The organism is Methylobacterium planeticum (assembly GCF_008806345.1).
GTDB classification, from domain to species: Bacteria; Pseudomonadota; Alphaproteobacteria; order Rhizobiales; family Beijerinckiaceae; genus Methylobacterium; species Methylobacterium planeticum.
The window spans coordinates 166173-223080 of the sequence record NZ_VZZJ01000007.1; the positions used below are offsets into that span (position 1 = coordinate 166173).

Here is a 56908-nt window from a genome sequence, read left to right on the forward strand (position 1 = left end):
TCGTGGAGATCGAAGTAGTAGCGCGGCATGCACATTCCTCCACCCGGGAAGGCAGGTCGCCGTTCGTCGGTCCTGCCGCTGCGCCCGAACCGGCCGGCCTGCCCCGTTCTCACCGCTGCGGCACCGCGTGAGCGGTGCCGCCCGGCCCCTGGGGCTGCCGCCTAGGACAGGATCGCGTTGGGGTTCGATCGCCTGATGTCCTCGGCCAGGCGGCTGCCGAGTTCGAGCAACAGCATGTCGATCAGCGTTTGAAGGAACGGATCGGCGATCTGACCCAGCGCCTCCCGCGCTTCGAGGCAGCAGGCGATGGTTCGCTCGATGGGGCTCATTGGCTCCCGACCCGGCACGACGAAGGGGTCCGACATGGTGATGACCTTGAGATGACAGCGAAGAGATCGGCGCTAGGCCGAGCGTCGGTGGGGAAGGTCGATCGGCGTGCGGCTCGGAATCCGGACCCGATCCACCTCGAGCACCGATCCGGACAGCCGGAAGATCTGCCGATGGGTCTCGATCGTGTCCGGGGTGAGCCGCGCGTAGATCGGCAGGATGCTGGAGCCGTCGTAGGAGCAGGGCAGCGCCAGGGGGTCGACCTCCCAGCCGAAGCTCATCAGGCGACTGACCAGGATCGGGTGGGTTTGCACCAGGAGGCCTTCGAGGCCGAGGAGAGCCGCGGCTTCGGCCACCGCCGTGAAGGACGGCCCCGAGACCGCATCCACGCCCCGGCTGCTCTCCCGCTTGGCGGGGGCGACGGCGCAGCGTGTCCACTCGTAGATGTGCGGGCCGGACGGGGAGGGGGCGCCCTGAAGGATCTCGGGGTAGAGGTGCGTCTGCAGGTGGGGCCGCGTGGTCGGTAGCAGGCGCGAGTACGAGACGACCGTGCCACCATCCAAGCCGACGACGTGATAGCAATGCGGCGTGTCGAATTCGTCGATCTCACGCCCGTCCGGCTTTCGGCAAGCTTCCCACTTCAGATGATCGACGAAGAAGTCGTGGCGAAACCGGTAGACCTTGTCCATCAGGCCGGCGTCGTCTTTTCCACATTGTCCGCTCAACAACTTGAACATGCCCGAACCTCGCTGTTTCCAGGAGGATCGGGCATGCCGGGCAAGCCCGACATTCGTAGATTTACGAGGTAGTGCCGGCCTGTGCGGTCAGGTTATGATGCCGCGCCGCATGGCTTCCGCGATCGACTGAACGCGGTTCACCGCATTGAGCTTGCGGCTGGCGCTCGCGAGATGCGCCTCGACGGTCCGGGCCGAGATCGCCAGGATCTGCGAGGTGTCCCAGGCGCTCTTGCCCGCCGCGCTCCACTTCAGGCACTCGACCTCGCGGTCGGTCAGGTGCCCCCGCGTGCGCTCGACACCGCGCGAGCGCGCCTGCGAGACGGCCCGCGCCTTCGACATCGCGTAGATCGCGACGAGGTGGAGGCCGGCCTTCTCGTCCTCGGACAGGCTGAGGCGCTGCCCGCCGAAGCTCACCCCGGCCTCCGTGCCGTCGAGATCGTGGAAGGGCACGCAGAACCCGTCGTTCAGCGCGAAGTCCCGGGCCTCGTTCATGACCCTGGCGGCACGCTCATCCCCGGTTTCGAAGGGGGCATCCTTCCACAGGAAAGGGTCGGTCGTGCCGCGGATGCGCCGGATGACCGGGTCGTGGTGCAGGTAGCCGCGGGTGTGGTAGCGCTGCGACCACTCCGGTGGCCAACCCGAGATCATCGCGCAATCGAGCAAGCCCTCGGTTTCCGTTTGCGGCAGACCGCCGATCAGGAAGGCGTCGTACCCGAAGCGGTGACCGGCCGCGCGCAACTCGCCGTAGACCTCGGTGCGCGTGCGCGCATCCCGAAGCCGGTGGATGATGTCAAAGGAGACCTGACGGATATCGGACACAACCAGCAGTTTCAGATCGGCGATGATCGGTAGTATCAAATGCCTGTGACCCGGGATAGGCTCATTTGTTGACAGGCCGGCCTAACCAGTGCCGACGTGCTGGATTGAAGATCGGGACGATGTTTTTCTGTGATCCGGCCGCGATGACGCCGCTCTCGATGCGGCAGTCCCGTCGTCGCAGAGCTTTCAGAGGGAAGGCATTTGAGGACGCAGCATGAAACAGCCGGGATCGTCCTCAGCCGCTTGGCCGATGCTCTCGGGATCGATGAATCATCAGTGATTTCGGCCGGGGACGGACCCGCGACGTCAAGTGATCCCGCATTGGCCTCTCCGTCGCCCGACCAGAGGGCGGCGAAGGACAAGCAGCTTCTCGACAGTCTGCGATTGCTCAAGGCCTTCTTGGCGATCGATGACGAGAGCGCACGTCTGAAGGTGCTGGAATTCGCCGAGAGCGTCTCACGCCGGGATGCGGATACGCACACCCGATCGTGACGGCGCCGGGCCGCGTTGAGCCGCCGCGTCCTCGGTTCCGCCGAGGCGCGGGCGCTCCGCACTCGTGTCTTCCCCGAGCCGGCTCGTTCGGTTCGCGCGCGCTCCACGGCGCCGGTCGCCGCCGCCGCGGGCCCCCGATCGGACCGCTCGACCGTGCCTCGCATGCAAGTGCCTTCCCGAATCCGCTCGTCCGGCTATCTGATCGGGCTCGCCGGCGCCGCGGCGCTGAAGGCCGGGCCCGCGCCGGGCCCCCTGACTCACCATGCCGAGGGTCACCATGAAGGTCGTCGCTGATCTCTGCATCGTCCCGATGGGCGTCGGGCCGTCCGTCTCGCCCTACGTCAGGGAAATCAAGGCCATCATCGATGCGAGTGACCTCGAGGCGGAGATGCACCCGAACGGGACGAATATCGAGGGGGAATTGAGCGACATCTGTCGCTTGGCGGAGCAGTGCGAGGCACGGCTTGCCGAACTCGGCGTGCAGCGGGTGTTCTTCACCCTGATCTTCTCGTCGCGGCGGGACAAGGCGCAGTCGATGGCCGACAAGCTCAAGGCCGTCTCCTGAGGATGCTCGGGAGCGCCGGTGCCGCCCGGACGCCCTGCCGGGACCTCCCCTCGCGGGCGGCGCCCGGCCGCCCTATAACCCCGGGTGGCAGCATCGCGCGCGAGCGAGGTCCTCATGGCCGGGGAAGAGGCGGATTGGCGCTCGGTCGGGACGCGTCCGCCGAACGAGAGCGGCATCGAGGCCGCCCTCGAGCGAGGCCGTGAGCCGGGCCGCGGCCGCTCCGCGACGCGACCGGCGGAGATCCCCGCCCGCGGCTGGTGGGACATCCTCTGGCGCGTGGTCCAATCGGTCCCGCGGGACCGCGTGCTCGCCACGGCCGGCGGCGTCGCCTTCTTCGCGCTCCTGGCGATCTTTCCGGGCCTCGCCACGCTGGTGTCGCTCTACGGCATGTTCCTCGATCCGAACGCGATCAGCCAGCACCTCAACCTGCTGGCGGGCGTGCTGCCGAACGGCGTCCTCGACCTCATCGCCGACCAGTTCATGCGGGTCGCCCGGCAAAGCACCGGGACGCTCAGCGCGGCCTCGGCCGTCAGCCTCGGCATCGCGTTCTGGAGCGCCAATTCCGGCGTGAGCGCGCTCTTCGACGCCCTCAACGTGATCTACAAGGAGAACGAGAAGCGGACGCTGGTCCGGTTCTACGCGACGACTCTCCTGTTCACGCTCAGCGGCATGGTGTTCGCCCTGATCATCACCGCCATGCTGGTGGTCCTGCCCGTGGTCCTCAGCCTCATCGGGCTCGGTGCGGTCACGGATGCCGCGCTGCGCATCGGGCGCTGGCCCGCGATGCTCCTGCTCGTGAGCTTCGGCCTGTCCCTGATCTATCGCTATGGTCCGAGCCGCCGCGATGCCAAGTGGCGCTGGGTCACCTGGGGAAGCGTCGCCGCCGCTCTGTGCTGGGCATGCGGCTCGGTGCTGTTCTCCTGGTACGTCGCGAGCTTCGACAGCTACAACCGGATCTACGGCTCCCTCGGGGCCGGCATCGGCTTCATGACCTGGATCTGGCTCTCCACCGTCATCGTGCTGCTCGGCGCCGAGCTGAATGCCGAGATGGAACGGCAGACGGTGCGCGACAGCACGGCAGGCAAACCCAAGCCGCTCGGCGCGCGCGACGCCTTCGCGGCCGACACGGTCGGACCTTCTCAGACCTAACGGACGACGCCGTTCGGTGGGCGAACGCGGGCCGATTTCCCGCCCTTTGCGCAAAAAGGCGTCAGCCAAGCATTAAGACAATGATCGTAATCTGCTCAAATCAAGAAGGGGGAGCGAAATGTTTCGGTCTGCGCTGCGTGGTCAACGGCATCCATCGGTTCCGGCCATCGATGCGCCCGAAGTCGCGCAGCGTCGACAGGAGGAAGAGCGGCTGGTTGCGGCGCTGGCAAAGCTTGCGGCCAATCAGACGCTCGCGCTGAACGACCTCGGGACGGGCGCCCTCTTCGATGCCGTGCGCCGGGTCGAGGGGGCGAGGACGCAGAATCGCTTCCACGATCTCGCCGATACCGCGCGCCTCGCCCGAGAGGCCTCGGAAGCGGCCATCAATGTCGGCTGGACCACCTACGACGTGGGCCAGATCGCCAGTTCGTCTCAGACCATCGCCAGCGCCACCGAGGAGATGGTCGCCTCGATCGCGCAGGTCGCGGAGACCTCGGAGAGCGCCGGGCACCGGTCGCAGGAGGCGCAGGCCTCGATGACGGCCTGTCTGCGGGACGTTCAGCAGGCCCGCGGATCCATGCAGGCCATCGACGAGCGCACCACGCAGATCGACCAGCGCCTGAAGGTGCTTCAGGGCGCGATCGCGCAGATCGGCACGATGGCGAGCACGATCGCGGGCATCTCGGCGCAGACCAACCTCCTGGCTTTGAACGCCACCATCGAGGCGGCCCGCGCCGGCGAGGCGGGGCGCGGCTTCGCGGTCGTCGCCGCCGAGGTGAAGGCGCTCTCCGGGCAGACTGCGAAGTCGACGGAGGAGATCCGGACCTGGCTCGGCACGCTTCAGAGCGAGATGGGGCTGATCGCGGACGCCGTGAACGAGAGCCGGGATGCGGTCGCGGGTGGCAACGCGATCGTGGAGCAGCTCGGGTCGCGCATCGCGGACGCGGAAGCCGGCATCACCCAGACGACCGACCTCACCCGGGCGCTCGCCGAGATGTTGATGCAGCAGCGGTCGGCGACGGAGGAGATCGCCAGGAACGTTCAGGGCATTGCCGAGAAATCCGCCAAAACCCGGACCGAGATTGAGAGCATCACGGATCGTCTGGTGAAGGCCGAAGGGTCGGCGCAGATGACGCTCGATGCCGTCGAGCCGGGCTCCCCGACCTACGATCTCGTGCGCCTCCCGGCCGATATCGGGGCCTGGAAGCGTCGCCTCGCGCGCATCCTCTCGGGGCTCGCGCCGCCGCAGGCGGATGCCGCGGCGATGCGGGCGGGCGCGACGCAACGCATCGGTCAACGCTTGCACGATGGTGCGTTCGGCAACCGCCAGGCCGTCGCGGCCTTCGTTCAAGCCGAGGACGCCGCGCTGCGGGAGGCCGAGCGCATGATTTCCAGCATCACGCGAAGCGATTGGGATCAAGGGACGCCCGCCTATCGGGCGGCCTCGAAGGCGATGAAGGACATGCTCGACGCGGCGCAGGATCTGATCGCGGACAGCACCGGGTGCGCCTAGCGCCGCGGATGTGGCACCTCCTCTCCGCGGGGCGATGAGAGGACGGGCGTGGCCGCCTGAGGGTGTCGATCGAGCCGCCCTTCGCGGAGGGCGGGACCGCCGAGCCTGCCTGCTTCCGCAGCGGGGAGCGTCCGAGGCGGGGTTCTCCGCCGCATCGGCTCGGTGGTTTCTACCGGACGGAATCGAACCGCTTCGGCCGTTCAGACATTGATCCCCGCTTGCCAGGCGGATTCCGGCCTTCCAACGGGTCCGTTCATGGAGCCGGAGGAGATTGCCATGAGCCTCGTGTTCGCCCTGTTCCTGATCGGAGTTCCGCTGGCGCTAGCCGTGATGGAGCTTCGCCGCATGAGAGGGGGCCATTCGCTCCCCATCCACCCGGTGGAGCGACCGGCGACGGCGCAGCCCTCGAGCCCGTCGGGTGGGTCGCCCTCGATCTGACGATTGGAGAACGCGCAGAGGCCAGTGGCGACACACCACTGGCCTCTGCCGTCAGTCCTGAGGCGATGTGTTTCGGGCACGCCGGGTCACGTGCTGCGCGCTGTCGCCCTGCGGGCACACCGGCTCGGAAACGCGCGTTGCGCTGTTGACGGCACGCGGTGACACCGGGTTAGGGTGTGGCCGACGGTTCCTCATCGAGGATCAAAAGGGAACGCGGTGAGGAGCTTGCTCCGAGGCCGCGGCTGCCCCCGCAACTGTAAGCGGCGAGCCTCCATCAACACGTCACTGGGTGCCTCACCTGGGAAGACGATGAGGGGCAGCGACCCGCGAGCCAGGAGACCTGCCGTCAGTCGTGGTCACACGCGAAACGCATTGGGCGGGGTGTCCTGGTGGGTGTCGAGGCGAGCGCGTGCCTTGATGGCAAGCGCTCGGTGAGGCCTCCGTTCGCGGTGACGTGCCACTGCCGTCGCCCGAGGCCCGTCCGTGTTCCCTCCTGCCGCACCCACGCTCTGGCGCGCGCTGATTTTGCCCTGCGCCGTGCTTGCCATCCCGTCCTCCGGCGCGCTGGCCCAGCAAGTCGCCGCCCCCCTCGTCGAGACCCGGGGCAGCGCAGAGGCCACAGCCATCCTCTCGGAGATCTCCGTCTCCGCGACCGGCGTGCCGACCCCGATCGCCGCCACCGGATCGAGCGTCACGGTGCTCACCGACACGCAGCTGCAGGCGCAGCAGCGCCGCACCGTCCCGGACGCCCTGCAGCAGGTGCCCGGGCTCAACGTGGTCCAGAGCGGGGGGCCGGGCAGCCAGACCTCGGTGTTCATCCGCGGCTCGAATTCGAACCACGTGAAGGTCCTGATCGACGGCATCGATGCCAGCGATCCGTCGAACCCGAACGGAAGCTTCGACTTCGGGCAACTGCTCACCGGCGACCTCTCCCGGATCGAGGTGCTGCGCGGTCCCCAGAGCGGCCTCTACGGCAGCGACGCGATCGGCGGCGTGATCTCGTTCGCGACCCCGCGGGGGGAGGGACCGGCGCGGGCGACCGCGCGCGTGGAGGGCGGCTCCTTCGGCACCTTCAACCAGAGCGGCCGGATCAGCGGCTCGACCGACGGATTCGACTATTCCGTCTCGATCCTGCACGTCCGCGCCGCCGCCACACCCGTGACGCCGCCGCAGCTCGTGCCCCCCGGACGCCCGATCCATCCGAACTTCTACGACAATGAGACGGTCTCGGCGAAGTTCGGCTACCAGTTCACCGATACGTTCCGCATCAACTCGGTGACGCGCTTCATCAATTCGCGGCTTCTGTTCACCGGCACCGACTTCAGCACGTTCCCGGCGCCGCCGGCCGCGTTCCGGAGTGCGGCCGACGTGCAGCAGATCTTCACCCGCAACGAGGCGGAGTGGACGCCGCTGCCCGGCTTCCACAACGTCTTCGCGATCAACCACTCGAACCTGTTCAACCACCAGCAGGGGCCCCTCGACCCGCTCGTCCTGCCTGCGCCGACCACGGGCCTCGGCGAGCGCACCCGCTACGAGTATCGTGGCGACTACCTCCTCTCCCCCGGCAACCTGATCCTGTTCGGCGCGCAGCGCGACGAGGAGCGGCTGTCGACGACCGACCCGAGCCCGTTCGGGAGCGGCGACCTGCGGGCGAGGAACGGCAACACTGCGGGGTACGGCGAGGCGCAGCTGAGCCCCTTCGATCGCGCCGTCCTGGTCGCCAACCTGCGCCACGACGAGAATGACCGCTTCGGCCCGGCGACCACCTTCCGCATCGCGCCGAGCTACGTTCTGCCCTTCAGCGACACCCGCCTGAAGGGCAGTGTCGGCACGGGTTTCAAGGCGCCGACCCTGAGCCAGCTCTTCCAGAGCTTCCCGGCGTCGAACTTCTTCGCCAACCCCAACCTCAAGCCTGAGGAAAGCCTCGGCTACGATGCGGGGCTCGAGCAGCCGCTCGGGGATCGGGTCCTGGTCGGCGCGACCTACTACCGGAACGACTTCACGAACCTGATCACCAGCAACGCGACCTTCACGTCCAATGAGAATGTCGGCCGGGCGGTCTCCTACGGCGCCGAAGCCTTCGTGTCCGTGCAGTTCAGCGAGACGCTGTCCGGCCGCGTCGACTACACCAATACGGTGACGAAGAACGAGATCACGCACCAGGAGTTGCTGCGCCGGCCTCGCCACAAGGGCAGCGCCACGGCCTTCTGGACCCCGCTGCCCGGCCTGACCTTCACCGGGACCCTGATCGTGCTCGGCCCCTTCGTCGACGGCAACCGCGACTTCTCGGTGCCGCGGCTGAAGAACCCCGGCTTCACGCTCGTCAACCTCTCGGCGAACTACGAAATGAGCGAGACGCTGAGCCTGTTCGGCCGGATCGATAACCTGTTCGACCGCCGCTACGAGAACCCGACCGGCTTCCTCGGACCGGGCCTCGCCGTCTACGGCGGCGTGCGCGTGACCGCCTTCTGAGGACTTCCCGATGTCGAATCGCGCCAGGATCAGGGTCGGTGCCGTCTCGCTGATGGTCTTGCTCCTCGGAGCGGGCCTCGCCGGCGCCGGCGCCGGCGACGCCGAGGGCCGGCCCGCGCGCGTCGTTTCGATGAACCTGTGCGCGGACGAACTCCTGCTCCGCCTCGCCGACCGCGAGCAGATCGCGGCCGTGTCCTATCTCGCCCGCGATCCGCGCGGCTCGAACGTGGCCGAGCAGGCCGAGGGCCTCCCGCGGACCCGCGGGCTCTCGGAGGAGGTCATCGCGCTGAAGCCCGACCTGATCATCGCGGGAGCATTCACCACGCGCGCGACGGTGGCCCTGCTGAAGCGGATCGGATTCCCGCCCCTCGAGATCGGCGTGCCGGCCGATTTCGACGGCATGCGCGGGCAGATCCGCATGGTCGCGGCCGCGCTCGGCCATCCTGAGCGGGGCGAGGCCATGATCGCCGAACTCGACGCCCGGCTCGCTGAGGCCATGCAATGGGCGGGGACGCCGCGCCTGCGCGCCCTGGTGATGCGGCCGAACGCCTTCACGGTGGCGCCGGGCAGCCTGGGCGATGCCGTCCTCACGGCGGCCGGCCTGATCAACGTGGCGGCCGAGATCGGTCAGGACAGGACGGGGCAGGTGTCGCTCGAGGCCGCCGCCCTCGCGGATGTCGACCTCGTCATCCTGGACGAGGGCGCGCGCGGAGCCCCCTCGCTGGCCGACGCCCTGCTGCGCCACCCGGTGCTCGCCGAGTTGCGCCGCCAGGGACGGACGGTGTCGGTCCCGAACCGCCTCTGGACCTGTCCCGGACCCCAGGTGGCCGAGGTCGTCACGCGGCTCGTCGCGGCCGCCCGTGCGCGGACTTCCCTCCGATGAAGGCGTTGCTGCCACGCGCGAGCGCCTCCGCCCGGTCGAGGCTCGCGGGCGCGGGTCTGATCGTCATCGCCGCGGCCCTCGTCGCGGCGTTGGTCCTCGCATCCGTGGCGATCGGCTACGCGGCCTTCGATGTTCCGTCCGCGATGGCCGACCTGCTGGCCGGCCGCACAACGCTGCCGGCCCTCGTCCTGTGGGAGCTGCGGATCCCGCGCGCCCTGCTCGGGGCCCTCGTCGGCTTCAGCCTTGGCCTCACCGGGGCGGTGCTGCAGGGTTATCTCCGCAATCCCCTGGCGGATCCGGGCATCCTCGGCATCTCCTCGGCTGCGGCGCTCGGAGCCGTGATGGTGTTCTACGGCGGCCTCGCCGGCAGCCTCAGCCTCGCGCTGCCCCTCGGCGGGATCGCGGGCGCGGCCCTGGCCGCCCTCGGCATCAACCTCCTGGCCGCGCGCGGCACCGGGACGCTCGGGCTGATCCTGGCCGGTGTCGGGTTGTCGAGCCTTGCGGGTGCGCTCACGGCCCTGGCGCTGAACCTCGCGCCGAACTCCTACGCGGCGCTCGAAATCGTGTTCTGGCTCATGGGGTCGCTGGCCGACCGCAGCATGGACCATGTCTGGCTCTGCCTGCCGCTGATGGGGCTGGGCTGGATCCTCATGCTCTCGACGGCGCGCGCCCTCGACGCGCTCGCCCTCGGCGAGGACACGGCCGCGAGCCTCGGCTTCGATCTGGTCTCGGTCCGGCTCCGGATCGTCACCGGGGCGGCCCTCGCGGTCGGCAGCGGCGTCGCCGTCAGCGGCGCGGTCGGGTTCGTCGGCCTCGTCGTGCCCCATCTGGTGCGGCCCCTCGTCGGATCGCGCCCGGGCGCGAGCCTGTGGCCGAGCGGGCTGCTCGGGGCTGCCCTGGTGCTGGGCGCCGACATCGCGATCCGGCTTCTGCCCTCGCGGCCCGAACTGAAGCTCGGTGTCATCACGGCGCTGGTGGGTGCGCCCTTCCTGATCGGGCTGCTGTTCCGCCGCCAGGGGCGAACCTGATGCGCCTCGTCGCGGAAGCCGTCGGCGTTCGGATCGGCCGGACCGTCATCCTGGGGAACGTCTCGCTCGATCTCGGCCCGGGTGCCTTCGTCGGCCTCGTCGGTCCGAACGGGGCGGGGAAGACGACGCTGCTCCGCATCCTCGCCGGGCTGCTCCCGGCCACAACGGGGCGGCTCACCGTCGACGGGCGCGCCATGGCGAGCGTCCGCCGCGACGAGCGGGCCCGGCGGCTGGCGGCCTTGTTCCAGGGCGCGGGCGTCGGCTGGCCGATGCGGGTGTCGGAGATCGTCGCGCTCGGCCGGCTGCCGCACCGGCGCGCCTTCGCGGCCCTCGGCGATGCGGATCGGGCAGCGATTGCCCGGGCGATGCGGCTTGCCGACGTGGCGCACCTCGCCGACCGCGCCGAGCCGACGCTCTCGTCGGGCGAGCGCATGCGCGTTCTCCTGGCGCGGGCGCTCGCCGTCGAGGCGGAGATCCTCCTGGCCGACGAGCCGATCACGGCCCTCGACCCGGCCCATCAGCTCGACGCGATGACCCTGCTCCGCGCGATCAGCCGGCGAGGCATCGGCGTTGTCGCCGTGCTGCACGACCTCACCCTGGCGGCGCGCTTCTGCGACCGGATCATCGTGATGGAGGATGGGCGCCTCGTGGCGGATGACCGGCCGGACGCGGCGCTGACGGACGGCCTCCTCGCCTCGGCCTTCGGCGTCGCCGCGCACCGTGGCACCGCGTTCGATGGAACCCGATACATTCTGCCCTGGGAGCGCTCCGGCCCCGGCACGAAGGAGATGGGATGATGCCACCGCTCGACGAACCCGATGCCGATGTCGTGGCGCTCCTGCGCGATGCCCTGGCCGATCCGAGCACGGCCTGGAGCCTCGGCAGCTTCGGGGTCATCGCGGAGTTCATGCGCGATCCGGACGAGGCTGTGTCGGAGCTTCCGGATGGTCGCCTCGGCATGGCGACGGCCCGCGGAGCCATCGCGCTGACCCCGACCCGCGACCTTCTCCCGACCGCCTACGAGACACCGGTCACCTCGGGCTGGAACCATGCGCTCGCCCTCTGCCTGCCGGAACACGCCTGCGCGATGAGCCGTCGCAACGTCGTCACGGAACTCGGACCCGACGATGCCGCGGCGCGCCCCCAAGACCGGGAGGGCATTCTCTTCGATCTCGGCCTCGACCTTCTGGCGATCGATGCCTGCGTGCGCGTGCGCGATCCGGAGGCGATCGCCCGCCTGCGGTCCGGGGTCGGCCTGCCGCTGTTCGATCACGCCAACCCGATCGGTCCTCAGATGGTGGCGATGAGCCCCCATCGGGTGTTCCTGGCGCGGATCGGCCGCGTCGAGGTCTACGCGCCGATCCCGCCCGACGGCGGCACCAGCCCGGAGGGACCGCACACCCACCTGCTGCCGAAACTCCTGAAGGCCAGGCGCACGCATGCGGCGACGACCCCGATCCCGTTCGGCTACGTGCCGTGCGCCGGCCTGCACCCGGCGCACCCGTACAAGGACATGATGGGCCGGCGCATTCCCTTCGAGCGCGCCCGCCACGACGCCTTCCAGGCGCTGCTGGACCGCTGGGGCGACCCGGAACTCCTCGCCATCAAGCGCGGCCTGCCGACAGACGCTTCGGCCACCGTGGCATCGAGCCGCCATGCCCAAGCCGCGCGGCGCGTGGCAGAGGCCCAGGCGCGCTACCTTCGGGGCGAGGTCTCGGATCTGGCCGAGATCGACCCCGAGGAGAACGAGGCGGAGACGCCATGATGCCGGACAGGGCCGCCGCGTCTTCCGCCACCCGCCACGATCGAGATCATCCCGTGCGTCCGAGCCCCCTCATGCCCTCACGCATCGATCGATCCCCGCTCCGTCGCGCGCTCGTCGGGGTGTCGAGCCTCGCCGTCGCGGCGTGGTGCACACCCCACGCCCGGGCGGCCGGCGGCGAGGCGGCGGGGGCCGCGACGCTCGATGAGATCGCGGTGACGGCCGAGGCAGCGCGACCCATGCCGGGCGTCGTATCCGCGAGCGCGGGCTATGTCGGCGGCGTCTCCGGCATCGGCGGCGGCCTCCGGACGGTCGATGCGGCGAGCGCCGGCGTGATCTCGGGCGCGCAGATCAACAGCCGGCCCATCACACGCCCCGGCGAGGTGCTGGAGGAGGTCCCGGGCCTCATCGTCACCCAGCATTCGGGGGAGGGCAAGGCCAACCAGTTCTTCCTGCGCGGGTTCAACCTCGACCACGGCAGCGACATCGCGATCACGGTCGATGGCATGCCCGTCAACATGCGCACGAACGCCCATGCACAGGGCTACGCCGACATCAACTTCCTGATCCCCGAACTCGTCGGCGCGGTCGAGTTCCACAAGGGACCCTACTTCGTGCGCGACGGCGACTTCGCCTCCGCCGGCTCCGTGCGCATCGACTACCTCGACACGGTCGAGCGGAACGTCGCGCTGACCTCGATCGGCTCCTTCGGCTACAAGCGGGCGCTGACGATCGCCTCGGCGCCGCTCGGCCAGGGCCACCTGCTCGTGGCCGGCGAGGCGCAGACCTACGACGGTCCCTGGGCCGTGCCCGACCGGCTGGGCAAGCTCAACGGCGTGGTGCGCTACAGCCAGGGCACCGTCACGGACGGCTTCGCGCTCACCGGCATGGCCTACTGGGCCAAGTGGAACGCCACCAACCAGATCCCCGAGCGCGCGGTCGCGGAGGGGCTGATCGGCCGCTTCGGCACCCTCGATCCGTCGGACGGCGGCAATACCGGCCGCTTCTCGCTCTCGGGGCGCTGGAGCCGCACGGACGAGACCGGGATCACACGGGCGAGCGCCTACCTGATCCGCTACCAGATGAACCTCTGGAACAACTTCACCTACTTCCTCAACGATCCGGTCAACGGCGACCAGTTCCGCCAGCGCGACAGCCGCGTCCTCGGCGGCGGCGAGGTCAGCCACGTCTTCCAGGGCGCCCTGTTCGGGCTGCCGATGGAGAACGAGATCGGCGTCCAGACCCGGACCGACGACATCCGGGTCGGGCTCTCCAACACGCAGAACCGGCTCTACCGCGCGACCGTCCTCGACGACCGGGTGCTCGAGGCGAGCGCGGCCTTCTACTACGAGAACCGGCTGCGCTGGACCGATTGGCTGCGCACCAGCGTGGGCTTCCGGGCGGACGGCTACTACGCCGATGTCCGCTCGGACACGCCGGCGAACTCGGGCAAGGCGCGCGACGGCATCGTCAACCCGAAGCTCGGCCTCGTGCTCGGCCCCTGGTTCGACACCGAGCTCTACGTGAACTACGGCGGCGGCTTTCACTCGAACGACGCGCGGGGCGTCACCGCCACGGTCGATCCGGCGAGCCCCCTGTTCACTATCGCCCGCTCGCCCTTCCTGGTGCCCTCGACCGGCTCCGAGATCGGCATCCGCAACCGCTCGATCGCGGGGCTGGAGACCGCGCTCGCCCTGTTCCAGCTCGACTTCGCCTCCGAGAACCTGTTCCAGGGCGATACCGGCACCACCGAACCGAGCCGGCCGACCCGCCGCTTCGGCCTCGAATGGACGAACCGCTACGCGGTGACCCCGTGGCTCAGGCTCGAGGGCGACCTCACGATCACCAACGCGCGCTTCTCGGACTACGACCCTGTCGGCAATCGCGTCCCCGAAGCGCCCACCACCATCGCCTCGGCGGGCATCACCTTCGGGGAGGGCCTCGGCTGGTTCGGCTCGATGCGCCTGCGCTATTTCGGGCCGCGCCCCCTGATCGAGGACAACTCGGTGCGCTCGAAGCCGACCGCGCTGGTGAATGGCCGGATCGGCTACAATTTCGAGAACGGGCTGAGCCTGTCCCTCGACGTCCTGAACCTGACGAACGCCAAGGCCGACCAGATCACCTACTTCTACACCTCGCGCCTGCCGGGCGAGGCGGCCGAGGGCGTCGCCGACCGGCACTTCCACCCCGTCGAACCGACCGCCGTGCGGCTGACCCTGGCAGGCCGCTTCTGACGGCGGCTCGGGCGCAGCCGTCGCCGTCAGGATGGGCAGCCGACTGCGCCGGGCTTGCGCCGACCACCATCGGCCGACGCGTCCGCAGTTGCGCCCGACCGTGGAGCAACCGGTTCGCCGGGGGGCGCCCAGCGTTGTCCGGAGTCGCCAGCACCTGCCGGAGCCAGCATCAAATTCCGTGATCATGACGATCAGATTTGAATGTTTGGCTACTCTCTTCGGACAGCCTAAGTTTTCGCCAAAGACCGTCGCTTCTGCTTGATGACGTCAACAGAGCCGAACGGCTGGTGCGAGAACGCTGGAGGAAATATGCCGGACCGTGACGTCGTGCCCGCGGCGCAGAGCCGTCGATAGGCCGCGCCGATGCAGCCGAACTGGATCGTCCTCTCCCTCACCCTCGCCTACATGGCGGCGATGGGGCTGATCAGCTTCTCGGCCCGGCGCTATGCCAAGAGCGCGGGAAGCTTCACCTCCGGCGGCACCCGCTACCCCGCCTTCCTGATCGGCTTCCTGCTGATGTCGGAGTTCATCGGCACGGCCACGAGCGTCGGCACCACGCAGACGGCCTACAAGGTCGGCCTGTCGGCGGCCTGGAACGTCCTGGCCCTCGCCATCGGCTTCATGCTCTACGCCGTCCTCCTGGCGCCCCGCTTCAAGCAGCTCGGCGAGAACACCATCTCGGGGGCGCTGGCCAAGGCCTACGGCCGCCCGACCAAGCTCGCGACCTCGATCATCATGATCTTCGCGCTGCAGATCGTGGCGATATCGACCTACGCGGGCGGTGGCACGATCCTGGCGGGCCTCCTCAACGTCGACCGGACCAGCGCCATCATCATCACGGGCGCCATCGCGACGCTCTACGTCAGCGTCGGCGGCATGCGCTCGGTGATCTACACCAACGTCCTGCACGCGCTCGTCAAGTATGTCGGCATCCTGACCGCCGTCGTCTTCGGGCTCTCCCAGATCGGCGGCCTCGCGGCCCTGCAGGCGCGTCTGCCCGAGCGCATGTTCGCGGTGGATACGGTCGGATGGCCCCAGATCTTCGCCTGGCTCGTGGCCGGCATCGGCGCGGTCTTCTCCACCCAATACGTGATCCAGGCGATCAACACCGTCGAGGACGGGCGCACCGCGCGGCAGGCGAGCTTCTACTGCGCTCTCCTGCTCGTCCCCTTCGGGATCTGCGCCGCCCTGGTCGGTGTCTGCGCGGCGGCGCTCCTGCCCGGGATCCCGGCGATCCAGGCCCTGCCGGGGCTGATCGCCCGGATGGACGATCTCCTCGCCGCCGTCGTCGTGGCGGGGTTGGCCGGGTCCCTGTTCGGCACGATCTCGGCCCTCAGCATCGGTGCCGCGACGCTCCTGTACAAGGATTTCTATCTCTCGCGCCTCCGCACCGAGGAAGGGGCCTCGTCCCTGCGTTTCGTGCGCGTCGCCACGATCCTCGTCGGCCTGATCCCGATCCCCCTCGCGATCTTCGCCCCCGACATCCTGAAGGTGACGTTCCTGGCGAAATCCCTGCGGGCAACCCTCGCGGTGCTGGTCCTCTTCGCCTTCTACGCCCCGCGCTTCGGCAGCCCGCGCGCGGCGGTCGTCAGCATCCTGGCCTCCCTCGTCCTGACGATCGGCTGGTTCCTGGCCGGGGACCCGCTCGGGATCGACAACGCCTACGTGGCGCTCGTCATCCCCCTCGTCGTGATGGCGTTCGCGCAAGCCCGGAAGAGCGCCGTGCCCCGGAGCGAGCCGGCGACGTCGCCCTGAGCCGAGCCGGAGCACGGCCGGATCTGGCTGCGCCCCGGATGGCGTGTTAAAACCGCTGATGTCCGAGGCTCTTGAGATCGCCCATGGCGCCTTCGGCCGTGTCGCTCTCCTCGACATGGACCGCGGCCTCGTCCGCCACGCCCATCCGCATTGCCACGTGCTGCTGAAGGTCGAGGGCGACGACACGCAGTTCCTCGTCGGCGACCGCGTGGTGGCGCTCACCGATGATCAGGCCGTCCTGATCAACGCCTGGGAGACCCACGCCTACCTGCACGATCCGCGGCGCGACAAGGCGATGATCCTCGCGCTCTACGTCGAGCCGGACTGGCTCGGCGCCTTCCGGCGCAACTGGGCGGCAAGCGCAGCACCCGGCTTCTTCGGCCAGCCCTTCGGCGGCGTGACGCCGGCGATCCGCAGGTTGGCCCACGATCTCGCCGCGGAGATGGTCTACGCACCGGATTCCTCCCACATCCAGGACGAATTGCTGTCCGGCCTGATGATCGCCGTGATCGAGCGCTTCACGGCGTGGCGGGAGGCGAGCGAATCCCTGCGCGCCGCCGCCCGGCGCAATGCCGGCGACTGGCGCATCCGGCGTGCCGTCGCGCGGATGCGGGCCGAGCCCGGCGCCGCCCTCGGGGCCGACGCGCTGGCGCGGGAGGCGGGCCTGTCTCGGGCGCAGTTCTACCGCCTGTTCGAGCAATCCACCGGCGCCCCGCCCCACGTCTTCCTCAACGCGATTCGGGTCGAGCAGGCCGTCGAGGCGATCATGCGCAGTGAGGAAAGCCTCGCGGAGATCGGCACGTGCCTCGGCTTCGCCGCGCCCGCGCACTTCTCGCGCTTCTTCCGCGACCATGTCAGCGTACCTCCGAGCGTCTTCCGCAGCATCGTCCGCCGAGGCGGCGAGCCCGCGATCTGACGGGCTGTCCTGCCGCTGATACGGTTGTTCTCCGCGCGGCGGCCCCCGCAAAATGAGACGTTTCGGTAAGTCGCGAGACGCGGCGGCATCGTCGCGCCCTCACCGAGCCGCCATCCTCCTCCCAGCACCGAACCCGCGAGAGGTCCGGCGGAGGAAGCGCATTGGGCATCGAGAACACGACGTTCGTCGGACGATCGGTGGAGCGCGTCGAGGACGCCGCGCTGCTCTCGGGGTTCGGCCGCTATATCGACGATCTCGGCACCCGGCCGGGCACGCTGCACGCGGCGATCCTGCGCTCGCCCCACGCCCACGCGGACATCGTCGGCATCGAGACCGCGGCGGCGCGGGCGCTGCCCGGCATCGTCGCCGTCGTCACGGGCCGCGACCTCCTCGACGTCACCGCCGGCCTCGTCCCGGCCGTTCGAGCCGCCGTCGATGCCCGCGCCATCGCGGTCGACCGGGTGCGCTATGTCGGCGAGCCGGTCGCGATCGTGGTGGCGCGCGACCGCTACCTCGCGGAGGACGGCTGCGACCTGATCGAGCCGCAATATCGGGTGCGCCCGGCCGTGGTCGACCCCGTCGCGGCACTCGCCCCCGACAGCGCGGTCCTGCACGAGGGCGTCGGCTCGAACCTCGTGAGCGACCGGAGTTTCCGCTACGGCGACCCCGGGACGGCCTTTGCCCAGAGCCCGCACAGCCTGTCCGTGACGGTGCGCTATCCGCGCAATACCGGCGCGCCGATGGAGACCTACGGGGTCGTCGCCGCCTACGATCCGACGGACGATTCCTACGACGTCCTGGCGAACTTCCAGGGGCCGTTCAGCATCCACGCGGTGGTGGCGCGCGCGCTCAAGGTGCCGGGAAACCGCCTGCGCCTGCGCACGCCGCCCGATTCCGGCGGCAGCTTCGGGGTGAAGCAGGGCGTCGCCCCCTACGCGGTCCTGATCGCCGCGACGGCCCGCCTCGTCGGCCAGCCGGTGAAGTGGATCGAGGACCGGCTGGAGCACCTCTCGGCGTCCGTCTCCGCGACGAACCGGGTCACCATCCTGAAGGCCGCCTTCGACCCGGATGGGCGCGTCAGCGCCCTTGACTGGGATCAGGTCGAGGATTGCGGGGCGTATCTGCGCGCGCCCGAGCCCGCCACCCTCTACCGGATGCACGGCAACCTCACCGGCGCCTACGCGATCCGCAACGTCGCCGTGCGCAATCGCGTCGTGCTCACGAACAAGACCCCGACCGGCCTCGTGCGCGGCTTCGGCGGACCGCAGGTCTACTATCCCCTCGAACGGCTGATGCAGCGCATCGCCCACACCCTCGGCCTCGATCCCTTCGCGGTGATCCGCCGGAACCTGATCCCGGCCGACGCCTTCCCGTACCGCACCGCGACCGGAGCCCTCTACGATTCCGGCGATTACCAGCGCGCCCTCGACGAGGCGGCCCGCGACGGGGGGCTCGACGAGCTCAAACGGCGGCGCGAGGCGGCGCGAGCCGAGGGACGCCTCTACGGCATCGGCCTGACGGCGGCGGTGGAGCCGAGCGTCTCCAACATGGGCTACATCACCACGGTGCTGACCGCGGCCGAGCGCGCCAAGGCCGGCCCGAAGAACGGCGCGCAATCGACCGCCACCATCACCCTCGACCCGGTCGGCTCGGTGACCGTGCAGGTCGCGTCTGTGCCCCAGGGGCAGGGCCACCGCACCGTCCTGGCCCAGGTGGTGGCCGACGTCCTCGGCATTCCGATGAGCCAAGTCCGGGTCACGACCGACCTGGACACGGCCAAGGACGCGTGGTCGATCGCCTCGGGCAATTACTCGAGCCGCTTCGCCGCCGCGGTGGCGGGCGTCGCGCATCTGGCCGCCACGCGGCTGCGCGACAAGCTTGCGCGGATCGCGGCGGCGCAGCTGAACCTGCGGCCCGAGGATCTCGTCTTCACGGACGGGCGCATCGCCTCGCGCACGAACCCCGATGCCGGCCTGCCCTTCGGGCGCGTGGCCGCCACCAGCCACTGGTCGCCGGGGCTCGTGCCCGAGGATGTCGGCTCGGCCATCCGCGAGACGGTGTTCTGGACGCCCCCGGAACTGACGGCGCCGGACGCGGAGGATCGCGTCAATTCCTCCCTCTGCCATGGCTTCATCTTCGATCTCTGCGGCGTCGAGGTCGACCGGGTCACCGGCAAGATCGGGATCGATCGCTACGTCACGATGCACGATTGCGGGCGCGTGCTGCATCCGGGGATGGTCGAGGGGCAGGTGCGCGGCGGCTTCGCGCAGGCGCTCGGCGCCGCCGTCTACGAGGAACTCGCCTACGGCGACGACGGCGCCTTCCTGTCCGGCACCTTCGCGGATTACCTGCTGCCCACCGCCACCGAGGTGCCGGACCTCCGGATCCTGCACGTCGAGAGTCCCTCGCCCTTCACGCCCCTCGGCGCCAAGGGTGTGGGCGAGGGCAATTGCATGTCGACCCCGGTCTGCCTCGCCAACGCGGTGGCGGATGCCCTCGGCCTCGACGCGATCGACCTGCCCCTGACGCCCGCCAAGCTCGCCGGCCTCGCGGCGACCGGGGACGAGCCCGCGCCCCCCGCCGGGCACGCCGCCCCGAAGCCGTCGGCCAAGCCCGGCGACCGCACCCTGCGCGGCGAGGGCACGGCCGCCGTCACCGCACCGCCCGAGGCGGTCTGGGCGATGCTCCTCGATGCGGACGTTCTGGCCTCCGTCATCCCCGGGTCGCACGGGGTGCGGAAGCTCTCGGACACCCATTTCCAGGCCGATGTCAGCCTCGGGGTCGGCCCGGTGAAGGGCCGCTACAAGGCCGACGTGACCCTGTCCGACCTCGACGCGCCGCGGGCGGCGACGCTGACCGGCACCGTCACGGGTGGCCTCGGCAGCGGCGGCGGCTCCGGCCGCATCACCCTGGAACCCGACGGCGCGGGCGGCACCCGGGTCTCCTACGTCTACGAGGCGGCCGTCGGCGGCAAGGTCGCGGCGGTCGGAGGGCGCCTCCTCGACGGCGCCGCGCGCGTGATCATCGGCGGGTTCTTCGCGGCCCTCGCCCGCCGGGCCGGCGGGTCGTCCGGCCGCGTCCCGCGACTTCCGGGCTTCCTGCGCCGGCTGCTCGCGCGCCTCGGCGTTCCGGCATGAAGCCCGCCCCGTTCGGCTATGTTCGCGCCGGATCCCTGGACGAGGCCCTCGACGCGCTGCGCCAGCACGGGCCCGAGGCCCGCATCGTCGCGGGCGGCCAGTCCCTGATGCCGATGCTCAACATGCGGCTGACCAAGCCCGCCATGCTCGTCGACGTGATGCGCATCGCCGCCCTCCAGGAACCCCGCCTCGAGAAGGGCGCCCTCGTCGTCCCCGCCGGCGTGCGGCAGGCGATCCTGCTGGAGCGGCCGCGACTCGCCGACGACCTGCCGCTCCTGGCCGCCGCCCTGCCGTGGGTCGGGCATCTCCAGACCCGGGCGCGCGGCACGCTCTGCGGCTCCGTCGCCCATGCCGACCCGAGCGCCGAGATCCCCCTCTGCCTCGTGGCGCTCGAGGGCGAGGTGCGCCTGCGCAGCCGCCGGAAGGCCCGCCGCGTCGCCGCGGAGGCCTTCTTCACCGGCATGATGGTGACCGAGAAGGCCGACGACGAGATGATCGAGGCCATCGCGTATCCCCTGCGCCGACGCGACACCGGCTACGCCTTCGCGGAGGTCGGGCGCCGGCACGGCGACTTCGCGATCGTCGCCTGCGCGGCCGTGGTCGACGGCACGCGCATGCGGCTCGCGATCGGCGGCGTCGCGGACCGGCCCACCGCCCGCGACTTTCCCCGTCTCGACGGGTCGGCCCTCGACGACGCCCTCAACGCCTTCGCGTGGGACCTCGCCGCGGGCGACGATCTCCACGCCACCGCCCGCTACCGCCGCGACCTCGTGCGCAGCCTCGGGCGCCGCGTGCTGGAGGACGCCGCCAGGGTGGCGAAGGGTGAGACCGACCGGGAGGACCCGCCATGCCGCAGCTAGACGCGAAGGGACGCCACATGGTCGCCTTCACCCTCAACGGACGCCCGGCCACGGTCGAGGTCGAGACCCGCACCCTGCTGACGGACGCGCTCCGCCACGGCCTCGGCGCCACGGGCACGCATGTCGGCTGCGAGCACGGCGTCTGCGGGGCCTGCACGATCTCCATCGACGGCGTGCCGGCCCGCGCCTGCCTGACGCTGGCGGTCGGCATCGAGGGCTGCGCGATCCGCACCGTCGAGGGCCTGGCGCCGGAGCCCGGCCGGCTCGGGATCCTCCAGGCGGCGTTCCGGCGCCGCCACGCCCTGCAATGCGGGTTCTGCACCGCCGGCATCCTGATGTCTCTCGACGCCTATCTCGCCCGCCGGCCGAGCCCGTCGCGCCGGGAGATCACCGAGGTCATCGGCGGCCATCTCTGCCGCTGCACCGGCTACGCGCCGATCATCGAGGCCGCGCTGGAGGCGGCCGCGGAACTGCGGGGCGAGGGCCCGGCCCCGGCCCCTTGGGAGAACGCCCATGCTTGATCTCGGAACCAGCTTCCTGGCGAGCGTCTCGCGCGACCCGCGGGCGCCGGCCATCGTCGACGGCGACACCCGCCTGACCTACGCCGAATGGTTCGCGGTGATCTCCGCGACCGTCGCGGGCCTCGACCGGCTCGGGCTCAGGCCCGGCGACCATCTCGTCACCGTCCTGCAGAACCGGTACGAGGCCGCGACCCTGCACTGGGCCTGCCAGTTCGCCGGGATCGTGATCACGCCGATCAACTGGCGGGCGAAGCCCGACGAGATCGACTTCGCGGTCGCGGACGCGGAGGCCCGCGCGATCGCCTACGAGCCGGTCTCGTCCGAGAGCCTGCGGGCGAGCGAGGGCCCGGGCCGGATCCCCCGCATCGCGGTCGGCATGGCCGCCGGCCCCGGCGAGACGGCGTTCCGCGACCTCGCCGCCGGGGACGCCGACCCGGCGAAGCCGCGCGCCGACGCGGAGGCGATCTCGCTGATGCTCTACACCTCGGGCACCACCGCCAAGCCCAAGGGCGTGCCGCGGCGTCACCGGACGGAACGGGCGGCGGCGCTCGCCCACGTGGCGCAGAATCTCTACGGACGCGCCGAGCGGACCCTCGGGGTCATGCCGCTCTATCACACGATGGGGGTGCGCTCGCTCCTGGCCATGTCGCTGATCGGCGGCACCTTCGTCTGTCTGCCGCGCTTCGACGTCGCCGGTGCCCTGCGGCTGATCGCGTCCGAACGCATCACCAACCTCTACCTCGTGCCCACCCTGTACCACGACCTCGTCCACCATCCGGATTTCCCGACCACCGAGACCGGCTCCGTGCGCAAGCTCGGATTTGCCGGGGCGCCGATGACCGACGGGTTGCTGGCCCGCCTCACCGAGGCGTTCCGGCCGGACCTGTTCGTCAACCATTACGGCTCGTCGGAGGTCTACACCTTCACGGTCAACCACGAGGCCGCGGTCAAGCCCGGCTCGGCCGGCCGGGCCGGCCTCAACACCATGGTGCGCATCGTGCCTCTCACGGGCGCCCCGAACGCGACCGCCGCCCCCGGCGAGGAGGGCGAGATCGCCGTCATCGCGAGCGGCGACGAGGCCTTCGAGGGTTACTGGCGCCGCCCCGAGGCGACCGCCAAGGCCTTTCGCGATGGCTGGTACTTCACCGGCGACACCGGCTTTGCCGACGCCGATGGCGACGTCTTCGTCACCGGCCGGGTCGACGACATGATCATCACCGGCGGCGAGAACGTCTCGCCGGTGGAGATCGAGAGCCGGCTCTCGCTGCATCCCGCCGTTTCCGAGGTCGCCGTGGTCGGCCTGCCCGACGAGCGCTGGGGCCGGATCGTCGCGGCCTTCGTCAAGCGGCGCGGCGGCGTCGACGCGGCGGCCCTCGACGCCCATTGCCGGGAGGGTGGCCTGCCGAGCCACAAGCTCCCGCGCCGCTACGTCTTCGTCGACGAGATCCCGAAATCCCCGGTCGGCAAGCTGCTGCGCCGCCAGCTCGTGGCCGGCGCGTACATCCCCGAGGGCGGGGCCGAGCCCCCCTCCGAAGGGCATGCCGCGGCCTGAGCGGGACACCTTGCGAATTCCGACCCCTCACCGTCCTCCGACACCCTCGAACGAGAGCCCGAGTCCATGACGACAGATCCCCAGACCACCGATCCGCGCCTGACGAACCTCGACGGCTTCCGGGTCGAGATCGACGCGGAGCGCGCGCGCGCCGACGTGATCCTCGCCCGTCCGCCCATGAACGTGATCGCGATGCCCCAGCGCGACGAGATCCGGAAGGTGTTCGAGGCCCTCGACGAGGATGCGCGCGTGCGCGTCATCGTGCTGCGCGCGGAGGGCGAGCACTTCTCCTCGGGCGGCTACATCAAGGGGTTCCTCGAGGCCTCGCCCGAGCACGTCTCGAAGCTCGCCTGGAACATCGCCGCCCCGGCCCGATGCTCCAAGCCCGTGATCGCGGCGAACCGCGGCTACACCTTCGGGGTCGGCTTCGAGATCTCGCTCGCCTGCGACTTCCGCATCGTCTCCGAGACCTGCCGCTACGCGCTTCCCGAGCAGAAGCTCGGCCAGATTCCCGGCTCCGGAGGCTCGGCCCGGCTCCAGAAGATCGTCGGCATCACCCGCACCAAGGACATCGTGATGCGCTCCAAGCGCATCCCCGGGCGTCAGGCCCTCGATTGGGGCATCGCCACCGAATGCGTGCCCGATGCCGAGCTCGAAGCCGCGGTCGATGCCCTCGTCGAGGAGCTGCGGGCCTTCTCCCCCATCGCCCAGCGCACCGCCAAGAAGCTCCTCAACGACACCGAGGATGCGAGCCTGTCGATCGCGATCGAGCTCGAGGGCCATTGTTACAGCCGGCTGCGCCAGGCGGACGATTTCCGCGAGGGCGTCGAGGCCTTCCACGAGAAGCGGGCCCCGCGCTTCACAGGATCGTAGGCGCGACGGACCGGGAGCGGCCGCCGCGCGTGGACGCCCCCGGCCGGTCGAGCCGCCAGAGCCATCCCGCATCGGCGGGCAATCAGGGTGCGCGGCCGGACAGGCCCCCCGGAGCCGGCAGCAAGACCGGCCGAAATCCACGCCCGATGCGGTCACGGCCGCGCCCGAGGGAGGAAACGCATGTCCACCGCCGCCACGCTCTCGCCCGATCCCGCCGCCCTCGCCAAGCCCACGGGCCGTCAGACTTTGACGGCCGCCATGGCGTCCCTGTTCGGCTGGGGCCTCGACCTGTTCGATCTCTTCATCCTGCTCTACGTCGCGCCCGTCGTCGGGGCGCTGTTCTTCCCCGCCGACAAGCCGATGCTCTCGCTCGCCGGCGCTTACGCCTCCTTCGCGGTCACGCTGCTGATCCGGCCGCTCGGCTCGGCCCTGTTCGGCTCCTACGCCGACCGCTTCGGCCGGCGCCGTGCCCTCATGGTGGCGGTGACCGGCGTCGGCCTGTCGACGGCGGTCTTCGGCCTCCTGCCGACGGTCGGCCAGATCGGCTGGCTCGCCACCGCGATCTTCCTCCTCTTCCGCCTCGTCCAGGGCATCTTCGTCGGCGGCGTGGTCGCGGCCTCCCACACGATCGGCACCGAATCCGTGCCCGAGCGCTGGCGCGGGCTGATGTCGGGCGCGGTCGGCGGCGGCGGCTCGGCCATCGGCGGCCTCCTCGCCTCGCTCGTCTTCTACGTCGTCTCGCTGATCGCGCCGGGCGAGGCCTTCGCCGAATGGGGCTGGCGGCTGATGTTCTTCTCGGGCCTCCTCACCTCGGTGGTCGGCCTGATCCTGTTCCGCAACCTCGAGGAATCGCCGATCTTCCGGCAATTGCAGGCGCGCAAAGCCGAGATCCGCGCGGGGGCGCCCGCGGAGGCCTCGCCGATCCGGGCCCTGTTCTCGCCGGCCAACCGGGCGAGCTTCGCGGTCTCGGTGCTGATCGCCTTCGGGGGCGGGGCGGCCTATTACCTGACGTCCGGCTACCTGCCGACCGTCCTCAAGCTCGTGAACGGCGTGCCGAACGCGAGCGCCTCGATGATCCTCGTCGGCGCCAACGTCGCGGCGGCGGTCGGGGCCTGCGGCATGGGTGAGCTGAGCCAGCACCTCGGGCGGAAGAAGTCCTTCATCCTGATGGGGGTGATCCGCCTCTTCGCCTTCCCGGCCCTGTTCCTCGCCATGGCGAACACGACGAGCCTCGCGGGGGTCGCGGCCTGCGCCTGCCTCCTCGCACTCATCGCCAACGCCAGCTACGGGCCGCTGCTGATCTTCCTGAACGAGAAGTTCCCGACCGCGGTGCGCGCCACCGGCACGGGCCTGACCTGGAATATCGGCTTCGCCCTCGGCGGCATGCTACCGACCCTGGTCTCCCTCGTGTCCGATGGCCCGAGCCAGATCCCGATGGTGCTCGCCGTCGTCACCACCGGCGTCACGCTGGTCTATCTGGTCGGCGCCTTCCTGACCGAGGAGACGCAGGGCAATCTCGACCGGGCTTGAGCGCCCCATCGCGTGCGGCGGAGCATCCCGATGACCGGCGACCCCCTCTGGACCTTCGCCTGCGCGTTCTACGGCCGGCCCGGCATCGCCGAGGCCTGCCTCGCCCTGCAGGACGAGGCGGATGTCGACGTGGCGCTCCTCCTCTACCTGATCTGGTGCGCCCAAACCGGCCGGCCGGTGGACGCGGCGGCGATCGTCCGGGCGGAGGCCCGGGCCGCCCCCTGGCGCGCGCAGGTGATCGCGCCGCTGCGGGCGGTCCGCCGGGCGATGCGCTCCGAGCTGCTGCCGGGGCAGCCGACGCAGGCGCTGCGGGAGCGGATCAAGGCGGTGGAACTCGAGGCGGAGCGCCTCGCCCTCGCGGCCCTGTCGGCCGCAGCGCCATCGCCGACGGGGCCCGCAGGTTCGGGCGGAGACGCCCTCGCGCTCTATTCCGCCCATCTCGGCCGGCCCTGGCCGGACGCGCCGCTGCAGATGCTCCGGGCGACGCTCGGCCCGGACTGAGCCCTGGTCAGGACTCCTCGGCCCGCCAGCGCCGCACCCCGTGGAAATCGATGTCGAACAGGTCGAGCACCCGCCCGAGGGTGTGGTCCACCATCTCGGCGAGGCTCTCGGGACGCGCGTAGAAGGCCGGCACCGGCGGCGCGATGATCGCGCCCATCTCGGAGAGCGCCGTCATGGTGCGCAGGTGCCCGGTATGGAGCGGCGTCTCCCGCACCATCAGGACCAGGCGTCGGCGCTCCTTCAGCGTCACGTCGGCCGCCCGCGTCAGCAACCCGGAGGTGACGCCGGTGGCGATCTCGGCCTGGCTGCGCATGGAGCAGGGCGCCACGATCATGCCGCGCGTCCGGAAGGATCCGGACGCGATCGACGCGCCGATATCGGCCTGGGCGTAGGTCCTGGCGGCCAGGGCCCGCACGTCGGCGACCTTGAGGTCGGTCTCGTGGGCGAGCGTCACCTCCGCCGACCGCGACATCACGAGGTGTGCCGGGATCGCGAGATCGCGCAGGATCTCCAGGAGACGGATGCCGTAGATCACCCCGGAGGCACCCGAGATGCCGACCACGAGGGGCAGGGCGCTCATCTTTCCTCCGGATCCGGCCGCACCCGGCGCGGCTCACTTTGCCGGAAGGTATCGGGGGGCGGGCACGCCTGTCGAATAACGTTGGCTGATCCGCGCGATCAGGCGCAGAGGGGCCTAACCGGTGATGATGTGCGCCTGCAGCGCGGCCGCCGCCGCGCTCAGCTCCTCCCCGAGGATCGCGATGAAGAGCTGCGCGGCGTTGCTCAGCGGGTTCTTCGGATGATGGATGATGACCAGCTCGCGCGCGATGCGCGGCGCCACGATGCGGTAGGCCTTGAGGGACCCGTCCGCGAGCTGTCGGCTGACGGCGATGCTCGGCAGCACGGTGAAGCTCGCCGAGCGCGCCACGAAATCCGCGATCGCCGGCGGCAGGTCGAGTTCGAGCTTCGGGCTCAGGGTGACGTCGGCCGCCCCGACGCGGCGGTCGAGTTCCAGGCGCAATCCGTGCCGGGTCGAGGGCAGGATCAGGTCGAGGGCGGCGAGATCGGCCATCCGGAGGGGCAGCGGCACGGGCAGCGGCGTGTCGCGTCCGCCGACCACCACCATCTCCTCGTCGAGGAGGGGCGCCGTGACGAGGCCGAGCCGGCGGGCGGGCCGGTTGATCACCGCGAGATCGAGGGCGCCGGTGCCGACGCCCTCGATGAAGGTGCTGGTGTAGCCGTCGGCCAGCGACAGCTCGACCTCGGGATAGGCCGCCGCGAAGCGCACCAGGACGCTCGGCACCACGCTCATCGACAGGGACGACAGGATGCCGGCCGTGACCCGCCCCGAGACCGTCTGCGAGAGGCGCGCCATGGCGGCGCGGGCCTCCGCGACGTCGCGCTGGATCGGCTGGACCAGCCGGTGCAGCGTGCGGCCGGCGGCGGTGGGCACCATCGCCTTGGGCTGGCGGTCGAACAGGCGCTGGCCGAACTCGCGCTCGAGCTTGGCGATCTGCATGCTGAGCGCGGGCTGGACCACGTTCATCCGCTGCGCCGCCCGGGTGACGCTGCCCTCCTCGAACAGGGCGACGAAGTAGGAGATCTGGCGAAGGTCCATGGACGGGGCTCGGCTCGCGTGGGCGGCGGGCGCCAGGGGATCATGCCCGGGGTGCTGCCGGCAATTCAGACCGGCTGATGCGGCCCATCAGCAATCGTTATTTTTCCAGACCGCCGGAAGGGCTTAACGCTTCCACCCGTGACGGTGCCGGTCGAGAGCGCCGCATCCGCGAGGACAGCATGAGCGAGCCCGCCCCCGTCCGTTCGCTGCGCGACTGGCTCGATCGGCTGGCCGCCACCGGCCGCCTCGCCGTGGCGCGTCCGGGCATCGGCCTCCGGCACGAGGCGGCGGCGGTGGCGAACCGGCTCGACGGGCATCGTGCCAGCCTGTTTCCGCAGCCCGGCGGCCATCCCGGAACCATCGTCTCGGGGCTCGTCTCGAGCCGAGCCTGGATGGCGGAGGCGCTCGGCACCGCGCCGGATCGCCTCGTCGCCCATTTCCAGCGCGCCGCGGCCGAGCCGCTGCCCTGGCGCGAGAGGACGTCCGCCCCCGCGCAGGCGGTGATTCACCGAGAGGGCATCGACATCCTGAGGCTCCTGCCGGTCCCGACCCTGAACGAGCACGACAGCGGCCCCTACATCTCGGCCGGCCTGATGATCTCGCGGGACCCGGAGACGGGCGTGCAGAACGTCGCGATCCTGCGCTGCCAGATCAGCGGCCCGGACCGGATCGGCGTGCTGGTGCTGCCGCGGCACACCGACAACTTCTTCCGAAAGGCTGAGGCGCAGGGACGGGGCCTCGAGGTTGCCCTGGTGGTCGGCGTCGATCCCGCCTGCCTCCTGGCCTCTCAGGCGATCGTGCCCCTCGGCCGCGACGAGTTGGAGATCGTCGGGGCTCTCACGGGCCGGCCCCTCGACGTGGTCAGGTGCCTGACGAACGACGTGCGCGTGCCGGCCGAGGCCGAGATCGTGATCGAGGGTCGGCTTCTGCCCGAGGTGCGCGAGCCCGAGGGCCCGTTCGGCGAGTTCCCGCAATATTACGGGGAGCGGGCCAGGCGCCACGTCATGCAGGTCGATGCCGTGACGCACCGGCCGAACCCGATCTTCCACATGATCGTCGGCGGCGGCCTCGAACATCTGCTCCTCGGCGCGATCCCCCGGGAGGCGACGATCCTGGCGACGCTCCAGCGCAGCTTCCCCGGGGTCGAGGACGTGCATCTCTCCCTCGGGGGCGTCGGGCGCTACCACCTCTACGTCCGCCTGCGGAAATCGCAGGAGGGCGAGGCCAAGAACGTGCTGCTCGGGGCCTTCGCGGCGCATTACGACATCAAGCACGCCGTCGTGGTCGACACGGACGTGGATATCCACGACCCGAAGGAGGTCGAGTGGGCGGTCTCGACCCGCTTCCAGGCGGACCGCGACCTCGTGGTGGTCGCGAACGCGCAGGGCTCGAAGCTCGACCCGTCCGCGCGCGACGGCGTCGGAGCCAAGATGGGCCTCGACGCCACAGCTCCCCTCGACGCGCCCCCGATGAAGTTCAAGCGCATCCGGGTCCCGGGGGAGGCCGAGGTCGATCTCGATGCGGTGCTGGCGCCCGGGACGGACTGGCGCGCGGCCGTCGGCTGAGCCGCCCGTGAGCGCCCTGCCGGAAGCGGTCGACGTGCCCGTCGTCGCCGACGCCTCGTTGATGCCGCGCCCGCCGAGCGCCAGCACCAACGTGCCGACCGTGATGATCGCGCTGACGATCGCCGACACCCTGGGACCGGTCCCGGCATGATCCGCCCGGAACCCGCCGGCTTCCTCGAACTCGACGGGGTGCAGCTGGAATACCGCTTCACCGGGCCGCTGCCGGAGGCTGCGCCGACGCTGGTCCTGCTCCACGAGGGCCTCGGCTGCGCCGCGCAATGGGGGCCGCTGCCGGAGGCGCTCGCCGCGGAGACGGGATGCGGCGTCCTCGCCTACTCGCGCCAGGGCTACGGGGCGTCGAGCCCGGTCCGCCTGCCGCGCCGCCTCGATTTCCTCGAACGGGAAGCGGAGGCGGTGCTGCCCCGCGTCCTCGACGGAATCGGGTTCCGGCGCGGCCTCCTGATCGGTCATTCGGACGGCGCCTCGATCGCCGCCCTCGCTCTGGCCGGCGGCGATCCGCGCATCCGCGGCGGCGCGCTGATCGCCCCCCATTTCTTCGTCGAGGCGGCGACGCTCGCGGGCGCGCGCCGGGCGAGGGCCGCCTACGAGGCCGGAACCCTGCGCGAGCGCCTCGCGCGCCGGCACGCCGACGTCGAGGGTGCCTTCCGCGGCTGGAACGAGGCGTGGCTGGACCCGGACCGGAGCGACTGGGACATCCGGAGCACCCTCGCGCGGTGCGGCGTCCCGCTCCTGATCCTCCAGGGCGCGGAGGACGCCTACGGCACGCGGGCCCAGATCGAGGCGGCGCAGGCGTTCTGCCCGCGCGATTGCCTCAGCGTGCGCTGGCTGCCGGGGGTCGGGCACGAGCCGCAGCGCCAGGCCTTTCCGGACACGCTCGCGGCCCTGACGGGCTTCATCGGAACCATCCTGGGGAGGCCGTGAGGCGTATCGGTCGCCCTCGCGGCCTCCGGCAACGCTCAGCCGAGGCTCGCGAGGGCCGCCGCGAGGTCGGCGACCAGATCGTCCGGATGCTCGATCCCGATCGAGACCCGGATCGTCGCGTCCGCGACGCCGAGGCGGTCGCGCACCGCCTTCGGCACGCCCGAATGGGTGGTCGAGGCCGGGTGGCTGGCAAGCGATTCGGTGCCCCCGAGGCTGACCGCGAGCTTGAACAATTGCAGCGCGTTGAGGACCCGGAACGCCTCCGCCTCGCCCCCGACCACGTCGAACGAGAAGGTCGAGCCCGGCGCCGCGCATTGCCCGGCATAGACGCGGGCCTGCGGCGAGCCCGGCGCCAGATGGGCGAGGTGGTGAAGGCGCGACACCCTCGGGTGCTCGGCCAGCATCCGGGCGACGATCTCGCCGTTGCGGTTGGCCGCGCTCATCCGCAGCGTCAGGGTCTCGAGGGAGCGCCCGAGCATCCAGCAGGAATGCGGGTCGAGCCCGGTCCCGATCGCCGAGCGCAGCATCCGCACCGGCCTGATCCGCGCCGCCGAGCCGAGGGCGGCGCCCGCGATCAGGTCCGAATGCCCGCCGACATACTTCGTCAGCGAGTAGACCGAGATGTCGACGCCGTGGCGCAGCGGGCGCTGGAAGAGCGGGCCGAGCAGGGTGTTGTCGCAGACCACCACCGGGGCCTCGCCGCCCTGGCGGGCGCCGATCTCGTCGGCGACCGCCCGGATCAGCTCCAGGTCCACCAGGGTGTTGAGCGGGTTCGAGGGCGTCTCGACCATGATGACGCTGACCCGCCCGGCCGCGGCGGCGCGGGAGGCGGCTTCGCGCACGCTCGCGGGGTCGGTCCCGTCCGCGAAGCCGAAGGGCGTGATGCCGAACCCCGCCAGGGTCCTGGCGATCAGCGTCTCGGTGCCGCCGTAGAGCGGCTGCGAGTGCAGGATCGCGTCGCCGGGCCGCGCGAAGGCCAGGATGGTGGTGGCGATGGCCGACATGCCGGAGGAGAAGACCAGCCCGGCCTCGGCCTCCTCGAACACGGCCAGCCGGTCCTCGACGATCTCGCTGTTGGGATGGTTGAACCGCGAATAGACCAGCCCCGCCGCCTCGCCCACCGGCGGCTCGCGCCGTCCCGAGACGTAGTCGAAGAAGGCCTTGCCGTGCTCGGCCGAGGTGAAGACGAAGGTCGAGGTGAGGAAGACCGGCGGCTTCACCGCGCCCTCGGACAGGGCCGGATCATAGCCGTAGCCGAGCATCAGGGTCTCGGGGTGCAGGGGCCGGTCGCCCAGCGACTTCTTGTGATAGCGATCGTCGGACATGCTGGCCTCGCTGGGATACGGCGCCAATCCGGGGCGCGGCGGCCGGGCCGCGCTCGGAATCCGGCCACCCGGACGGGGAACCATCGCACGGCCGCACCCCATTCCTGAAGGCCGCGGCCCGCCCGGTGGCTCGGGAGGGAACGCTCCGGCCCCGAGCTTCGTGTTGCCGCGCAGCCTACGATCGGGATCCGTGTCGATGCCGCCTCGCGGGCCTCTCCGCGCCACCCTCGCGCCGGCCTCCGCGCCGCGGGGATCGCTGCGGCGGAGGACGGGCTCGGGCTCGGGGCGCGAAGATCACGGCGATCCGGATGCCGCGCCTCGCGAAAGGCCCCGGCGGCGGGCCCTTCCAGATCGGGGCCGGCCAATCGCAAGGGCCCGCGCGTGCGAGCGACCTCGGCTGGCAGCACACCGCCGTAGGCGCCGACGATCCCGAGGGGGCCCCGGCCCGATCCGTCGCGGCGGGCGGCACGGCGCCGTCGGCGCCGCACTCCCTCCCGCCGAAGGAGGCGGGCCGGGCAACCGGTCCTGCTAGGCCCGGATGCCGTTCTGTCCGCTCGTCGCGTTCATCACCGATCCGACGGAGCAGCCCGAACGCGCGCGGACCGAACCGTGCCGCTGGACGCCGCCGGCGTCGTGGGACGCTACGAGCACCCGGTCGTCCCGCCGCAGGTGTCGCACTTCAGGCAGGTTCCGTTGCGCACGAGGGTGAAGTTCGCGCATTCCGGGCAGGCTTCGCCGACATAGCCCTTCATCTTCGCCTCGGCGCGCCGATCCTCGACGGTGCGGTCCGGCTTGGCGAAGGGGAGGGTGGCTGCGATCGTCTCGGCGAGGCCGGCCTCGGCCGGTGCGACCTTCAGCGCCGTGGCGCCCCGCATCGCGTGCACCACGCCGCCGGCCGGGGCGGTCTGGCCCGATGCACTGGAACCGACGCCCGCCGTCGCGCCGGCCGGGCCGCCCTGGATCAGGGTGAGGCGGTCGGCCGAGCCGCGCAGGAGGCCGCGCGAGACGACGTTGGCCACGACGGGGCTCATCGTGTCGTCGCGCTTGTCCTGGCCGACGCCGCCGCCGAGCACGGTGTTGCCGATCTCGGACGGGTCGACATGGGCGAGGTCCATGCGGGCGAGGTAGGAGATCGCGAGCTCGCGGAAGACGTAGTCGAGGATCGAGGTCGCGTTCTTGATCGCGTCGTTGCCCTGCACGAAGCCCGCGGGCTCGAAGCGGGTGAAGGTGAAGGCCTCGACATATTCCTCGAGCGGCACGCCGTACTGCAGGCCGAGCGAGATCGCGATGGCGAAGTTGTTCATCAGCGAGCGGAAGGCGGCGCCCTCCTTGTGCATGTCGATGAAGATCTCGCCGAGGCGCCCGTCATCGTACTCGCCGGTGCGCAGGTAGACCTTGTGGCCGCCCACGACCGCCTTCTGGGTGTAGCCCTTGCGGCGGTGGGGCAGCTTCTCGCGGGAGCGGATGCGCTCGACGCGCTCGATCACCCGCTCGACGATCTTCTCGGCGATCTGGGTCGCCTTGGCGGCGGCGGGGGCCTGGATCAGGGCCTCGACCGCGTCCTCGGCATCCTCGTCCTCGTCGGCGATGAGCGCCGCGTTGAGGGGCTGCGACAACTTCGAGCCGTCGCGGTAGAGCGCGTTCGCCTTGAGGGCGAGGGTCCAGGAAAGCTTGTAGGCCTCCTTGCAATCCTCGACCGTGGCGTCGTTCGGCATGTTGATGGTCTTGGAGATCGCTCCGGAAATGAAGGGCTGCGCCGCCGCCATCATGCGGATGTGGCTCTCGACCGACAGGTAGCGCTTGCCGATGCGCCCGCACGGGTTGGCGCAATCGAACACCGCGTAGTGCTCGGGCTTCAGGAACGGCGCCCCCTCGAGGGTCATCGCCCCGCAGATATGGGTGTTGGCGGCCTCGATCTCCTTGCGGCTGTAGCCGAGGAAGCCGAGCAGGTCGAAGGTCGGGTCGACGATTCTGTCGGCCGGGACCTTGAGGCCGTCGCGCAGGAACTCGTCGCCGAGCGTCCAGCGGTTGAACACGAACTTGATGTCGAAGGCCGACTTCAGGCCGCCCTCCACCAGGGCGATCTTCTCGTCGGTGAAGCCCCGGGCGCGCAGCGAGCCCGGATTGATCGCGGGTGCCTGGCCCATCGAGCCGTGGCCGACCGCGTAGGCCTCGATCTCGGCGATCTCGGAGGCGCGGTAGCCGAGGGCGTGCAGGGCGTCCGGCACGGCCCGGTTGATGATCTTGAAGTAGCCCCCGCCCGCGAGCTTCTTGAACTTCACCAGGGCGAAGTCGGGCTCGATGCCGGTGGTGTCGCAATCCATCACGAGGCCGATCGTGCCGGTGGGCGCGATCACGGTCGCCTGCGCGTTGCGGTAGCCGTGCTCCTCGCCGAGGGCGAGGGCCCGGTCCCAGGCGAGCTTGGCATGCTCGGCGATGTCGGCCTGGGGCACGTTGGCGAGGTCGAGGGGCACCGGGGTGATGCTCAGGAACTCGTAGCCGTCGGCCTCGCCATGGGCGGCGCGGCGATGGTTGCGCACCACCCGCAGCATCGCGTCGGCATTCTCGGGATATTCCGAGAAGGTGCCGAGCTCGGCCGCCATCTCGGCGGAGGTCGCGTAGGCGACGCCCGTCATGATCGCCGTGAGCGCGCCGGCGAGGGCGCGGCCCTTGTCCGAGTCGTAGGGCAGGCCCATGGTCATCAGGAGGCCGCCGATATTGGCGTAGCCGAGGCCGAGCGTCCGGTAGCGGTAGGACAGCTCGGCGATCTCCTTCGAGGGGAACTGCGCCATCATCACGGAGATCTCGAGCACCACCGTCCAGAGGCGGTTGAGATGCTCGAAGGCGGCGACGTCGAAGTGCTTGGCCTCGCGATCGTACATCGTCAGCAGGTTGGCCGAGGCCAGGTTGCAGGCGGTGTCGTCGAGGAACATGTACTCGGAGCACGGATTCGAGGCCCGGATCCGCCCGCCCGCCGGGCAGGTGTGCCAGTCGTTCATCGTGGTGTTGAAGTGGAGGCCCGGATCGGCCGACGCCCAGGCGGCCTCGCCGATCTTCTCCCAGAGGTCGCGGGCCTTGAGCGTCTTCGTCACCTTGCCGGTGGTGCGGGCCGTCAGGCGCCAGTCGGCATCCGCCTCGACCGCCCGCAGGAAGTCGTCGGTGAGCGAGACCGAGTTGTTGGAATTCTGGCCCGAGACCGTCAGGTAGGCCTCCGAATCCCAGTCGGTGTCGTAGATCGGGAATTCGATCTTGGTGAAGCCCTGCCGGGCGAACTGCATCACCCGCTTGATGTAGGCGTCCGGCACCATCGCCTTGCGGGCGGCCTTGACCTCGCGCTTGAGGGCGGGATTGCGCTCCGGGTCGAAGCAGGCGTCGCCCTCGGCCTCGCACTGGGTGCAGGCCTTCATCACGGCCTGCAGGTGCTTGGAGACGACCTTGGAGCCCGTCACCAGGGCGGCGACCTTCTGCTCCTCTTTCACCTTCCAGTCGATGTACTGCTCGATATCCGGATGGTCGATGTCGACGATGACCATCTTGGCGGCGCGGCGCGTGGTGCCGCCCGACTTGATGGCGCCGGCCGCGCGGTCGCCGATGCGCAGGAAGCTCATCAGGCCCGACGACTTGCCGCCGCCGCCGAGCTTCTCGTTCTCGCCGCGCAGGAGCGAGAAGTTCGAGCCGGTGCCCGAGCCGTACTTGAACAGGCGGGCTTCCCGCACCCACAGGTCCATGATCCCGCCGTCGTTGACGAGGTCGTCCTGCACGGACTGGATGAAGCAGGCATGCGGCTGCGGGTGCTCGTAGGCGGTGGCCGACTTCGTCAGCTCGCCCGTGCGGTCATCGCAGTAATAGTGGCCCTGGCTCGGGCCATCGATGCCGTAGGCCCAGTGCAGGCCGGTGTTGAACCATTGCGGCGAGTTCGGCGCCACCATCTGGCGGGCCAGCATGTAGCGCAGCTCGTCGAGGAAGGCGCTCGCATCCGCCTCGGAGGTGAAGTATCCGCCCTTCCAGCCCCAGTAGGTCCAGCAGCCGGCGAGGCGGTCGAACACCTGGGTCGCCGAGACCTCGGAGCCGGTGCGCTCGTCCTCGGGAAGCTCGGCGAGCGCCGCCTCGTCGGCGACCGAGCGCCAGAGGAAGCTCGGGACGTCGTTCTCCTCGACCGTCCGGAGGCGCGCCGGGACGCCCGCCTTGCGGAAGTATTTCTGCGCCAGCACGTCGCTCGCGACCTGGCTCCAGCTCTCCGGGACGTTGATGCCCTCGAGGCGGAACACCACCGAGCCGTCCGGATTGCGGATCTCGCTCAAGGCCTTGCGGAACGGGATGGCCGCGTAGGGCGACTGACCGGCCGTGGTGTAGCGACGCTCGAACCGCATGAAACACACCTCTCCCGACGGGACACGAGGGCTCGACCTGCGGCCCTGCGCAGGGGATCGAGCCTGATCACTGGAGGCGAATCCGACCGCATCGGGGAGCGGGCCGGTACGCCGGAACTTGACGCTGAGTGGCTCTCCGAGCGGCCCGACTCTCCGGGCGGCGTCTCTCGAACCGTGAGCCGAACATTAACGCTCCGGGCCCCGTCACGTCAACAACTGGTAGCCACTGGCGATGTTCCGCGCTAGATGTTGTGGTGGCGAACCAAAAGTTGTGGATATTTCCGCCGCAGCCCTAAGTGCGCTTTCGGCTTCATGGAATCCGCGCGGAAAATTTTTGCATCCACAGCGCCGTCCCCGGCGACCCGGGGGGAAGGGCGGGGCCCGCGCGAAGGAGCCTGCCGGTGACGCGAATGAGGCCCTGCGTGACGCGAAAGCGACACCGCCCGGATGACGGGCCCGCCCCCGTGATCCCAGAAGCGGCTGGACTTGGGGGCCCCCGCTCATCATAAACGCGGGCGCGCGCCGGGCTCCGGCCGCGAGCGCCCCCACGCGCGCTACGAGAGGAAGCCGATGGCTCTCAAGGACACGCTGCTTCGCATCTTCACCTGGTGGAACGGGCAGACCATGTCGCTCGCCCTCTACACGGCGCGGAGCGGCCAGTTCGTCGGGAGCGACGAACTCGGCAACAAGTATTACCGGGCCCAAGGGCCGCTGATCGATCGCTCGGTCGGCCCCGAGCGCCGCTGGGTGATCTATGACGGCTACGCCGACGCCTCAAAGGTGCCGCCGGGCTGGCGCGGCTGGCTCTGCCACGCCGTCGACGTGCCGCCGAGCGAGGAGAGCTACACCCCGCGCGAGTGGCAGAAGCCGCATGTCGAGAACCTCACGGGCACCGCGGGCGCCTACCGGCCGAAGGGCTCGCAGCTCTCCTGGGGCCAGCGCCCGGCCGCGACCGGCGATTACGTGCCCTGGACGCCGGGGGAATAGGGCGCCCGGCCCCTCCGCCCGTGCCCCTCGCCCTTTTTCCACCACCGTTCGGGTATTGAAGGCCGGATGCGCCGGTTCTCCCGCGCGCCGTCCATTCGAGAGGGGCGAGCCTTGAGCCGCATCACCGCACGAGTCTCGCGCGCCGCGCTCGGCCTTGCCGCGCTGGGCCTCTGCGCGCTCCCGGCCTCGGCCGACAAGATCAAGAACCCGACGGCCGTGTTCTCGGGCCTCGACAAGATCACCGGCCGGATCGTCTCCTTCGAGGTGGCGGTGGACGAGACGGTGCAGTTCGGCGCCCTGCAGCTGACGCCGCGCGTCTGCTACACCCGCCCCCCGACCGAGAGCGCCAAGACCACGGCCTTCCTGGAGGTCGACGAGGTGACGCTGGAGAACAAGTACCGGCGCATCTTCACGGGCTGGATGTTCGCCTCGAGCCCGGGCCTGCACGCGATCGAGCACCCGATCTACGACGTCTGGCTCGTCGATTGTAAGGGCGGCACCGACGTGACCGTGGAGGCCAAGGAGCAGGAGGACGTGCCCGCCATGGCCTCCAAGCCCGAGAAGCCGAAGCGCGGCGGGCGCGACAAGGACCCGACCCGCACCGCCCAGCAGGTCAACTCGGCCGGACAGGTCGACGTCGAGGCGCCGCGCGGCGTGCCGGTCCAGCCGCGCCAGAAGCCCTCGCGAAAATTCTTCCCGTCGAACGAGGGGCCGGCCCCGGCGCCCCCGCCGCAGCAGCCGCAATCGATCTTCGACGCGCTCTTCCGCTGAGGTCCGGCGCGGCGTGAGGGCCCGTCAGGACGTCTCCGCCGCCCCGAGCCCGAGGGCGGCCAGGGCCTCGGCGCCGGTGATGCCGGCCCGGCCCGGCCAGGCCTGCCAGTTCGCGTGTGCCGCGAGTGCGTCCGCGAGGCGCCGCTTGTAGACGTGTCGCGGCAGTTCCTCCGCGCCGAACTGGGCGAGGTGGTCGGTGACGAACTGCGTGTCCGCCAGGCGGTAGCCGCCGCGGCGCAGGCGGGCCATCAGGTGGACGAGGGCGACCTTCGAGGCGTCCCGGGCCAGGTGGAACATGCTCTCCCCGAAGAACGCCGCCCCGAGCGAGACCCCGTAGAGCCCGCCCACGATGGTCCGAGACCCGGCCTCGTAGACCTCGATCGTGTGGACGTAGCCCTGGTCGAACAGGGCGCCGTAGAGTTCGCGGATGCGGGAGTTGATCCAGGTCCGCTCGCTGTCGCGGCGGGGCGCGGCGCAGCCGGTGATCACGGCCTCGAAATCGGTGTCGCTGCGGACCTCGAACACGTCCGAGCGCACCGTGCGGGCGAGGCGCTTCGGGATGCGGAACCCGTCGAGGGGCAGCACGCCGCGGGCGCGCGGCTCGACCCAGTAGAGGGTCGGGTCGCTCGCGTCCTCCGCCATCGGGAAGATGCCGGCCGCGTAGGCTTTGAGCAGGATCTCGGGGGTGATCTCTACGCGGGCGCCGTCATGCATGGGGGGAGTCTGGCGCGGCAAGGGTCGGAAGACCAGAGCCTTGTCTGAACGAAAACGGCGGGGATCACCCCGCCGCGAGGTGCTTGCGTCGGTGGCATGACGCTCGGAACCCCGCGGGACCGCCGGCGGTGTTGCCGAGATCCGGCACCGTGCGCCGGGTCTGCTCAGCGTGGCTCCGGTGGTGTCTCGATGCGAGACCCGGCGCCGGCCGAGGATCGCCGCTCCGGCTCAGGTGTCGAGGCCGCCCTCGGCCAGGAACTTCTCCAGCCAGTGGATGTCGTAGAGCCCGTTCTGCACGTCCGCGTTGCGCACCAGGGTGCGGAACAGGGGCAGGGTGGTATCCACCCCGTCGACCACGAACTCGTCGAGGGCCCGGCGCAGCCGCATCAGGCACTCATTGCGGGTCCGTCCGTGGACGATCAGCTTGCCGATCAGAGAATCGTAGTTCGGGGGGATCCGGTAGCCCTGGAAGGCGGCCGAATCGACCCGCACCCCGAGGCCGCCCGGCGGGTGGAAATAGGTGATCAGCCCGGGGGAGGGGCGGAAGGTCGCCGGGTGCTCGGCGTTGATCCGGCACTCGATCGCGTGCCCCTCGACCCGGATGTCGCCCTGCGAGACCGAGAGCGGGCCGCCGGCCGCGACCCGGATCTGCTCGTTCACGAGATCGATGCCGGTGATCATCTCGGTGACGGGATGCTCGACCTGGATGCGGGTGTTCATCTCGATGAAGTAGAACCTGCCGTCCTCGTACAGGAACTCGATCGTGCCCGCGCCGAGATAGCTCAGTTCCTTCATGGCGTTGGAGCAGATGGCCCCGATCTCGGCCCGCATCGCCTCGTTGAGGGCCGGCGAGCCGCCTTCCTCCCAGACCTTCTGGTGCCGGCGCTGGAGCGAGCAGTCGCGCTCGGCGAGGTGCACCGCGTCGCCGCGCCCGTCGCCGAGGATCTGCACCTCGATGTGGCGCGGCTTCTCGAGATACTTCTCGAGGTAGACCGCATCGTCGCCGAAGGCGGCCTTGGCCTCGCTCCGGGCCATGCCGAGGGCCTGCTCCAGGTCCGCCTCGGAGCGCGCCACCTTCATGCCGCGCCCGCCGCCCCCGGAGGCGGCCTTGACGAGGACCGGGTAGCCGATCCCGGCGGCGATGCGCTTGGCCTCGTCCGGATCCTCGACGCCGCCCTCGGAGCCGGGGACGCAGGGGATACCGAGGCGCTTGGCGGTGCGCTTCGCCTCGATCTTGTCCCCCATAGTGCGGATATGCTCGGCCTTGGGGCCGATGAAGCCGATCTCGTGGTGGGCCAGGACCTCGGCGAAGCGGGCGTTCTCGGAGAGGAACCCGTAGCCCGGATGCACCGCGTCCGCGCCGGTGATCTCGCAGGCGGCGATGATCGACGGGATGTTCAGGTAGCTGTCGCGGGCGGCGGGCGGGCCGATGCAGACGCTCTCGTCGGCGAGGCGCACGTGCATCGCGTCGGCATCCGCCGTCGAATGGACCGCGACCGTCGCGATGCCGAGCTCCTTGGCGGCGCGCAGGATGCGGAGCGCGATCTCCCCGCGATTGGCGATCAGGATCTTGTCGAACATGCGCCGCCGCTCACTCGATCACGAGGAGGGGTTCGCCGAACTCGACCGGCTGCCCGTCCTCGATGAAGATCGCCGTCACGGTTCCGGCGCGGGGCGCGACGATCTCGTTGAAGGTCTTCATGGCCTCGACGAGGAGCAGCTTCTCGCCGCTCTCGACCCGCGACCCGACCTCGACGAACAGCTTGGCATCGGGCGAGGGGCGGCGATAGGCGGTGCCGACCATCGGCGAGAGCACGGCGCCGGGATGGGCCGCGCCGGCCTTGCCGCGGTCGAGGGCCGTGCCGGGCCCCGGCGTCGGCACGGGCGCGGGCGCCGCCACGGCGGCGACCGGGACCGGCCCGGCCACCTGCACGTTGACGGGCTCCAGCCGACGGACGACGCGGATCCGCAGATCGCCCTTCTCCACCTCGATCTCGGTCAGGCCGGTCTCGGTGACGAGGTTGGCGAGTTCGCGCACCAGCTCGGGGTCGATGGATTCGTGCTTGGGCATCGGATCAGTCTTTGGAAGCGGAGTTCGGGGTGCGGGCGGCCATCAGATGCGCGAGCGCATCGAGGCCGAGGCGGTAGCTGTGCGGGCCGAAGCCGCAGATCACGCCCGCGCAGACGGGGGCGATGAGCGAGACGTGGCGGAAGGCCTCGCGGGCGTGCACGTTCGACAGGTGCACCTCGACCGCGAGGGCGCCGCTGCCGCTGATGGCGTCGCGCAGGGCCACGGAGGTGTGGGTGTAGGCGGCGGCGTTGATCAGGACCCCCGCGCCGGCGAGGCCCGCCTCCTGCACGAAGCCGACGAGCTCGCCTTCGAGATTCGTCTGCCGGAAGGTCAGGGCGATCCCGAGGGCCTCGGCCCGGGCGCCGAGGTCGCGCTCGATGTCGGCGAGCGTCGCGGTGCCGTAGATGCCGGGCTCGCGCCGTCCGAGGAGGTTGAGGTTCGGCCCATTGAGGACGTGGATCGAGGTCATGGAACCGCGTGGTCAGGCATGTCCGCGCGGCGCGCGGACACGGAAGGTGGTGGTCTTAGAGCATTTCCGGCCGCAGGTGCACCGGCACCGGCCGAGAAAGCGCCCGGACGTCCCTCGCGCCGGCCAGCAGGGCATCGCCGCCGCATCAAGCCGGGCACAGGGCACCGCCCCGCGCCGCTCAGCAGCTCGCGTGGCCGCACTGGCGCACGTCGCTGATGGTCTTCCGGATCGGCTCGACGCCGACCGCGCCGGGAATGATCTCGTCGCCGATGATGAAGGCCGGGGTGCCCGACAAGCCGAGCTTGTCGCCGAGGCCGCGGTTCTCGGTGAGCGCCGCCTTCACCTCGGGGCCCTGCGCGTCCTTCTGCAGCTTGGCGGTGTCGAGGCCCATTTCCTTGGCGACCTGCAGCGCCTTGGCGGCGTTGACGCGGCCCTTCGATTCGAGGAGCTTCTGATGGAATTCGAAGAGCTTGTCGCCCTTCAGCTGCTGCTTGGCCGCAAGCGCGATCTGGCTCGCCTCGAGGGATTCGGGCCCAAGGACCGGGAAGTCCTTGATGACGACGCGCAGCTTCGGGTCCGACTTGATCAGGGCCTGCACGTCGGCGAGCGCCTTGCGGCAATAGCCGCAATTGTAGTCGAAGAACTCCACCATCGTGACGTCGCCCGCGGGGTTGCCGGCGATCACGTCGTGGGGGCTGCTGAGGAGCGCGGCCTGCGATTCCTTGAGGGCGGCGGCCTGCGCCAGGCGCTGCGTCTCAAGCTGGCGCTTCTCGCCCTCGGCGATCGCCTCCTGCAGCACGTCCGGGTTCTTGACGAGGTAATCCTTGATGATCGCCTCGATCGCGTGGCGCTGCGCCTCCGTGAAGGGCGCGGCAATGGGCGTCTCCGTCGCGGGTGTCGTCTGGGCGAGGGCCGGCAGGGTGCCGAGCGCGAGCGTGAGGGCCAGGATCGAGATGGAACGGGAGAGCGGCATACGTCCTCGCGGATCGCGGCGGGCCAAGGGCGGCCGCAGCGCGTGAAGGGTGACTAGCCGCTGGGTTAGGCGTTTTCGCGGCGGCAGGTCAAATCCACTCCCGGCGCCGGGCGTCGGCATGCGCGGCCGCCCGGCGCGGCCCCTGCCCGTGTTGAGGCCGGCCGGCCGAGCCGTTAACACGGCCCTCATCCCGATCGACCGATCGAGCCCCGCGGGCCCCGGCCCGCCGACAGGCGGAACTCCGATGACCCTCGCCACGTCCCGCCGCGCCGCCGCGGTGGCGCCCTTCCTCGCCATGGACGTGATGTCGGCCGCCGCGGCGCGCGAGCGGCGCGGCGAGGGGGTCGTCCACATGGAGGTCGGCCAGCCCTCGGCGCCGGCGCCGCGCCCCGTCATCGAGGCGGCGCGCCGGGCCCTGGAGACCGGCCGCGTGCCCTACACGGAGGCGCTCGGCCTCCCGGTCCTGCGCGAGCGGATCGCCCGGCATTACCGCGAGGCCTACGGGGTCGCGGTGCCGCCCGAGCGGATCGTGGTGACGACGGGCTCGTCCGCGGGCTTCGTCCTGGCCTTCATGAGCCTGTTCGATGCCGGCCAGCGCGTGGCCGTGCCCCAGCCCGGCTACCCCGCCTATCGCAGCATCCTGGCCGCCCTCGACCTCGTGTCCGCCCCGATGGTGCTGAGGCCCGAGGACCGCTTCGCGCCGACCGCGGGCTGCCTGCGCGCGACCCACGCCGCGCACGGATTGTCGGGCGTCCTCGTGATGAGCCCGGCCAACCCCTCGGGCACCGTGATCACGCCCGGGCGCCTGAGCGAGCTCTGCGCCGCCGCGCGCGACCTCGGCCTGCCATTCATCTCCGACGAGATCTACCACGGGCTGAGCTACGGCGTGCCGACCGCGACGGCGCTCCAGTTCGAGCCGGACGCGATCGTCATCAACTCGTTCTCGAAATACCATTGCATGACGGGCTGGCGCGTCGGCTGGATGGTGGTGCCCGAGGCCCTCGTCCGCGCCGTCGAGCGCCTGGCCCAGAACCTCTACATCTCCGCCCCCTACCTCTCGCAGGTCGGGGCGCTGGCGGCCTTCGAGGCGGGGGAAGAGCTCGACGCGGTCCGGGACGGCTACGCCCGCAACCGCGCGATCCTGCTCGACGCCTTCCCGGGCCTCGGCCTCGGGCGCACGCATCCGGCCGACGGCGCCTTCTATCTCTACGCCGACGTCTCGGCGCTGACGAACGACGCCGCGGACTTCTCCCGCCGCATGCTGGCCGAAGCCGGCGTCGCGGCGACGCCGGGCCTCGATTTCGACCTCGCGGAGGGCGGGCACCACATGCGCTTCTCCTTCGCCGGCTCCGAGGCCGATTGCCGGGAGGCGGTGGAGCGGCTGCGCGGGTGGCTGAAGCGCTGACGGCGGGGCGCCTCCCGAAGCGCGGGGCCTCAGGCGGCCGCGGCGGTGGCCTCGGCGGCTCCGGCGGCGGTCACCGCCTCCGCGAGCTTCGCCTCGAAATCGCGGAAGTTCTGGGTCGCGGAATCCCAGTCGGAGCTGCGCACGCCGGCGACGACCGCGCCGGCATGGCGGCGCGCGGCGTCGAGGACGGCCTGGACGCCGGCCGGAAGCGGGGCTTCCTGGCCGAGGCAGGTCGCCGCCTCCTCGCTCGCCGCGTCGAGGCCGACGAGGACGGAGGCGAGGCGGCGGCGCCAGGACGCGCAATCGGCCGGCAACCGGGCGAGGCGGGCGCCGACGGACCCGGCGCCCTCGCCCGCGAGCATCTGACGGCTCATGGCCTCGAGGGTGATGAGGCTGCCGATCGCATCCGCGATCTCGCCGCGGGATTTCTCGGTCCCGTTGGCGATCCGGGTGACGTTCGAGGAGATCTCGCTCGTCGCCAGGATCTGCTGGTCCATGATCTCGGCCATCGCCCGCATCTCGGCCGCCGCCGCCGCCACGGAGGCGCTCTCGGCCTCGACGCGGGCATTGGCGCGCGCCATCACGTCGGAGCCCGCCGAGACCGCGGCCCGGCTCTGGTCCACGGCCGCCTGCATCGCCGAGAGCTCGCCCTGGAGCGTCGAGAGGCGGGCGCGGATCTCCTCCGTCGCCCTGGCGGTCTGCGCCGAGAGGGCCTTCACCTCGCCGGCCACGACCGCGAAGCCCCGCCCCGCCTCGCCGGCACGCGCCGCCTCGATGGTGGCGTTCAGCGCCAGCAGGTTCGTCTGCGCCGAGATCGCCGCGATGGCGCTCGCCATCTCCTCGATCCGGCGCGCGGCCGAGGCGAAGCCGTCGAGGCAGCCGCCGATCTCGGCGGTGCGCGCCTCGATGACCTGCATCCGGTCGCCGGCCAGACGCATGTCGTGCGCGCATTCGGCGATGCCGGCACGCGCCCGCTCGGCGGTCTCGGCCGAGGTCTGCGAGCGTGCGGCGATCTCGCTCGTCGCGGCGGCGACCTCCTCGCTCGCCGCCGCGATCAGGCGGGCCTGGTCGGCGACCTGGGATGCGTCGTGGGTGATCCAGCCGATCGAGGTCCCGGCCTCCGAGGCCGCCGCGGATAGGCTCGCCTGACGCCGGATCGCACCGAGATCGGCGCCGGCCGGAGCCGGCACGGCGACCGCTTCGACGACCGGCGCGGCGATCGCGGGGGCGATGTCCACCGGGATCGGTTCCGCCAGGGCTGATCTGCGGAAGAAGCTCAGCATGGTGTCGCGCGTCCCGAGACTGGATCCGCGCATTCCGCTCATGAAATGTTCAATCGACCGTTAAGGACGGGATCGGCTCGGGGCTCGACCGAAACCGGGCCGTCGAGGCCAGTCCGTGACGACCGAAGTGTCTTCAACGCGATAACGAATTCACGCTCGCACAGGATTCGCGCTCTTTTGCGTCGCAAAGACCGGGCGCCGAATCCTGCCAAGACCGAATTCGTCGCTCCCTCCCGGGTCCGGGAGGGAGCGAGACGACCGGCCTGCGTGCTCGCGACTCAATCGCCGGTCAGCGCAGCCTTGGTCCGCGACCACCAGCCGGCCCGCTTCGGGCGGTCCGGATCGGAGGGCGGCGTCAGCACCACCGCGACCGGCTCGGGCGTCGGCACCACGGGCGCGGTGGGCTCGACGGTCGGTGCCTCTGAGGCCGGATCGGCGACCGGCAGGTCGATCGCCGTCTCGCGCGGGGCGGCTTCCTCGATCGCCGCGATCGCTTCCGCGCTCACCGGCTCCTCCGCCGACAGCGTCGCGATCTCGGCGGCATCGCCCCGAGGCTCGCCATCGCCCTCGGACGGAGCAGCGTCCTCGCGGCCGCGCCCCTCGGAGCGCCCGCGTCCGCCGCGGCGGCCGCGGCGGCGGCGGCGGCCGCCTTCCTCATCGGTTTCCCGCGGAGCCTCCGCGGCCGGCTCGCTCACGCTCTCGTCGGCAGGCGCCTCGGCGGCCACCGCGTCCTCGGCATCCTCGTCGGCCTCACCGGATTCCGCGTGACGCTCGTCGTCGCCGCCCTCGGTGCGGCCGCCGCGCCGGCGACGGCGCCGGCGACGGCGACGCTGGCCCTCGGCCTCGCCCTCGCCGTCCTCGCGCGGGTCGGCGCGGGCCTCGGCCTCCTCCGGCTCGACCTCCTCGGCGGTCCCCTCGATCAGGTCCTCTTCCTCGATCTCGTCCTCGACCTCCATGGCCGGCGAGATCGCGACGGCGCGGATTCCCGTGACCGGACCTTCGGCGCGCTGCGCCGGCTCGCCTCGGTCGAGCTGGTAGGCGGTGGTGGCGATCAGGCGCTCGTCGGCCGCGATGGTCACGGTGACGCCGAAGCGGACCTCGAGCTCGTGCAGATGCGCGCGCTTCTGGTTGAGGATGTAGAGCGCCACCTCGGTGCGGGTGCGCAGGATGAGGTTGTGGCTCGACGTCTTGAGGAGCGCCTCCTCGATCGAGCGCAGGATGTGCAGGGCCACCGACGCGGTCGCGCGCACGAACCCCGAGCCGCCGCAATGGGCGCAGGGGATCGAGGAGGATTCGAGCACGCCGGTGCGGATGCGCTGGCGGCTCATCTCGAGCAGGCCGAAGGGCGAGATGCGGCCGACCTGGATGCGGGCGCGGTCGTTCTTCAGGCACTCGTTGAGCTTCTTCTCGACAGCGCGGTTGTTGCGCTTCTCCTCCATGTCGATGAAGTCGATCACGATGAGGCCCGCGAGATCGCGCAGCCGCAGCTGGCGCGCGACCTCCTCGGCGGCCTCGAGGTTCGTCTTGAGCGCGGTGTCCTCGATGTCGTGCTCGCGGGTCGCCCGGCCCGAGTTCACGTCGATGGAGACGAGGGCCTCGGTCGGGTTGATGACGAGGTAGCCGCCCGAGCGCAGGGAGACGTGGGTGGAGAACATCGCGTCGAGCTGCTGCTCGACCCCGTGGCGGGCGAAGATCGGCGTCGGATCGCGGTAGGGCTTCACGACCTTGGACTGCGCCGGCATCAGCATCCGCATGAAGTCCTTGGCCTCGCGATAGGCGTCCTCGCCCGAGACGAGCACCTCCTCGAGATCCTTGTTGTAGAGGTCGCGGATGGCGCGCTTGATCAGCGAGCCCTCCTCGTAGACCAGCGCCGGCGCGGTCGAGGACAGGGTCAGCTCGCGCACGCTCTCCCAGAGCCGCATCAGGTACTCGAAGTCGCGCTTGATCTCGGGCTTCGTGCGCGAGGCGCCGGCGGTGCGCAGGATGACGCCCATCCCGTCCGGCACCTCCAGGTCCTGGGCGACTTCCTTGAGGCGCTTGCGGTCGGCCGCGCTGGTGATCTTGCGGGAGATGCCGCCGCCACGCCCGGTATTGGGCATCAGCACGGAGTAGCGCCCGGCGAGCGACAGGTAGGTGGTCAGCGCGGCGCCCTTAGTGCCGCGCTCCTCCTTGACCACCTGCACGAGAATGATCTGACGACGCTTGATCACCTCTTGGATCTTGTAGTGGCGCCGGTAGGTCCGGGGCCGCTCGGGGATCTCGGCCAGCGCGTCGCCGTTGCCGCCGACCTGCTCGATCTCCTCCTCGTCGTCCGAATCCTCGTCGTCGTCGGAATCGTCGTCCTCGTCGGAATCCTCGTCGTCCTCCGCGTCGTCGCCCGAATCCTCGTCCTGCTCGTCCGCCTCGGCGGCGGGGACTTCCCTGGCCTCGACGGGCGCGTCCGCCGCGTCGGCTGCCTGAGCCGGCACGCTCTCGGGATGCCCCTCGGCGACGGGCTCGGGGGCCTCGCTCTCCGGTGAAGCCTCGGCCTGGGCCTGATCCCCGGCAGGACGCGCGTCCTCGCTCCGTTGATCGTGCGCCTCGTCGGGCGCGGCCTCGCCCTCCGGGGAAGGACCCGCGAGGGCGGCGTCCAGCACGGCGTCCGGCAGGTCGGCGGAGGCGTCGCTGCCTGGCGCGATGGCGTGATCCGCCTCCCCGCCCTCGACGCCGTCCTCGGCGCTCACCGAATCCGTGTTGCGCGCCGCGGCGGGCTCGGCCCGGCGCCCGCGCGAGCGGCGCGACGAGCGGCGGCGCTCCTCGCGCTCGCGGTGCTCCTCGGCGTCGCGCGCCTCGTCCTCCAGCAGGGCCTGCCGGTCGGCGAGCGGGATCTGGTAATAGTCCGGATGGATCTCGTTGAAGGCGAGGAAGCCGTGCCGGTTGCCGCCGTACTCGACGAAGGCCGCCTGGAGCGAGGGCTCCACGCGGGTGACCTTGGCGAGGTAGATGTTGCCGCGGAGCTGGCGCCTGTTGGCGGCCTCGAAGTCGAATTCCTCGACCCTAGACCCGTGAACCGTGACGACCCGGGTCTCTTCCGGGTGCATCGCATCGATGAGCATCTTGTTGTTGGCCATGACGAACTTTCGACATGGCGGCCGACGTCGCTCTCCTCAGGCCGAGCTGTCCCGGTGGAGCGTCTCCCGGCCCGCGGGCCGTCCTGAGAAACACTCGCGCCGGCCTCGTCACCGAGGCCGTGGGGGCTGTTGGGAAGGGATTGCCGTCAACCGCCGTACGGCGCCGGTCTTCGGCGCGCCTGGGGTTGAACATGGCCAGGGGGAAGGGCGAACCGGCGCGACGCAGGACGCGCGCGCTTGCGGCACGAGCAACGGCAACCGGTGCTGTGCGTCCGCCCATTCCTTGCCTGACCTCACGAAACCATCTCGGCCGGACATACCGGCCGCGAATTCGAAAACGGGTGTGGCGAGGACAAATCCGCCACGCTTGCCGACACCCGCCCGGCCTTGAAAGAGATCCGACGATCGCTGCGGAGAACCGACTGCGACGGCGCGTCGGAGCGAGGAAGGCTCCGGTATGCCCGCGGGCCGCGAAGTGGACCGCCGGGACCGGGAAGGGGTCGGTATCATTACAGATCGTCGCAGGGATTTGGCAAGGGCGGTGACGCCGGCGCGGCGCGCGCGCGTCCGTTTCCCCGGCAAATCCCCGGATCAGACCTATTCGAAGGGGCTGCGCCAGGCCGGTGCGCGGCGCGTCGCCGGATCGCCGGCGCAGTGCTCCGCGGCGACGGTTTGCCAGGCGGCCGCCCCCGGGGCCGTGCGAGACCTGCGCGGCGACCGCGGTCAGCGCGAGGCCGAGCGTGGTCGCGAGGGCTGCCGGCACCAGAAGCCTGTTCATGAGCCGAAACCTTCCGAGGAGCGCGGTCTCCGTCGGATCCCCGAGACCGTGTCTGCCTGCCCCGACTTGCATGTGGGTCGGCCGCCCGGCGCCGGGCGTGCCGTTTGGCGCCTCCCCGCGCGCCCGGTGGCGCACTGTCGGCATCGCCGCCTCGGTACGCTTCCGGGCCTCCATCGCCACAGCCCCAGAAATGCCCCGAAGATCAGTGCAGCCCTGGGGTCAGATCGATCGAAGGCGGGCGTTCCGGCACCGTGCGGGTGAGCCCGCGCGGAGTGGCCCCCTCCCTGCAACAGCGCCTGCCATGCATCCGCTCGCCCATGTTCTGGTCTGGTCCGGCGTCCTCGGCTTCATCGGGATGGTGGGATACGCCTCGACCGGCGGCCCCGTCTGGATGCTCGTCGCCCTGATGCTCGCCGGGATCGCGCTGCTGATCCGCTGGCACTAGCGGGGGATATGCTGCCTGTGCCCCAGCCCGCTTGATGCACGTTTACGTTGTGAAATTTCCGTGATCGATAGCATTTTGACGCGACATTAATCACTCCCGGTTCAGGTTGAAGATCTGTTCCGGGGTTGCCTCATGAGCATGTATTATTCCGTCACGAAAACTCAGAAGGCGGATCAGCCGCTCAACGGAATCGATGAATTGGTCGGGCGCATACGGCAATTGGTGCGTCATCGTGGATACGAGCGGGACAAGATCGTCAGTGCCATGCTGCGGCGTTACCTGCCCAATATGGGCGGTGCCGGGTGGAATGGCGAGGCGTCACTTCGGCAGGTCCTGACGCAGGCGAAGCTCGACCAGAAATCGATTGATCATCTCAGCGCCAACGTCGTGGGCGAGATTCATATGGCCCACGAACGCCTGGCCGGTTGAGCGCGACGCCGGCGCCCCCCGGCGCCGGCGCTCGAGCCGCCGTCAGGCCAGCGCGCGCTCGAGGAAGTGGGCCGCCGCGAGGGCCCGGCCGTCGTCCCCGAAGGCCGCGATGATCTGCACGCCGAGCGGGGGCCCGCCGCCGGGCATCGGGACGTTGACGCAGGGCACGCCCATCAGCGTCCACAGGCGGTTGAACCGGGAATCCCCCGTCGAGGCGTATCCCTCGGGGGCATGGCCCGGCGCGGACAGGGTCAGGATCACGTCGAACGCCTCCGCGCCGAAGACCGCCTTCAGGCTGCGCCGCGCCGCGTGCGTGATCCGCCGGGCCGCATCGTAGGCCGCCGGCTCGATGCCCTGCGCGGCGGCGAGATGCGCCTTCAGGAGCGGCGGCAGGGCGTCGCGCCGGTTGTCGTATTCCCAGGCGAGCGCCTGCGCCGCCTCGAAATCCTGGATCGTCCCGTGCTCCGCGAAGGCTGCCGTCACGGCGGATGGGAGGGCTGCGTCGCGCACCACGGCGCCGGCCGCCTCCGCGGCCCGGGCCGCGCGGCCGAGCGCCTCGAGGGCGTCCGCCTCCGCCGGATCGCAGAAATCGGGGATGAGCAGGCCGATCCGGGGCGCCGCCGGCGCGCCCGCCGGCAGGTCGATCGCCGGCCGCCCGGACATCAGCGCGAGGGCGTGGGCCGCGTCCGGGACGCTCGCGGTGAAGATCCCGAGGGTGTCGAGGGTCCAGGAGAAGCACTTGACCCCAAGGGTCGGGAGCAGCCGGAAGGACGGTTTCACCCCGACGACGCCACAATAGGCCGCCGGACGGATCACCGATCCGCCGGTCTGGGTGCCGAGGGCGAGCGGCAGCATCCCGGCCGCCACCGCGGCGGCGGATCCGGCCGAGGAGCCCCCCGGGGTCCGCCCCGGCGCGCGGGGATTGCGGGTCGCGGTGGGGTCGAGGAAGGCGAAGGGCGTCGTCGTGGTCTTGGCGAGCGGCACGGCGCCGAGCCGGCGCAGCCGCGCCACCGCGGCGGCATCGGTCTTCGGCTGCCAGCCGTCGTAGATCGACGAGCCGAGCTGCGTCGGCAGGTCGGCGGTGTCGATGACGTCCTTGACGCCGACCGCGATGCCCGCGAGGGGGCCGTGGACCGGCACCACGGGGTTCGGGGCGAGGCTCACCACGGCGGCAACCTCGGGCTCGCGGGCCGCGATGGCTTCGCGCGCCAGCGCGACCGCGCCTTCGGGAGTGAGCGCGCCGGCCTCGATGCGTCGACGCAGGGACAGGAGTGAGAGCATGGGCTTCGGGTTCTGTGGCGGGTGAGGGAAGGGCGTGCGCCGGGAAGCGTCAGACGCGATTATGCGGGAAGCGCTGCGGCCGCGACAGGGCCGCCTCGCACCAGAGTGCCGTCCGCAGCAGCCGCAGGTCGGCGCGGTAGGGGGCCACCAGCTGGATCCCGAGGGGCAGCCCGTCCGGGGTCTCGGAGGCCGGCAGGGTGATGGCCGGCACGCCGAGGCAGGTCCAGGGCACGCAGAAGGCCGGGTCGCCCGTGAAGGCCAGTCCCTCCGGCGCAGGGCCCGAGGCCGGCAGCGTCAGGATCGCGTCGAAGCCGTCGAGCACCGGACCGAGCTGCGCCCGCAGGGCGGATTGCAGCCGCAGGGCGTCCACATACGGGATGGCCGAGAGCGCGGCGCCCTCCCGTACGAGATCCTTCAGGACCGGGCTGGTCCTGTCGGGGAACCGCGCCACGAGGGGCGCGAAGGTGGCGCCCGCCTCGGCCGCCAGGATGGTGCGTGCCGCGCGCGGGAGCGCCTCGAAGGCCTCGGGCAGGACGAGTTCCTCCACCCGGCCGCCGGCCGCCCTGAACCGGCGGACCGCCGCCTCGACCAGGTCCCGCTGCTCGGTTTCGGCCTCGTCCCAGAGCGCGCCGCGCAGGAGCGCGAGGCGCGGCGCGGGCAGGGGCTCGAGGCCGGCCTCCGGATCGACCGTGAACGGAGGCAGCGGTCGGCCATGGCGGTCACCGTCGTCCCGGGCCGCGAGCCAGGACAGGGCGTAGGCCGCATCCGCCACCGAACGGGTGAACAGCCCGACGTGGTCGAGGGATCCGGCGAGCGGGTGGACGCCCACCCGCGGGATGGCGCCGAAGCTCGGCTTCAGGCCGACGACGCCGCAAAAGGCGGCGGGGCGGATCACGGATCCGAAGGTCTGGCTGCCGAGCGCCAGCGGCACGAGGCCGGCCGCGACGGCCGCCGCCGAGCCGCTCGAGGAGCCGCCCGGCGTGTGACCCTGCCGCCAGGGATTGTGGGTCGGGCCCGGATGGCGCCAGGCGAACTCGGTCGTCACGGTCTTGCCGAGGATGGAGGCCCCGAGGGTGCGGAGCCGCGCCACCACCCAGGCATCCGCCGCCGGGACATGGTCCGCGAACGCGGCCGAGCCGCTGGCGGTCGGCATGTCGGCGGTCGCGATGATGTCCTTGATCCCGACCGGGATGCCGCCGAAGGGCCCCGTGCCGGCGCGCAGGGTCGAGGCCAGGTGCGTGAAGGCGCGCAGGCCCGGGTCGCGGGCCCGGGCCGCGTCGAGGCAGGCGGTCAGGTAGGCGTCGGGGGTCGTCTCGCCGCAGCGGAAGGCGCGCAGTGCCGCGACGAGGCCGAGGTGATGCAGCATCGTTGGGATCGATCCGTGAAACAGGTCTGGCTCGCGGCCCCGGCCCCGCGCGGACGATGCTGCGCGGGGCCGGATCGCGTCAGTTCGCCGAGAGCGTCTTCTCGATGAATTCGCGGCGGACGAAGGTCGCGTAGTCGGGCTGTGCCGCGAGGTTGCCGAGCGCGACCTGCGTCTCCATGCCGACCCGCAGGGCCTCCGGCGAGATATCGACGCTCTCGGGGTAGACCTTCTCGGCGATCATGCGCTTGACCGCGCTCTCCACCACGGCCGGGTCGAGGCTCGGGAACTCGCGCTTGGCGATGGTGACCGTCTTGTCGGGATTGGCCTGCATGAAGCGGATGGCCATCTGCATGCCGTTCACCACCTTCTGGGCGAGGACCGGGTCGACGTCCTTGCGGGCGCTCACCGAGGAGAAGGCGTAGGGGCCGTAGAGCTTGGGAAAGCCGAGGACGACCTTCATGCCCTTGGCGACGACCTGATCGAGGCCCGGCTCGTACATCACCGCGACCTTGGCCTGGCCGGCGAGGAACGGCCCCGGCTCGGAGCCGATCTGGACCTGCGTGATGTCGACGTCGCTCTGCTTCAGGCCGTTCTCCTTGAGGAGCTTCAGGAACAGCGAGGTGCTCGTCGTCGGCATCAGGCCCGAGACGATCTTCTGGCCTTTCAGGCTCTGCACGTCCTTGTAGTCGAAGTCCGGCGCCGTCGCGATCCAGACCGCCGCGCCGTTGACGACGTTCGCCACGATGTTGACGGGCGCGCCCTTCGACGCCGCGATCGCGGTCCATTCCGGACCGTGGATCGAGAACTGCGCGCTCTTCGAGATGACGGCGGAGAGCGCCACGTTCGGGGCGCCCGCCGTCTCCTTCGTGACGTCGATCCCCTCCTTCTCGAACATGCCCTCGCCGATGGCGACGTAGAAGGGCAGGTAGAGCATCGACTGGAAGGCCTGGGAGATCGTGACCTTCTGGCCGGCTTGCGCCGGCAGGATCGTGAGGCCGGCGAGCCAGAGGGCCGCGAGGGGGCGGAGGCGCTTGGCGAGGGACGGGCGGCTGGGCGTCATGGGCTTGTGCAGGGTCCTTGTGACACGTGGGAAGAGAGCCGGCCCGCATGGGCGGACCGGTTGGGAGCGCCGGAGAGCGAGCGCTAGACCTGGACCTGGCCGGCGGTGCTGACCTGCCGCCAGGGCAGGATGCGGCGCTCGGCGAAGTCGATCAGGTGGTAGAGGACGAAGCCGACGAACATCAGCACGAACAGCCCGACCCAGACCGTGTTGAGGTCGTAGAGGGACGAGGCCGTGTAGATGAGGTGGCCGAGGCCGCGCTGGGACGAGATGAACTCGCCGACCACCGCGCCCACGAGGGCGAAGCCGATATTGATCCGAAACATCCCGATGATCGCCGGCAGCGTCGACGGCACGATGACGCTGCGGAAGATCCGGTTCTTGGTCGCGCCCATGGAGGCGAGGAGCGCCTGGAGATCGGGATCGGCGTCGCGCGCCGCCTGGTAGGCCGCGATCAGCGCCACCAGGGCGGTGAGCGAGACCGCGAGCGCCACCTTCGAGATGAAGCCGGTGCCGAACCACAGAATGATGATCGGCGCCAGCGCGATCTTCGGAACCGAGTTGATGGCGACGATGAACGGCTCGACGAGGCGAGCGATGAAGACCGAGTACCAGAGGCCGAGCCCGGCGAGGGACCCGAGGGCCGTGCCGATGACGAAGCCGAGGATCGCCTCGATCAAGGTGTACCAGGTGTCCACCGGCAGAGACCCGTCGGCCATCGCGGCGGCGAAGACGCGCCAGATCCCCGTGGGCGCGCCGACCAGGAACTCGGTGAGCCATCCGGCACGCACCGCGACCTCCCAGGCGGCGAAGAAGGCCGCGACGGCGAGCGCCTGGATCAGGCCGCGGCCGACCATGGTGTCGGCGGCCCGCGCGAGGGCCCCGGGCTTCCGCCGGACCGGTGCCGCCTGGGCGGACATCTTGGCGGCGGCCGCGTTCTTCAGGGCGTGCGACGTCATCAGGCGGCCCTCGCGCGGGTCTGGATGTCGAGTTCTCCGCAGAGCGTGTGGAAGTACTCGGCGAAGCGCGGGTCGCTGCGGGCGCCGACCGGCGAGCGGGCGTCGAGCCCGATATCGTGCACCGCCTTCACCTTGGTCGGCCGGTTTCCCAGGACCACGACCCGCTTCGAGAGCGCGACGGCCTCGTCGATGTCGTGGGTGACGAGGACCACGGTCTTGTTGAAGGTCTCGACCGCGTCGAGCAGCACCCCCTCGAGGTAGAGGCGGGTCTGGTAGTCCAGGGCCGAGAAGGGCTCGTCGAGGAGCAGGATGTCCGGGTCCATGATCAGGGTTCGGATCAGCGCCGTCCGCTGGCGCATGCCCCCCGAGAGGGTCTTCGGATAGGCGTTCTCGAAGCCCGACAGGCCGAAGGTCGAGAGGTACTCGCGCGCCGTGTCGAGGGCCTCGCCCTGCGCCACGCCCTTCATCTCGAGGCCGAGCATGACGTTCTGCAGGACCGTGCGCCAGGGAAACAGCAGGTCCTTCTGCATCATGTAGCCGACGCGTCCGCGCAGGCCCGGCACGATCTCGCCGCGGAACATCATCGTGCCCCCGTCGGGCTCGAGCAGCCCGGCGATGACGTTGAACACCGTCGTCTTGCCGCAGCCGCTCGGGCCGATGATGCTGACGAAATCGCGCTCGTAGATATCGAAAGTGAGCCCGTCGAGCACTGGCACGGGGCCGGCTTTGCCCGGGAAGGACTTGCGGATGCCGCGTAGGCTGAGTTGGACCTTGGGCGCCGTCATGTGCACTCCGTTGATGGCGGCACGACCCTGGCAAGCATCGGGCCACGGTGCATACAAGATACGGTCGAGCCATGCTTGGCAGCGATTCCACGAGCCCCATCGGCGGATGTTTTCCCCGAAGCATGCGTTTTCGGTATGGCTCTTGCCAGTTCGCGCGGGACGGTGCGGCGCCTCCGCGGCCCGGTCACGCGCGGCTCCGCCCTCCGCGCCCTTCAGAAGAAAGGAACCCGATGACAACCACGACGCACAACCTGCGGGTGGACGGACCACGCCTGTGGTCGACGATTCTGGAGACCGCGGCGTTCGGGGCGACGCCCGCGGGCGGCCTCAACCGCCTGACGCTCTCCCCCGAGGACGGTCAGGTCCGCGACTGGTTCCGTGATGCCTGCGTGGCGGCGGGCCTCGAGGTCGGGGTCGATGCCCTCGGGACGCAGTTCGCCCTGCGGCGCGGGCGCGACTTGAGCCGGCCGCCGATCGCCTGCGGCTCGCATCTCGACACGCAGCCGACGGGGGGGCGCTTCGACGGCATCCTCGGGACTCTCGCGGGGCTCGAGGTGATGCGCGCGCTGAACGATGCCGGGATCGAGACCGAGGCGCCGCTTCTCGTGGTCAACTGGACGAACGAGGAGGGCTCGCGCTACGCCCCGGCCATGATGGCCTCGGCGGCTTATGCCGGCGAGTTCACTACCGAGGACATCCTCGGGCGGCGCGACGCCGCCGGGATCAGCGTCGGCGAGGCCCTCGACGCCATCGGCTACCGCGGCGAGGAGGCGGTCGGCGCCCGCCGGATCGGCCGCTTCGTCGAGCTGCATATCGAGCAGGGGCCGATCCTGGAGGCGGAGGGCAAGACCATCGGGGTGGTGGAGGGCGGCCAGGGCATCGCCTGGTTCGACGGGACCATCATGGGCTTCGAGAGCCATGCCGGCACGACGCCGATGCCGCGTCGGCGCGACGCCCTCCTCGGGCTCGCCGAGATCGCTCTCGCGGTCGAGGCGGTCGCCGAGGCGCACGGGCCGAGCGCGGTGGCGACGATCGGCGAGGCTGCGATCGGCGCACCCTCGCGCAACGTCGTGCCGGGGCAGGTGCGCTTCACCCTGGACCTGCGCGACCCGGCATCCGCGACCCTCGACGCCGCCGAGGCCGAAATCCGGACCCGCATCGACGCGATCGCCGGGCGGCGGCGCCTCAGCGTCGCGCTCACCCGGATCTGGCGGAAGGAGCCGGTACCGTTCGATCCGGCAGTCGTCGGCGCGGTCGAGGCCGCCGCCGGCGCGCTCGGCCTGTCCCACCGGCGCATGGTCTCGGGGGCCGGCCACGACGCCTGCAACCTCGCCGCCACGGTGCCGACCGCGATGATCTTCGTGCCCTGCCGCGACGGCGTCAGCCACAACGAGTCGGAATCCGCCACGCAGGGGGATTGCACCGCGGGCGCCAACGTCCTCCTGCACACGCTGCTGGCGCTGGCGAACGCCCCGGCCTGAGCCCGCCCGGTCGTCCGGGCGGCGTCCTCGGCTTGACGCGGCCGTCGCAACCGGGACAGGCTCGGGGCTGCCCGGCTTTCAGGTCGGATTGCATGCAATTCGGGCATCACTGCCCAGACCGGAAGCCCCCATGCCCACGGCCGCCAGCCTCGTCGCCTTCGCGCTGATCTCCCTCGGGATGGTGCTGACGCCCGGCCCGAACATGATCTACCTCGTCTCGCGCTCCATCGCACAGGGGCGGCGGGCGGGGCTGATCTCCCTCGCCGGCGTGGCGCTCGGCTTCGTCTTCTACATGGTCAGCGCCGCCCTCGGGATCACGGCGCTGCTCCTCGCCGTGCCCTTCGCGTACGACGCGCTCCGGTTCGGAGGCGCGCTCTATCTCCTCTACCTCGCCTGGCAGGCCGTCCGCCCCGGCGGGCGCTCGCCCTTCCAGGTGCGGGACCTGCAGCCCGACCGGCCCGGGCGCCTGTTCACCATGGGGTTCGTGACGAACCTCCTGAACCCGAAGATCGCCGTGATGTATCTCTCGCTGCTGCCGCAATTCCTCGATCCGGAGCGCGGCAGCATCTTCGGCCAGTCCCTGATCCTCGGCTCGACCCAGATCGTGATCAGCGTCGGCGTCAACGCGGTGATCGCTGTCCTGGCGGGCTCGATCGC

Annotated in this window: 50 protein-coding genes and 1 riboswitch (2 of these 51 only partly in view); of the genes, 30 read left to right on the top strand and 20 right to left on the bottom strand. The window is 70.9% G+C overall.

Annotated features, from left to right (window positions below; translation table 11 throughout):
* From F6X51_RS11020 to F6X51_RS11035, 4 genes are all read right to left on the bottom strand, one after another.
* Window positions 1-29, bottom strand: partial view of a DUF6894 family protein gene (locus F6X51_RS11020; RefSeq protein ID WP_150963512.1) — the beginning only. It extends 223 nt beyond the left edge of the window; the window shows 29 of its 252 coding nt (coding positions 1-29); its start codon is at window positions 27-29; its stop codon lies beyond the left edge, outside the window.
* 132 nt (window positions 30-161) lie between these two features.
* Window positions 162-365, bottom strand: coding sequence for a hypothetical protein (locus F6X51_RS11025; protein WP_150963514.1), 204 nt, complete (start codon window positions 363-365; stop codon window positions 162-164).
* Between the two features lie 36 nt (window positions 366-401).
* Window positions 402-1064 carry an acyl-homoserine-lactone synthase gene (locus tag F6X51_RS11030; RefSeq protein ID WP_150963516.1) on the bottom strand — a complete coding sequence of 221 codons (663 nt, stop codon included), beginning with the start codon at window positions 1062-1064 and terminating at the stop codon, window positions 402-404.
* Window positions 1065-1151: 87 nt separating this feature from the next.
* A complete protein-coding gene (locus tag F6X51_RS11035) occupies window positions 1152-1883 on the bottom strand; it encodes a helix-turn-helix transcriptional regulator (protein WP_150963518.1) in 732 nt (243 codons plus the stop codon).
* 243 nt (window positions 1884-2126) lie between these two features.
* Here F6X51_RS11035 and F6X51_RS11040 point away from each other — a divergent pair, with 243 nt between their 5' ends.
* From F6X51_RS11040 to F6X51_RS11130, 20 genes are all read left to right on the top strand, one after another.
* The gene (locus F6X51_RS11040; protein WP_150963520.1) at window positions 2127-2375 is read left to right on the top strand and encodes a hypothetical protein; all 249 of its coding nucleotides are present in this window, start codon (window positions 2127-2129) and stop codon (window positions 2373-2375) included.
* 277 nt (window positions 2376-2652) lie between these two features.
* The gene (locus F6X51_RS11045) at window positions 2653-2940 is read left to right on the top strand and encodes an MTH1187 family thiamine-binding protein (protein WP_150963522.1); all 288 of its coding nucleotides are present in this window, start codon (window positions 2653-2655) and stop codon (window positions 2938-2940) included.
* A 114-nt stretch (window positions 2941-3054) separates the two neighbouring features.
* Entirely contained in the window at window positions 3055-4089 is a 1035-nt protein-coding gene (locus tag F6X51_RS11050; RefSeq protein WP_150963524.1) for a YihY/virulence factor BrkB family protein, read from the top strand.
* 118 nt (window positions 4090-4207) lie between these two features.
* Entirely contained in the window at window positions 4208-5602 is a 1395-nt protein-coding gene (locus F6X51_RS11055; RefSeq protein WP_150963526.1) for a methyl-accepting chemotaxis protein, read from the top strand.
* A 276-nt stretch (window positions 5603-5878) separates the two neighbouring features.
* Window positions 5879-6040, top strand: coding sequence for a hypothetical protein (locus F6X51_RS27825; protein WP_191970074.1), 162 nt, complete (start codon window positions 5879-5881; stop codon window positions 6038-6040).
* Between the two features lie 167 nt (window positions 6041-6207).
* Window positions 6208-6402, top strand: a riboswitch (cobalamin riboswitch).
* A gap of 121 nt (window positions 6403-6523) precedes the next feature.
* Window positions 6524-8512, top strand: coding sequence for a TonB-dependent receptor plug domain-containing protein (locus F6X51_RS11060; RefSeq protein ID WP_150963528.1), 1989 nt, complete (start codon window positions 6524-6526; stop codon window positions 8510-8512).
* A 52-nt stretch (window positions 8513-8564) separates the two neighbouring features.
* The gene (locus F6X51_RS11065) at window positions 8565-9395 is read left to right on the top strand and encodes an ABC transporter substrate-binding protein (RefSeq protein WP_150963646.1); all 831 of its coding nucleotides are present in this window, start codon (window positions 8565-8567) and stop codon (window positions 9393-9395) included.
* Entirely contained in the window at window positions 9392-10423 is a 1032-nt protein-coding gene (locus F6X51_RS11070) for a FecCD family ABC transporter permease (RefSeq protein ID WP_150963530.1), read from the top strand. Before F6X51_RS11065 ends, F6X51_RS11070 begins: the two co-directional genes overlap by 4 nt.
* Entirely contained in the window at window positions 10423-11220 is a 798-nt protein-coding gene (locus F6X51_RS11075) for an ABC transporter ATP-binding protein (RefSeq protein WP_150963533.1), read from the top strand. Before F6X51_RS11070 ends, F6X51_RS11075 begins: the two co-directional genes overlap by 1 nt.
* Entirely contained in the window at window positions 11220-12188 is a 969-nt protein-coding gene (locus F6X51_RS11080; protein ID WP_150963649.1) for a DUF6925 family protein, read from the top strand. The genes F6X51_RS11075 and F6X51_RS11080 overlap by 1 nt, the downstream gene beginning before the upstream one ends.
* Window positions 12189-12424: 236 nt before the next feature.
* The gene (locus F6X51_RS11085) at window positions 12425-14419 is read left to right on the top strand and encodes a TonB-dependent receptor (protein WP_150963651.1); all 1995 of its coding nucleotides are present in this window, start codon (window positions 12425-12427) and stop codon (window positions 14417-14419) included.
* 363 nt (window positions 14420-14782) lie between these two features.
* Window positions 14783-16174, top strand: coding sequence for a sodium:solute symporter family protein (locus tag F6X51_RS11090; RefSeq protein ID WP_150963535.1), 1392 nt, complete (start codon window positions 14783-14785; stop codon window positions 16172-16174).
* A gap of 58 nt (window positions 16175-16232) precedes the next feature.
* Entirely contained in the window at window positions 16233-17090 is an 858-nt protein-coding gene (locus F6X51_RS11095; protein ID WP_150963536.1) for a helix-turn-helix transcriptional regulator, read from the top strand.
* A 161-nt stretch (window positions 17091-17251) separates the two neighbouring features.
* Window positions 17252-20227: a xanthine dehydrogenase family protein molybdopterin-binding subunit gene (locus F6X51_RS11100; RefSeq protein WP_150963538.1), complete on the top strand. Its 2976-nt coding sequence runs from the start codon at window positions 17252-17254 to the stop codon at window positions 20225-20227.
* A complete protein-coding gene (locus tag F6X51_RS11105; protein ID WP_150963540.1) occupies window positions 20224-21087 on the top strand; it encodes an FAD binding domain-containing protein in 864 nt (287 codons plus the stop codon). The genes F6X51_RS11100 and F6X51_RS11105 overlap by 4 nt, the downstream gene beginning before the upstream one ends.
* Window positions 21075-21608, top strand: coding sequence for a (2Fe-2S)-binding protein (locus tag F6X51_RS11110; protein ID WP_150963542.1), 534 nt, complete (start codon window positions 21075-21077; stop codon window positions 21606-21608). The genes F6X51_RS11105 and F6X51_RS11110 overlap by 13 nt, the downstream gene beginning before the upstream one ends.
* Complete coding sequence (locus tag F6X51_RS11115) at window positions 21601-23160, top strand: AMP-binding protein (RefSeq protein ID WP_150963544.1); 1560 nt, start codon at window positions 21601-21603, stop codon at window positions 23158-23160. The genes F6X51_RS11110 and F6X51_RS11115 overlap by 8 nt, the downstream gene beginning before the upstream one ends.
* Before the next feature lie 66 nt (window positions 23161-23226).
* Complete coding sequence (locus F6X51_RS11120) at window positions 23227-24033, top strand: enoyl-CoA hydratase/isomerase family protein (RefSeq protein ID WP_150963546.1); 807 nt, start codon at window positions 23227-23229, stop codon at window positions 24031-24033.
* A 180-nt stretch (window positions 24034-24213) separates the two neighbouring features.
* Complete coding sequence (locus F6X51_RS11125; RefSeq protein ID WP_150963548.1) at window positions 24214-25563, top strand: MFS transporter; 1350 nt, start codon at window positions 24214-24216, stop codon at window positions 25561-25563.
* A gap of 30 nt (window positions 25564-25593) precedes the next feature.
* Window positions 25594-26064: a TIGR02444 family protein gene (locus F6X51_RS11130; RefSeq protein WP_150963550.1), complete on the top strand. Its 471-nt coding sequence runs from the start codon at window positions 25594-25596 to the stop codon at window positions 26062-26064.
* A 7-nt stretch (window positions 26065-26071) separates the two neighbouring features.
* Here F6X51_RS11130 and F6X51_RS11135 read toward each other — a convergent pair whose 3' ends face one another.
* Window positions 26072-26644, bottom strand: coding sequence for a UbiX family flavin prenyltransferase (locus F6X51_RS11135; protein ID WP_150963552.1), 573 nt, complete (start codon window positions 26642-26644; stop codon window positions 26072-26074).
* A 114-nt stretch (window positions 26645-26758) separates the two neighbouring features.
* Complete coding sequence (locus F6X51_RS11140) at window positions 26759-27682, bottom strand: LysR family transcriptional regulator (protein ID WP_150963554.1); 924 nt, start codon at window positions 27680-27682, stop codon at window positions 26759-26761.
* A 179-nt stretch (window positions 27683-27861) separates the two neighbouring features.
* On the opposite strand from F6X51_RS11140, the gene F6X51_RS11145 reads away from it, so the two are divergent.
* Genes F6X51_RS11145 through F6X51_RS11150 form a run of 3 tightly spaced genes read left to right on the top strand, consistent with a single transcriptional unit; the run spans window position 27862 to window position 30189 of the window.
* On the top strand, window positions 27862-29247 hold the full coding sequence (locus tag F6X51_RS11145; protein ID WP_150963556.1) for a UbiD family decarboxylase: 1386 nt from the start codon (window positions 27862-27864) through the stop codon (window positions 29245-29247).
* Window positions 29248-29254: 7 nt separating this feature from the next.
* Complete coding sequence (locus F6X51_RS27830; RefSeq protein WP_191970080.1) at window positions 29255-29398, top strand: hypothetical protein; 144 nt, start codon at window positions 29255-29257, stop codon at window positions 29396-29398.
* Entirely contained in the window at window positions 29395-30189 is a 795-nt protein-coding gene (locus F6X51_RS11150) for an alpha/beta fold hydrolase (protein ID WP_150963558.1), read from the top strand. The genes F6X51_RS27830 and F6X51_RS11150 overlap by 4 nt, the downstream gene beginning before the upstream one ends.
* 35 nt (window positions 30190-30224) lie before the next feature.
* Here F6X51_RS11150 and F6X51_RS11155 read toward each other — a convergent pair whose 3' ends face one another.
* The gene (locus tag F6X51_RS11155) at window positions 30225-31514 is read right to left on the bottom strand and encodes a cystathionine gamma-synthase family protein (RefSeq protein ID WP_150963559.1); all 1290 of its coding nucleotides are present in this window, start codon (window positions 31512-31514) and stop codon (window positions 30225-30227) included.
* A gap of 641 nt (window positions 31515-32155) precedes the next feature.
* Complete coding sequence (locus tag F6X51_RS11160; RefSeq protein ID WP_150963562.1) at window positions 32156-35884, bottom strand: vitamin B12-dependent ribonucleotide reductase; 3729 nt, start codon at window positions 35882-35884, stop codon at window positions 32156-32158.
* A gap of 570 nt (window positions 35885-36454) precedes the next feature.
* On the opposite strand from F6X51_RS11160, the gene F6X51_RS11165 reads away from it, so the two are divergent.
* Window positions 36455-36871, top strand: coding sequence for an NADH:ubiquinone oxidoreductase subunit NDUFA12 (locus F6X51_RS11165; protein WP_150963564.1), 417 nt, complete (start codon window positions 36455-36457; stop codon window positions 36869-36871).
* Window positions 36872-36982: 111 nt separating this feature from the next.
* Window positions 36983-37642 carry a DUF2155 domain-containing protein gene (locus F6X51_RS11170; protein ID WP_150963566.1) on the top strand — a complete coding sequence of 220 codons (660 nt, stop codon included), beginning with the start codon at window positions 36983-36985 and terminating at the stop codon, window positions 37640-37642.
* Between the two features lie 24 nt (window positions 37643-37666).
* Here the strand turns inward: F6X51_RS11170 and aat are convergent, their stop codons facing one another.
* The 5 genes from aat to F6X51_RS11195 form a co-directional block, all read right to left on the bottom strand.
* Window positions 37667-38356 (bottom strand): leucyl/phenylalanyl-tRNA--protein transferase, encoded by a 690-nt coding sequence (aat, locus tag F6X51_RS11175; RefSeq protein WP_150963568.1) that lies wholly within the window; start codon window positions 38354-38356, stop codon window positions 37667-37669.
* 228 nt (window positions 38357-38584) lie between these two features.
* A complete protein-coding gene (gene accC / locus F6X51_RS11180; protein WP_150963570.1) occupies window positions 38585-39937 on the bottom strand; it encodes an acetyl-CoA carboxylase biotin carboxylase subunit in 1353 nt (450 codons plus the stop codon).
* 10 nt (window positions 39938-39947) lie between these two features.
* Window positions 39948-40427, bottom strand: coding sequence for an acetyl-CoA carboxylase biotin carboxyl carrier protein (accB, locus tag F6X51_RS11185; protein WP_150963572.1), 480 nt, complete (start codon window positions 40425-40427; stop codon window positions 39948-39950).
* 4 nt (window positions 40428-40431) lie between these two features.
* Entirely contained in the window at window positions 40432-40896 is a 465-nt protein-coding gene (gene aroQ / locus F6X51_RS11190; RefSeq protein WP_150963574.1) for a type II 3-dehydroquinate dehydratase, read from the bottom strand.
* Window positions 40897-41074: 178 nt separating this feature from the next.
* Window positions 41075-41869: a DsbA family protein gene (locus tag F6X51_RS11195; protein ID WP_150963576.1), complete on the bottom strand. Its 795-nt coding sequence runs from the start codon at window positions 41867-41869 to the stop codon at window positions 41075-41077.
* 244 nt (window positions 41870-42113) lie between these two features.
* On the opposite strand from F6X51_RS11195, the gene F6X51_RS11200 reads away from it, so the two are divergent.
* Entirely contained in the window at window positions 42114-43274 is a 1161-nt protein-coding gene (locus F6X51_RS11200; RefSeq protein WP_150963578.1) for a pyridoxal phosphate-dependent aminotransferase, read from the top strand.
* A 29-nt stretch (window positions 43275-43303) separates the two neighbouring features.
* On the opposite strand, the gene F6X51_RS11205 is transcribed toward F6X51_RS11200, so the two are convergent.
* Complete coding sequence (locus F6X51_RS11205; protein ID WP_246696746.1) at window positions 43304-44590, bottom strand: methyl-accepting chemotaxis protein; 1287 nt, start codon at window positions 44588-44590, stop codon at window positions 43304-43306.
* Between the two features lie 245 nt (window positions 44591-44835).
* Window positions 44836-47667: an Rne/Rng family ribonuclease gene (locus F6X51_RS11210; RefSeq protein WP_150963580.1), complete on the bottom strand. Its 2832-nt coding sequence runs from the start codon at window positions 47665-47667 to the stop codon at window positions 44836-44838.
* 1079 nt (window positions 47668-48746) lie between these two features.
* Here F6X51_RS11210 and F6X51_RS27835 point away from each other — a divergent pair.
* Window positions 48747-48890 (top strand): hypothetical protein, encoded by a 144-nt coding sequence (locus F6X51_RS27835; RefSeq protein WP_191970075.1) that lies wholly within the window; start codon window positions 48747-48749, stop codon window positions 48888-48890.
* A gap of 132 nt (window positions 48891-49022) precedes the next feature.
* Window positions 49023-49319: a hypothetical protein gene (locus F6X51_RS11215; protein WP_150963582.1), complete on the top strand. Its 297-nt coding sequence runs from the start codon at window positions 49023-49025 to the stop codon at window positions 49317-49319.
* Between the two features lie 42 nt (window positions 49320-49361).
* Here the strand turns inward: F6X51_RS11215 and F6X51_RS11220 are convergent, their stop codons facing one another.
* The 5 genes from F6X51_RS11220 to F6X51_RS11240 form a co-directional block, all read right to left on the bottom strand.
* A complete protein-coding gene (locus tag F6X51_RS11220) occupies window positions 49362-50600 on the bottom strand; it encodes an amidase (protein WP_150963584.1) in 1239 nt (412 codons plus the stop codon).
* Between the two features lie 49 nt (window positions 50601-50649).
* Entirely contained in the window at window positions 50650-51966 is a 1317-nt protein-coding gene (locus F6X51_RS11225; RefSeq protein ID WP_150963586.1) for an amidase, read from the bottom strand.
* 79 nt (window positions 51967-52045) lie between these two features.
* Complete coding sequence (locus tag F6X51_RS11230) at window positions 52046-53026, bottom strand: ABC transporter substrate-binding protein (protein ID WP_150963588.1); 981 nt, start codon at window positions 53024-53026, stop codon at window positions 52046-52048.
* Between the two features lie 83 nt (window positions 53027-53109).
* Window positions 53110-53985: an ABC transporter permease gene (locus tag F6X51_RS11235; protein WP_150963590.1), complete on the bottom strand. Its 876-nt coding sequence runs from the start codon at window positions 53983-53985 to the stop codon at window positions 53110-53112.
* Window positions 53985-54770: an ABC transporter ATP-binding protein gene (locus tag F6X51_RS11240; protein ID WP_150963592.1), complete on the bottom strand. Its 786-nt coding sequence runs from the start codon at window positions 54768-54770 to the stop codon at window positions 53985-53987. Before F6X51_RS11240 ends, F6X51_RS11235 begins: the two co-directional genes overlap by 1 nt.
* Window positions 54771-55000: 230 nt before the next feature.
* Here F6X51_RS11240 and F6X51_RS11245 point away from each other — a divergent pair, with 230 nt between their 5' ends.
* Window positions 55001-56251, top strand: a complete 1251-nt coding sequence (locus F6X51_RS11245) for a Zn-dependent hydrolase (protein WP_150963594.1) — start codon at window positions 55001-55003, stop codon at window positions 56249-56251.
* Between the two features lie 130 nt (window positions 56252-56381).
* Window positions 56382-56908 carry the 5' portion of a LysE family translocator gene (locus tag F6X51_RS11250; protein ID WP_150963596.1) on the top strand. It continues 106 nt past the right edge of the window, so only the first 527 of its 633 coding nucleotides appear in the window; its start codon is at window positions 56382-56384; its stop codon lies beyond the right edge, outside the window.

Coding starts and splice junctions, on each gene's coding strand:
- F6X51_RS11025 (WP_150963514.1), bottom strand. CDS start 365: ATGTCGGACCCCTTCGTCGTGCCGGGTCGGGAGCCAATGAGCCCCATC.
- F6X51_RS11030 (WP_150963516.1), bottom strand. CDS start 1,064: ATGTTCAAGTTGTTGAGCGGACAATGTGGAAAAGACGACGCCGGCCTG.
- F6X51_RS11045 (WP_150963522.1), top strand. CDS start 2,653: ATGAAGGTCGTCGCTGATCTCTGCATCGTCCCGATGGGCGTCGGGCCG.
- F6X51_RS11050 (WP_150963524.1), top strand. CDS start 3,055: ATGGCCGGGGAAGAGGCGGATTGGCGCTCGGTCGGGACGCGTCCGCCG.
- F6X51_RS11055 (WP_150963526.1), top strand. CDS start 4,208: ATGTTTCGGTCTGCGCTGCGTGGTCAACGGCATCCATCGGTTCCGGCC.
- F6X51_RS27825 (WP_191970074.1), top strand. CDS start 5,879: ATGAGCCTCGTGTTCGCCCTGTTCCTGATCGGAGTTCCGCTGGCGCTA.
- F6X51_RS11065 (WP_150963646.1), top strand. CDS start 8,565: ATGGTCTTGCTCCTCGGAGCGGGCCTCGCCGGCGCCGGCGCCGGCGAC.
- F6X51_RS11070 (WP_150963530.1), top strand. CDS start 9,392: ATGAAGGCGTTGCTGCCACGCGCGAGCGCCTCCGCCCGGTCGAGGCTC.
- F6X51_RS11075 (WP_150963533.1), top strand. CDS start 10,423: ATGCGCCTCGTCGCGGAAGCCGTCGGCGTTCGGATCGGCCGGACCGTC.
- F6X51_RS11080 (WP_150963649.1), top strand. CDS start 11,220: ATGCCACCGCTCGACGAACCCGATGCCGATGTCGTGGCGCTCCTGCGC.
- F6X51_RS11085 (WP_150963651.1), top strand. CDS start 12,425: ATGCCGGGCGTCGTATCCGCGAGCGCGGGCTATGTCGGCGGCGTCTCC.
- F6X51_RS11090 (WP_150963535.1), top strand. CDS start 14,783: ATGCAGCCGAACTGGATCGTCCTCTCCCTCACCCTCGCCTACATGGCG.
- F6X51_RS11095 (WP_150963536.1), top strand. CDS start 16,233: ATGTCCGAGGCTCTTGAGATCGCCCATGGCGCCTTCGGCCGTGTCGCT.
- F6X51_RS11105 (WP_150963540.1), top strand. CDS start 20,224: ATGAAGCCCGCCCCGTTCGGCTATGTTCGCGCCGGATCCCTGGACGAG.
- F6X51_RS11110 (WP_150963542.1), top strand. CDS start 21,075: ATGCCGCAGCTAGACGCGAAGGGACGCCACATGGTCGCCTTCACCCTC.
- F6X51_RS11115 (WP_150963544.1), top strand. CDS start 21,601: ATGCTTGATCTCGGAACCAGCTTCCTGGCGAGCGTCTCGCGCGACCCG.
- F6X51_RS11120 (WP_150963546.1), top strand. CDS start 23,227: ATGACGACAGATCCCCAGACCACCGATCCGCGCCTGACGAACCTCGAC.
- F6X51_RS11125 (WP_150963548.1), top strand. CDS start 24,214: ATGTCCACCGCCGCCACGCTCTCGCCCGATCCCGCCGCCCTCGCCAAG.
- F6X51_RS11130 (WP_150963550.1), top strand. CDS start 25,594: ATGACCGGCGACCCCCTCTGGACCTTCGCCTGCGCGTTCTACGGCCGG.
- F6X51_RS11135 (WP_150963552.1), bottom strand. CDS start 26,644: ATGAGCGCCCTGCCCCTCGTGGTCGGCATCTCGGGTGCCTCCGGGGTG.
- F6X51_RS11140 (WP_150963554.1), bottom strand. CDS start 27,682: ATGGACCTTCGCCAGATCTCCTACTTCGTCGCCCTGTTCGAGGAGGGC.
- F6X51_RS11145 (WP_150963556.1), top strand. CDS start 27,862: ATGAGCGAGCCCGCCCCCGTCCGTTCGCTGCGCGACTGGCTCGATCGG.
- F6X51_RS11150 (WP_150963558.1), top strand. CDS start 29,395: ATGATCCGCCCGGAACCCGCCGGCTTCCTCGAACTCGACGGGGTGCAG.
- F6X51_RS11155 (WP_150963559.1), bottom strand. CDS start 31,514: ATGTCCGACGATCGCTATCACAAGAAGTCGCTGGGCGACCGGCCCCTG.
- F6X51_RS11160 (WP_150963562.1), bottom strand. CDS start 35,884: ATGCGGTTCGAGCGTCGCTACACCACGGCCGGTCAGTCGCCCTACGCG.
- F6X51_RS11165 (WP_150963564.1), top strand. CDS start 36,455: ATGGCTCTCAAGGACACGCTGCTTCGCATCTTCACCTGGTGGAACGGG.
- aat (WP_150963568.1), bottom strand. CDS start 38,356: ATGCATGACGGCGCCCGCGTAGAGATCACCCCCGAGATCCTGCTCAAA.
- accC (WP_150963570.1), bottom strand. CDS start 39,937: ATGTTCGACAAGATCCTGATCGCCAATCGCGGGGAGATCGCGCTCCGC.
- accB (WP_150963572.1), bottom strand. CDS start 40,427: ATGCCCAAGCACGAATCCATCGACCCCGAGCTGGTGCGCGAACTCGCC.
- aroQ (WP_150963574.1), bottom strand. CDS start 40,896: ATGACCTCGATCCACGTCCTCAATGGGCCGAACCTCAACCTCCTCGGA.
- F6X51_RS11195 (WP_150963576.1), bottom strand. CDS start 41,869: ATGCCGCTCTCCCGTTCCATCTCGATCCTGGCCCTCACGCTCGCGCTC.
- F6X51_RS11200 (WP_150963578.1), top strand. CDS start 42,114: ATGACCCTCGCCACGTCCCGCCGCGCCGCCGCGGTGGCGCCCTTCCTC.
- F6X51_RS11205 (WP_246696746.1), bottom strand. CDS start 44,590: ATGCGCGGATCCAGTCTCGGGACGCGCGACACCATGCTGAGCTTCTTC.
- F6X51_RS11210 (WP_150963580.1), bottom strand. CDS start 47,667: ATGGCCAACAACAAGATGCTCATCGATGCGATGCACCCGGAAGAGACC.
- F6X51_RS27835 (WP_191970075.1), top strand. CDS start 48,747: ATGCATCCGCTCGCCCATGTTCTGGTCTGGTCCGGCGTCCTCGGCTTC.
- F6X51_RS11215 (WP_150963582.1), top strand. CDS start 49,023: ATGAGCATGTATTATTCCGTCACGAAAACTCAGAAGGCGGATCAGCCG.
- F6X51_RS11220 (WP_150963584.1), bottom strand. CDS start 50,600: ATGCTCTCACTCCTGTCCCTGCGTCGACGCATCGAGGCCGGCGCGCTC.
- F6X51_RS11225 (WP_150963586.1), bottom strand. CDS start 51,966: ATGCTGCATCACCTCGGCCTCGTCGCGGCACTGCGCGCCTTCCGCTGC.
- F6X51_RS11230 (WP_150963588.1), bottom strand. CDS start 53,026: ATGACGCCCAGCCGCCCGTCCCTCGCCAAGCGCCTCCGCCCCCTCGCG.
- F6X51_RS11235 (WP_150963590.1), bottom strand. CDS start 53,985: ATGACGTCGCACGCCCTGAAGAACGCGGCCGCCGCCAAGATGTCCGCC.
- F6X51_RS11240 (WP_150963592.1), bottom strand. CDS start 54,770: ATGACGGCGCCCAAGGTCCAACTCAGCCTACGCGGCATCCGCAAGTCC.
- F6X51_RS11245 (WP_150963594.1), top strand. CDS start 55,001: ATGACAACCACGACGCACAACCTGCGGGTGGACGGACCACGCCTGTGG.